Raw genomic sequence first — 57,173 nt, 5'->3', positions numbered from 1 at the left:
GCCCCATACGGTCTTGATCTTGCGCGCCTCGCCAGCGTGGTCGTCGAACTTGCGACGCAACTTGGAGATCGCCACGTCCACCGAGCGGTCGGTGCCGTTGAACTCGATGCCGCGCAGGCGTTGCAGGATCTGATCGCGGCTCAGCACTTCACCGGCATGCCGGGCCAGCACCACCAGCAAATTGTATTCGCCGCTGGACAACTCCACTGGTTGCTCGCGCCAGGTCACGGTGCGCTCGGACAGGTCGATGCACAGGTTGCCCATGACAATCCGGTCGTTGACGGTCATCGGCTCGCCGAGGCTGCTGCGGCGCAACAAGGTGCGCACGCGAGCCAGCAGAACCCGTGGCTCGCACGGTTTGGTGACGTAATCGTCGGCGCCCATTTCCAGACCCAGCACCTGATCGTGGCTGTCGTCGCGGGCGGTGAGCATCAGGATCGGCAGCGTCGCCGAATCCGCCCGCAGCAAACGACAGACCTGCAGGCCGTCGAGGCCGGGCAGCATCAGGTCGAGGATCACCAGGTCCGGCGGATTGATCCGCGCCCGCTCGCGCACATGGTCGCCACGCCCGATCACGCTGACGGAGTAGCCGTTGCGCTCTAGGTAGCTGGAAATCAGTTCGGCGAGGGCGGTGTCGTCTTCGACCAGGAGGATGTTGGGCATGGGGTGTCCAGATATTGCTGTGGTGGATGTCAGGCCCTCTTCGCGAGCAGGCTCGCTCCCACATTGACTTTGCGTCGTTCACAAAACCCATGTGGGAGCGAGCCTGCTCGCGAAAGCGGCCTGACCGTCACAAAAGAATTCAAGGCGTAAAGGATATACGCCCTCACCCGTACCTGAGTAAAACCCTTACACAATTTCACACAGCGGCTACAAAGCTTCACCGCTACCCTCGGCGTCTGGCCGTAGGATGCGGGCTTCAATATTGGGGGTGGTACATGTCGAAAAATCTTCTGGCCGGGCTCGGCCTGATCGCCACGGCGCTGTTGCTGGGCGCCTGTGATTCGTCCTCTAAGGCCGAAGAGGAAGCGCCGCCGGCCACCGTGCGTATCGAAACCATCGAGGCCCGCCCCCTGACGATCAGCAGCGAACTGAGCGGACGCATCGCCGCGCCGCGGATCGCCGAAGTGCGTGCCCGGGTGGCTGGCGTGGTGCTGCAACGCACCTACCGCGAAGGCAGCGACGTGAAAAAGGGCGACGTGCTGTTCCGCATCGACCCGGCACCGTTCAAGGCTGACCTCGACAGCGCCGAAGCCGCGCTGCGCAAGGCCGAGGCCAACGCCTTCCAGGCGAAGTTGCAGGAACAGCGCTACGCGCAGTTGATCGACGACAAGGCCATCAGCGCCCAGGACTACGACAACGCCCGCGCCAATGCCCGGCAAACCGCCGCCGATGTGGCGGCCAATAAAGCCGCTGTGGAACGGGCGAAGCTGAATCTGGGTTACGCCACCGTCACCGCGCCGATTTCCGGGCGCGTCGGGCGCGCACTGGTCACAGAAGGTGCGCTGGTCGGGCAGAACGAAACCACGCCACTGGCGCTGATTCAGCAGCTCAATCCGATCCATGCCGACCTCACCCAGTCGACCCGTGAACTGAATGAGCTGCGTCGCGCCTTCCGTTCCGGGCAATTGCAGGAAGTCGGTCGGGATCAGGTCAAGGCCACGCTGATTCAGGATGACGGCAGTCTGTATCCGTTGCCGGGCAAGTTGCTGTTCAGCGACATCACTGTCGATCCGGGCACCGGCCAGATCATTCTGCGCAGCGAGTTCCCCAACCCGGACCTCGACCTGTTGCCGGGCAGCTTCATCCGCGTACGCCTTGAACAAGCCGTCATTCAGCACGGTATCACCGTGCCGCAACGCGCCATCCAGCGTGACAGCGCCGGCGTGGCCCACGTGCTGACCATCGACGAGCAACTGCGCGTGGCGCAGCAACCGGTGCAACTGGGCGCCGTGCAGAACGAGCGCTGGATCGTCACCGGCGGCCTCAAGCCCGGCGACCGCATTGTCATCGAAGGCCTGCAACACGCCCGTCCCGGCGAAAAAGTGCAGATCGACGACACCCCTCTTCCACTTGCCCAGACCTCTGGTCAGTAAGCAGGACGCTTTTATATGCCGCAGTTCTTTATCGATCGCCCGGTGTTCGCCTGGGTTGTCGCCCTGTTCATCCTGTTGGCCGGTGCGCTGGCCATTCCGCAATTGCCGGTGGCGCAGTACCCCGACGTCGCGCCGCCGCAGATCGAAATCTACGCCGTGTACCCCGGCGCCTCGGCGCAAACCGTCGATGAAAGCGTGGTCAGCCTGATCGAGGAAGAGTTGAACGGCGCTGATCACCTGCTGTATTTCGAATCGCAGAGCAGCCTCGGCAGCGCAACGATCAAGGCCACCTTCCAGCCGGGCACCAACCCCGAGCTGGCTCAGGTCGACGTGCAGAACCGGCTCAAAGTGGTCGAGTCGCGCCTGCCGCAAGCCGTCACCCAGCAGGGCTTGCAGGTTGAAAAAGTCTCTGCCGGTTTCCTGTTGCTGATCACCCTGACCTCCAGCGACGGCAAACTCGATGACGTGGCGCTCAGTGACTATCTGGCGCGCAACGTGATGAACGAGATCAAGCGCATCGACGGTGTCGGCAAGGCGCAGTTGTATGGCGCCGAACGAGCGATGCGCATCTGGATCGATCCGCAGAAGCTGATCGGTTTCAACCTGACCCCGGCCGACGTCAACGCCGCCATCGTCGCGCAAAACGCCCAGGTGTCGGCGGGCAGCATTGGCGATTTGCCGAGCCCGTCCGCGCAGGAAATCACGGCGACCATTCTGGTGAAAGGTCAGTTGTCGACCCCGGAAGAATTCGCCGACATCGTGCTCAAGGCCAATCCGGACGGTTCCACCGTGCGCATCGGTGACGTGGCGCGGGTCGAAATCGGCAGTCAGGAATACCAGTTCGGCACGCGCCTGAACGGCAAACCGTCGACCGCCGTCGGTGTGCAACTGGCGCCGGGGGCCAATGCCCTGGCTACGGCGACGCTGATCCGGGCGAAAATGGACGACCTGTCGCGCTACTTCCCGGCCGGCGTGGAATACAAGATCCCCTACGACACCTCGCCATTCGTGAAGGTCTCGATCACCAAGGTCGTGTACACCCTCGGCGAAGCGATGCTGCTGGTGTTTGCGGTGATGTTCCTGTTCCTGCAGAACATCCGCTACACGCTGATCCCGACCCTGGTGGTGCCGGTGGCGCTGATGGGCACCTTCGCCACCATGCTCGCACTGGGGTTCTCGATCAACGTGCTGACCATGTTCGGCATGGTGCTGGCCATCGGCATTCTGGTGGACGACGCCATTGTCGTGGTGGAGAACGTCGAGCGAATCATGGCCACCGAAGGCCTGTCACCGAAAGAGGCGACGCGCAAGGCGATGAAGCAGATCACCGGGGCGATCATCGGCATCACCCTGGTGCTGGTGGCGGTGTTTATCCCGATGGCGTTCATGCAGGGGTCGGTGGGCGTGATCTACCGGCAGTTCTCGCTGTCGATGGCGACCTCGATCCTGTTCTCGGCGTTCCTTGCCCTGACCCTGACCCCGGCCCTGTGCGCCACGCTGCTCAAGCCGATCGCCAAGGGTGAGCATCACGAAAAAAGCGGTTTCTTCGGCTGGTTCAACCGTCGTTTCGAACACCTGACCGATCGCTATCAGGGCTGGGTCGCTTACGCGTTGAAGCGTAGCGGGCGTTATCTGCTGATTTACGGCGTGCTGCTGATCGGCATGGGTGTGTGCTTTGCGCGACTGCCCTCCTCGTTCCTGCCGGTCGAGGACCAGGGTTACACCATCACCGACATCCAACTGCCACCGGGCGCGAGCAAGAACCGTACGGTGCAAGTGGTCGAGCAGATCGAAGCGCACAACGCCAGCGAACCCGGGGTCGGCGACAGCACGGTGATTCTCGGCTTCAGCTTCTCCGGCAGCGGGCAGAACGCCGCACTGGCGTTTACCACCCTCAAGGACTGGTCCGAACGCGGCAGCGATGATTCGGCCTCCTCGATTGCCGACCGCGCCAACATCGCCCTGAGCCAGATCAAGGACGCGGTAGCGTTCGCCGTTCTACCGCCACCGGTGGACGGCCTCGGCACCTCGAGCGGTTTCGAGTTCCGTCTGCAGGATCGCGGCGGCCTCGGCCACGCCACGCTGATGCAGGCGCGTACCGAACTGCTGGCGGCAGCGGAAAAAAGCCCGGTGCTGATGAACGTGCGTGAAAGCGCGCTGGCCGAAGCACCGCAAGTGCAGCTGGAAGTCGACCGCAAGCAGGCCAACGCACTGGGCGTGTCGTTCGCCGACATCGGTAACGTACTGTCCACCGCCGTGGGTTCTTCGTACATCAACGACTTCCCCAATCAGGGGCGGATGCAGCGGGTGGTGGTACAGGCCGAAGGCGATCGGCGCAGCCAGGTCGATGACCTGCTGAAAATGCACGTGCGCAACAACGCCGGACACATGGTGCCGTTGTCAGCGTTCGTACAGGCGAAATGGACCCAGGGCCCGGCGCAGTTGACCCGTTACAACGGTTACCCGGCCATCGCGATTTCCGGCGAACCGTCGCCGGGCCACAGCACCGGCGAGGCCATGGCGGAGATCGAGCGTCTGGTCGCCCAAGGGCCGAAAGGTCTGGGTCAGGAATGGACCGGTCTGTCGTTGCAGGAGCGGTTGTCCGGCAGTCAGGCACCAATCCTGCTCGGCCTGTCGTTGTTGATCGTGTTCCTGTGTCTGGCGGCGCTGTACGAAAGCTGGTCGATTCCGACCTCGGTGCTGCTGGTGGTGCCGCTGGGCGTACTCGGCGCCGTATTGGCGGTGACCTTGCGCGGCATGCCCAACGATGTGTTCTTCAAGGTCGGGCTGATCACCATCATCGGCCTGTCGGCGAAGAACGCGATCCTGATCATCGAGTTCGCCAAGAGCCTGTATGACGAAGGTCACGATCTGATCGACGCCACGCTGCAAGCGGCACGCCTGCGTCTGCGGCCGATCGTCATGACTTCGCTGGCGTTCATCCTTGGCGTGGTGCCTTTGGCCATCGCCACCGGCGCCAGCTCGGCGAGCCAGCAGGCGATTGGCACCGGGGTAATCGGCGGGATGATCACCGCGACGCTGGCGGTGATCTTTGTGCCATTGTTCTTTGTGGTGGTGATGAAGCTCGTGCAGCGCTTTACCAAACCCCACTAAACCCTGTGGGAGCTGGGTCGTCAGCTCCCATATTGTTCTTCGGACAGCCAACTCAGTGGTCATGCCGGGCATCGCTGGGCTAAGGTGTGAAAACACCCTGGCCCATCGAGTCCCCATGCGCTTCCTCGCCCGCACCCACCCTCGCCTGTCCGCCGCTGCCCTGTTCGGCCTTGCCACTGGCCTGCTCGTCCCGGCCGATTCCATCATCAGCAAAATCCTCATCGGCTGGAATGCCGGCGTCTGGACGTACCTGATCCTGATGTTCTGGCTGGCTGCTCGCGCCAAGGCTCCGGACGTCAAGCGCATCGCCGAAATCGAGGACGAAAACGCCGGGCTGGTGCTGTTTGTGGTGTGCATCGCGGCACTGGCCAGCCTCGCCACCATCACCTTCGAACTGGCCGGCAGCAAGGACCTGGACACCACGCGCAAGCTCGTTCACTACGGCTTTACCGCCGCGACCGTAATCGGTTCATGGCTGCTGATCGGCGTCATTTTCTGCGTGCACTACGCCCGCCTGTTCTACACCTGGGACGGCAAGGAACCGGCCCTGCGCTTTGCCGAAGGCCTGACCACGCCCAATTACTGGGACTTTCTGTATTTCTCGTTCACCATCGGCGTGGCTGTGCAGACGGCGGATGTCGGTGTGGCTACGCGGGAGATACGCAAGATCGTGCTGGCACAGTCGCTGATCGGTTTCGTGTTCAACACGGCGATTCTGGGTTTCTCGATCAACATTGCTGCTGGTTTGTTTGGCTGAAGGTTGGCGTAAGTGGCTATTCGCTCACAGATTTCAAGGGCTGTAACCTGTCAAGTCTGACAGTGTACAGATCACCTGAATCGCGCTTTTATGATGCATCCAGAGTTAGGGCCCAATGGCCTTTGGATACTTCCCAAAAGTGAACGGAGATCCAATTCATGAACGCTGTGATCAGACAGACAAGTTTTGCCCCCGGTAATTTTTTGACCGCAAAAGCTTTCGCCAACAGTGGAGCCCCTGTCGCGGACTTCATTGCCTCCTCCCGATTGATTGATGCCTTAAAGGTCGGCCCTGACAAAGTTGATGCGGTACAGATCACCGCCATTGATCGGCCGCCTTCGGCAACAAAGGCCAAAACCTACGCGGCACGCGAACTGACCCTGATTGTCCCCAAAAACTTCCCGATCGGGAAACATGCCTTGTCCAGCAGTTCTGACGTAGCCGTCAGCTATAAAGACGGCACTGCGATCAGTGAAGGCATTTCAGGTGACATCGAGATCAAACCTGCAAGCGATCAAAAGAACGTAGCGGCCGCTTTCAATGTGACGATGGAGAACGCCGATGGCACTACCTTCCAGTTGAAGGGAGATCTTCAAGTCTTGAAGTGATGCAGCCGCAGGCACAAAAAAGGGAAGCCAACGCTTCCCTTTTTTTGACCCTCTCTCAGAACCTGTAATGCGCCCCCATGTTCACGCCATAGTCCTTGGTGACGTTGTCGCCCTTGCTGGTGTCCAGTTCCGCGTGCAGCTGCCAGCGGTCATTCAGGGTCCAGGATGCACCTGCGGCCACTTCGAGGCGCGTGCCGGACAGGTCATTATTGAACTTGTTGTCGTTGACCCACACCTCGTTGGTTCTGACGAACTCATGAACGGCAGCCACCCGCACATGCGGTTGCAGGACGCTGCCATCCGCCAGTTTCATTCCACGGCCCAGCGTCACGCCCGCCTTGCCCAACAGGGATCGAGTGGTATCGGCATCGACTCTCAGATCGTTGTCCAGATGAAAATCTTTGCCTTGCACCGAAGCTGCTTGCCATTGAGTAAACGGCTCGATGTAGTAGCCATCTGCAAAATCAATGTGCTTGCCGAACTCTACCGATGCACTGACACCCAGATTGTTGTAACTGCCTTTGGTCTTGGTGTTATCACTGAGCATTACGTCAGCCTTGTTGCGGTAATGATTGAGCTTGGCCACGGTATCCAGGTAGTAACCGCTGTCGCCCAGCCAGGTGCCGTAGATACCCAGAGATGTACTGCCGATTTTCCCGGAGCTGCCTCGGCTCAAGTCCAGAGCAGACTTGCTGTAACCGGCAAACACACCCAGCAATACCCGTTCGCCCGCAATCTGCACCGGGGTATCTACACCCATCGACAGACCATACTGCTGCTGGGTGTAACCGTTTCCGTACGCGTTATTGCCAATGCTGTACTGACTGCCGAACGTGCGCACCCATCCGCCGGTCGGCACGCCATTGGCCCGCAAGTCACCCATGCGATTGTTCAACAGAACCATTTCACCGTAGGTCACTGTCGGAGCTGTACCGGCAATGGCCAATGCCGCGCGTGTCGGTGTGCTGACGACAGTCTTGTCCGGTTGCAGAAACCAGTCATCCCCCTCCTTCACCAGACGATAAGTGAATGCGCCCACATCGACACGGTTGTTCACCAGGCCGTACTGCGCACCTGAGGCCACGCTCTGCACCACTTTGATGGACGAGTCATTGACCGGATCAAGACCGGAACTGGTGACCAGCAACTGATGGTTTCCGGAGGCGCTGCCCGTGATATTCAGCAGATTGCTGAGGCCCTGATTGAAGTCGGTGCCCATCTGGAACGTGCCGTTGCCCGACAGGTTGGCGACGTTCAGTTGAAAATATTGCTGTGGGGTGCCGAACCCTACCGTGCCGCCATTGCCCAGTGACAGATTGTTCACCGATTGGCTGCGAGTCATCTGCCATAGCGCCTGATTGTTGATCGCAAAGTTGGCGACATTGTTCACTTGACCGGTAAGCGTGGAAACGTTGTCCAGTGTAAGACTCGAAGCACTATTGGCAGAGGCGTTGACGTCACCGGTCATGACGCTCCGATTGTTGATCGTCACCTTGGCGACATTGTCCAGATTGCCGGTCACGGTCGAGCCGTTGTCCAGCGTTACGCTCGAAGCCCCTAGCACATTGCCGGTCATGCGTGCCTGGTTGTTCAACACGGCGGTCGTGACGTTTTGCAGGTCACCGGTCAGCGACGCATTGTTCTGCAGCGTGACGTTCGCGGAACTGCCCGAAACCACCGTAACGTTGCCGGTCAAATCACTGTTGTCGACCAGCAATCCAGCCGAGGCACCTTGTCGGACCTCAAGCAACGTGTTGTTGCCGGCCACCAGCGTCGAACGGTTACGCACTTCAATGTCTGCCACTGTCGGGAAGTTCGGCGCATTGATGCCGACCACCAGTGCCGAGCCAGTCTGGCCTTCGACCCGAGTGCCATCCAGGATTATTTTGGTCGGGACAACGGCGGTCACCTGAGTGTCAGTGCCAACCGTCACACCATTAAGGCCGCCGGTGATGGTGCTGCCGGAGGCCGACAGCGAGCCTTCCAGCATCCTGATACCGAAGCTGTTGGAGCCAGTGCCTTCGGCGGTGGAGTTTTGCAGGCTGATGACGCTGAATCGGTTGCCCGCAATGCCCCCCGTCAAGCCTCGAACAACAGAACCATTACGCAGCGCCACGCTCGATCCACCCACACTGTTGGGGGTTCGTACCGCCGAGATACCTGCGCCGGTGGCGCTGGTCACCCTTGAGTTGTCCAGGGTTGCGCTGGCGTTGGTCAGGAAAATCCCCGAGCCTGCTGCAGCGCTGACATTCGAGCCCGTCAGATTGATCAAGCCACCGGCAGTGCTGGTCATTTCCAGTGTCGTGGCATTGGTGGCGTTCAGGATGGCGTTGTTTTGAAGTTGCCAGGATTGCACCGGCGTCGTGCCGTCAATGGCAAGAGTGGTACCCGCCGGAACGGTAGCCGCCTGGGTCAGCGGCGAATTCATGAATAGAGGCAGCAGGGTCAAGACCCCTAGGCCGATCGAGGTTTTCTGAAACGGGCTGTACAGTTTTGGCGACATGGTTGAGTCCTACTCGATTACATTCCGTGAGGAACGAGTGCCCGACTCAACACGTTGCAAGTCGGAACTGAAGCGGCCGCCAGACTACGGATGTCTTTCCGAGGGATATGTAGGACTAATCTCCATCTTCGTACGATTTATCCCCTTGTCTCGTAAGAGACCCCGTATCTGACTTCGACTCCTCCGATAGGGACGGTTTGACTGCCGTCCCCATCGGAGGAAACTTCACTCGAAGTACTGTTGATCTACCATCAAGGACGGTTCTGTTCGCAATACACCAGGCTCGAGTTCAGGAGCGCGACAGCGACGATGACCGACGCTTTTACGCCGTTGACCTCATACTCGATGTACGCGTATTGAGTCGCCGGGCGCTGACCAGGGCCGGGGCTTGGCAACTGGACCGGACGGATATTGGCGTACGGCACATCAAACTCCAGAGGACCCGTTGCTGGCATGGGTTTGGAATCTGTGAACGGAGTGTTGGGTATCACCGCCCCGCCAGCTCCGTTGGTTGTCCGTCCTTCAAATTTGAACGCAACCGTTGCCCCCGACGGGATGTTGACATCCCGCTCAACCCTGATCCGCAGTCTGCGTGTAGCCGCATACGGTGGCATCGGTCCGTTCGCGACTGCCGGGTGATCCAGGCTCGGGCAGTTGATGGACGTCGCCAAACGCTCGGGAACCACGGTCCCGGTGGCGGTTCTGAACGCCGAAACAACAATCTTCGGTGCCGGCAGATTGATCACGACCGCTGTCACGTTGACCGGTGTGAAAGGTGTCTGCGTCATCGGGTTTGCACTGCCGGGGTACGAGACAACGATGTGGGCTCGGCGTGCCGTGGCACCGGTGCCGTTCCCTTTCGCGAGAATCGTGGCCCAGGGCAGTATCGTGGTGACCGTCGTCGCGCCAGCCTGTACGCCCACGGGCGTTCCCACTTGTTCGCCCTCGTAGTAGAACGTGACGATTTCTCGACCGGTAATCGGCCGCAGAGGATCCGTCCACAAGTTCCAGATCATGGTTGCGTCAAGACCGGCCTGCGCCGGGCCAAGCGTGTTGGGCGCGGGTACAGGCGTGCCGCCACCCTGAACAGCCACCGGATTGATATTGGGGTTTTCCGGATCAGGAAGGTTCGGCTGCTCCGGCCCGGCGTATGAAAAGTCGACTGTGCCAAATTGTTGCGGCGTGGAAACCGGATTCGCGGGAATTGTCGGGCGAATCAATTCGTACCAATACTCGAACGGCTCTTCGGTATCCCGGTTAGGGTCACCGAAGACGATCGCCCAGAAAGCGTAATCAGTCTTGAATTTCAGCGGCCCCGGAGTGCCTGGCGCTGGAATTTCCTGTTCCGGCAGATCATAGACATTGCCGTTCGAATCCATGATATGCGGCAAGATCCGGTCTTTCTCCAGCGAATGGAGCGGGAAATCGATCTCCATTACCACTGCATCTGGATCAGGTCTGAATGACGCGAACGTAATGGGCGTCTGGCCGTTGGTACCGGTAACCGGAATCCTTGGAATGCCCAGTACCGGGGCCGGTGCGCTGACCCGATTGAACAGCAGCGTAATGGCCGAGTTATTGCTGATATTGCCCGGGTCATCCTTGAGGTTGTAGGAGTAAAAGTACGCGCCATCCTTCAACGCTTGCAGAGCGGACAGTGGGATATTGATAACGCCGCTAGCCGGCACCGGGAAATCTGCGACGATGGCGCCCTCACCCTGCATGCCGGTGAATGTCGTGAGCAGGGAGATGAAGAAGTTGATCCGATCAATGCCAGCTTCGAAATTTATCCAGGCCGTTGAAATGGGGATGTCCAAGCCGCCCGCATTGTTCGGATCATTCAGCCAGTTGTCGTCGATGACAGTTGGCAAACCTGTCTGGCTGACCAGCGGCGGCCGATTGCCGGTGCCGTTGCCGGTGCCGGGCTGGCGCTGCCAGGGGGCGGTCCGGTCTCGGAAGAACCGAAGCGTCGGCTGAGAGAGGTCGGGGTTGTCAAACTCGTCATAAATAATGAACGCCGCGCCATATTCGGCGTATTTACCCGCTGGATCGAACTTGTCTACCAAGGTATTGAGAGCAGGACCAGTCAACTCAAAATCGACCGGAAAAGACCAGTCGCCTCCTGGCTGGCTGGCTTTCAACTGTGTCAATACTAAATAAGTAGGGTCGAACTCTACGGGCGTGTACCCCGCTGGATATACCAGCAGTTCGATTCTATGAGCGCCAGAGGGTGTTTTGTCGTCCACATCGGCCAACTGAAATACGACCTTGCGATCGACTTCCATTTGTTGATAGGACAGGCGATCACCTGAAACCAGTCCCACAATCGTTGGCGGCAACGCCAGGGCACCACCCGTTTTAACCTGCATATTCATGTTCGTGAACTCCATCGATGAGTGTGTTGTTGAACCATCAACGCTGTTTCCCAATGAATAATTTCGCGACTGCAGGCTGCATGTTCCTGGGATTGACGTTCTGCCAACGTTTTGTTGGATCTATCGCTTTTAACGGCTTTTTTCGGACTGCTTGATTCAAGGACCGCAAGGTGAACTACCGGAAATGCGCCTGTCGATCTTCACGATTTCCGGATATGAACTGGCCAGCGCAACACCGTTTCGGTAGTGGGTGTAGGTGCACATCGCAGATCCATATTCGATCGGTTTGATGTATTGGACGTAGTAGCTAGTGTCGAGTGGGAAATCGAACCCTTGGGGTGAGGTGGCTTCCTGTTGTGTCAGTTTTTTTGGCAAGCGCAACGCGGTACCGGGAATGGCATTGAGGACTGCGTACGGAGGTTTGGTGTCCTTTACGGGGCCGTTGAGGCTCGTGAAACCCTCCCAATACAGTTCACAAACATCATTAGCGAGGAATTTTCCCGGTTGCGCCGGCACTCGAACGACCACCTTCACCCAGATCGCCGGTGACGTGTAACAGTTGAAGTAACCCCACAGGGTTGCATTCGGAAAAACCGGTTCTTTCAGATTGACCGGGACCTGGCGCTTGAGGGTGAACACTTGCGGCAGCGAGTCATCTTCATTACCGGTATCGCCGGAGGTCACCCTGTACCTCAACGTGATGTCACCTGTTTGCTGCAAGTACTGCGCAGGGAGGTGGATCGGGCCCGGAAAGACCACTGGCACCGGAAACAGGTTGTTGTAGAAACGCGTCTCGGAGGATGCCCCTGGCTCAAGTATCCAGATCTCCAGCAGATCACTTCGGCCCGGGATGACCGAAGGTGCAACCCACGGCGGGATGCGCAGTGTGACGCCGTTGATATGTGCATCCAGAGGCAACACTCTGTCGGCACCGACCCCGTCGATGGTCAACTGCAAGGCGAATGTCCCGATGGATTTTTTGGCGCTCATCCACTGTTCTCCAGAGGCGTAAAAAACACTTTGCTACGGCAGGAATTAAACGCAGTAACCCCGCTTTCGCCTACTGTCAGATCTGACAGGTTTGATGACCGCTGGTCGGAATTGAGCTTCCGCTGTTTCTGATTCAGGTGTTCTCGGGCTTGACGAGGCGATGGCGAATGCGGTTATCTGAAACCGGTTTCAGACTTGCCGCGCTGACTCGAACAATTCCAATAAAAAGGCTTTTTCAACCGTGAACGATTTCTCCGCCGCCCAGCGCAGCCGTGTCACCATGCTCGACGTCGCCGAACACGCTGGCGTGTCCAAGGCCAGCGTTTCGCGCTTTATCGGCGACGACCGTGCCCTGCTCTCCGATGCCATTGCCTTGCGCATCGAACAGGCGATTGCCGAACTCGGTTACCGCCCCAACCAGATGGCCCGTGGCCTGAAACGCGGCCGCACGCGCCTGATCGGCATGCTAGTGGCCGATATCCGCAACCCTTATTCAATTGCCGTGATGCACGGGATGGAAACCGCCTGCCGCCGGCACGGCTACAGCCTGGTGGTGTGCAACACCGACCGCGATGACGAGCAAGAGCGCCAGCACCTGGCGCTGTTGCGCTCGTACAACATCGAAGGGCTGATCGTGAACACCCTGGGCCATCACCGTGACGAGTTACACCAATTGCACCGGGAAATGCCGCTGGTGCTGGTGGATCGCAAAGTGGATGGCCTCGACAGCGACATGGTCGGACTGAACAATCCGCAGGCTGTCGAGATGGCCCTGACGCACCTTGAGCAGCGCGGCTACCGCGATGTGTTGCTGGTGACCGAACCGTATGACGGCACCAGTTCGCGCATCGAGCGGGTCAGCAGTTTTCAGACGCAGATTGCCCGGCGCTCCGGGTTGACCGGGGCGGTACTGGAAACCGGCGCTGAACTCGCGATTCAACTTCAACGCTTTTTAAAACAACCGGCGAACGGCCCAAAAGCCCTGTTCTGCGCCAATGGCGTGGCGGCGCTGGCCTGCACCCTGGCCTTGCGCGAAATCGGCTGCCGGTTGTTTGAGGATGTCGGGTTGATTGCGCTGGATGATCTGGACTGGTACCCGTTGGTGGGCAGCGGGATTACTGCCCTCGCCCAGCCGACGACCGAGATTGGCGCGCGGGCGTTTGAGTGTCTGCTCAAGCGCTTGCGCGGGGATGTCGAGGCGGTGCGCAGGCTGGATTTTGCGCCGGTGCTGGTTGAGCGCGGTTCTACCCAGGGATCTTTGCGGTGACTGTTTTGGCGCCATCGCGAGCAGGCTCACTCCTACAGGAGGAGCGCATTCCAAATGTAGGAGTGAGCCTGCTCGCGATGGCGCCCGAACGCCCGACAAAGGTCCATCAGATTTTTTTTGAACAAAAATGAAACCGGTTTCAGAGGTAGAGAACAATGAATAAACCTGCCGTTTCCATCAGTCTGTCCAGCTACGGCGCCGAGCTTGTGCGCCAACGCGGGCAGGACTTCTTCATCGACGTGCTGGCCGCTGCCGGCGCCGATCGGATCGAGTGGCGCGAAGAATTGCTGACCCGCGAAGTGCCCGCGCAACTGCAGGCCGCCACCCAGGCGCAGGGCCTGCAAAGCATCTATTCCTCGCCGAGCGAACTGTGGCTCGCCGGTCAGGCACGGCCTAACCCCGAACTGATCACCGCCCTGCAACACGCAGAGGCGTTCGGCTCGAAATGGTTGAAAGTCTCCCTCGGCTATTTCACCGACAACTGTGATTTGCAGGTGCTGAAACAACTGCTCGGCAACAGTCCGGTGCAGCTGCTGGTGGAAAACGACCAGACCCTGCACGGCGGCCGCATCGAGCCGTTCCAGCGCTTTTTCGCCGCCGTCGAGCAGCACAACCTGCCGGTCAAAATGACCTTCGACATCGGCAACTGGCAGTGGCAGGACCAGTCCGCCACCAACGCCGCCCGCCTGCTCGGACGGCACGTCGGTTATGTGCACTGCAAAGCTGTGGCCCGCCGTGCCGACGGCAAACTGGTCGCCGTGCCGCCGGCCGTCAGCGACCTGCATTTGTGGGAACAACTGCTGCGGCACATGGCCCAAGGCGTTATGCGCGCCGCCGAGTACCCGTTGCAGGGCGATGACCTGGTGGCGCTGACCACCGAGCACGTCGCCGCCCTCGCCCGCCTTGGCCAATCGCGTCTGGAGCCTGCCCATGTCTGACATCGATATTCTGTCGTTCGGCGAAACCATGGCGATGCTGGTCGCCGAGCAGACCGGTGATCTGGCCGAAGTCGCCCACTTCCACCGGCGCATTGCCGGCGCCGACAGTAACGTGGCGATCGGCCTGTCGCGGCTGGGCTTCAATGTGGCGTGGCTGAGCCGGGTCGGTAACGATTCTCTCGGCCGTTTTGTGGTCGAGAGTCTGATCAAGGAGGGTCTGGATTGCAGCCACGTCGACGTCGATCACCAGCACCCGACCGGTTTCCAGTTCAAGTCCCGCAACGACGACGGCAGCGACCCGCAGGTCGAGTATTACCGCCGAGGGTCGGCGGCCAGTCATCTGTCGCCACAATCGATCAGCGCCAGCCTGCTCGGCGCCCGTCACCTGCACGCCACCGGGATTCCACCGGCGCTGTCGGCCACCGCACGGGAACTGTCGTTCGAGCTGATGACGCGCATGCGCAATGCCGGGCGCAGCGTGTCGTTCGACCCGAACCTGCGCCCGAGCCTGTGGGCCAGCGAGTCAGAGATGATCCGCGAAATCAACCGCCTCGCCGCCCTCGCCCATTGGGTGCTGCCGGGGTTGAGCGAAGGTCGTCTGCTCACCGGGTTTGAAGATCCGGCGGACATCGCGGCGTTTTATCTCGATCAGGGTGCCGAAGCCGTAGCGATCAAGCTCGGGCCGCAGGGTGCCTACTACCGCACGCATCTGGACCAGGGTTTTGTCGCCGGGGTGCCGGTGGCCAACGTGGTCGACACGGTGGGTGCGGGTGACGGGTTTGCCGTCGGCATGATCAGCGCCCTGCTCGAGCATCAGAGCTTCGCCGAGGCGGTGCAACGCGCGAACTGGATTGGCAGTCGGGCGGTGCAGAGTCGCGGGGATATGGAGGGTTTGCCGACCCGATCAGAACTCATCGCCGAATTTGAGGCCGCCTTCGCGAGCAGGCTCGCTCCCACATTTGAAATGCATTCCCCTGTGGGAGCGAGCCTGCTCGCGAAACGGCCCGCCTGATCACCGCAAAATTTGAACCTGCTGCGACAAAAACAACAAGCTCAGGAGCAACACCATGAAAACCGCAACCCTTGCCGCCCGCCGCTGGTGGTACATCATGCCCATCGTGTTCATCACCTACAGCCTGGCGTATCTGGATCGCGCCAACTACGGCTTCGCCGCCGCGTCCGGCATGGCTGCCGACCTGATGATCACCCCGGGCCTGTCTTCGCTGCTCGGGGCGCTGTTCTTCCTCGGCTACTTTTTCTTCCAGGTGCCCGGGGCGATTTACGCGCAGAAGCACAGCGTCAAGAAGCTGATCTTCTTCAGCCTGATCCTCTGGGGCGGTCTCGCCACCCTGACGGGCGTGGTTTCCAACGCCTACTGGCTGATCGTGATTCGCTTCATGCTCGGCGTGGTCGAAGCTGCAGTAATGCCGGCGATGCTGGTCTACCTGTGTCACTGGTTTACCCGCGCCGAACGCTCGCGGGCCAACACTTTTCTGATCCTCGGCAACCCGGTCACCATGCTGTGGATGTCGGTGGTCTCGGGCTATCTGGTACAGCACTTCAGCTGGCGCTGGATGTTCATCATCGAAGGCTTGCCGGCGGTGCTCTGGGCGTTTATCTGGTGGAAGCTGGCCGATGATCGTCCGGCCCAGGCCAAGTGGCTGAGCGAGCAGGAAAAGCACGACCTGGAAAGCGCCCTCGCCGCCGAACAGGTCGGGATCAAAGCGGTGAAGAACTACGCCGAGGCGTTCCGTTCGCCGAAGGTGATCATTCTGGCCCTGCAGTTTTTCTGCTGGAGCATCGGCGTCTACGGCTTCGTTTTGTGGCTGCCGTCGATCCTCAAGGCCGGCGCACAGATGGACATGATCGAAGCCGGCTGGCTGTCGGCGCTGCCGTACCTGGCGGCGGTGATCGGCATGCTCGCGGTGTCATGGGGCTCGGACAAACTGCAAAAGCGCAAACGCTTCGTCTGGCCGCCGCTGCTGATCGCCTCCATCGCGTTCTACGGCTCCTACGCCTTGGGCGCGGAACATTTCTGGTGGTCGTACACGCTGCTGGTGATCGCCGGCGCCTGCATGTACGCGCCTTATGGGCCGTTCTTCGCCATCGTTCCGGAGATCCTGCCGGCCAACGTCGCCGGGGGCGCCATGGCGCTGATCAACAGCATGGGCGCGCTCGGTTCGTTTGGCGGCTCGTACCTGGTCGGTTACCTGAACAGCTCCACCGGTTCGCCCGGTGCTTCTTACCTGCTGATGAGCGGCGCGCTGATGCTGTCGGTGGTGCTGACGATTTTTCTCAAGCCCGGCGCCAGTGACCGCGTCGTGGCCAAAGCCGCTGCCACGCGTCCCGTGCCGGCGCATTCCTGAAGAGAACCTGCCCATGAAAAAACATGTCGTGCTGTACAAGAAACTCTCGCCGGCGCTGATGACGCGCCTGCAGCAACAGTGTGAAGTGACGCTGATCGAAAGCCTCGACGCCGATGGCCTGATGAAGCTGCGCGATGCCCTGCCCGGTGCCCACGGTCTGCTCGGCGCCAGCCTGAAACTCGACGCCGCGCTGCTCGACCTCGCGCCACAACTGCAGGCGATTGCCAGCGTCTCGGTGGGCGTCGACAACTACGACATCGACTACCTGACCCGGCGCCAGATCCTGCTCAGCAACACCCCGGACGTGCTCACCGAAACCACCGCCGACACCGGTTTCGCGCTGATCCTCGCCACCGCCCGGCGCGTAGTCGAGCTGGCGAATATGGTGCGCAGCGGCCAGTGGCATCGCAACATCGGCCCGGCGCATTTCGGCACCGATGTGCACGGCAAGACTCTGGGCATCATCGGCATGGGCCGCATCGGCGAGGCGTTGGCCCAGCGTGGGCATTTCGGGTTTGGCATGCCGGTGCTCTATCACAGCCAGTCGCGAAAACCGGCGGTCGAAGAGCGCTTTGACGCGCAGTACCGCAGCCTTGAAGATTTGTTGAAGCAAGCGGACTTCATCTGCCTGACCTTGCCGCTGACCGCGCAGACCGAAGGCTTGATCGGCGCCGAACAGTTCGCGTTGATGCGCCCGGAAAGCATCTTCATCAATATCTCGCGGGGCAAAGTCGTCGATGAAGCAGCGTTGATCGATTCGCTACGCCACCAGCGGATCCGAGCGGCGGGGCTGGATGTGTTCGAGCGTGAGCCGTTGAATCATGATTCGCCGTTGTTGCAGCTGAACAATGTGGTGGCGACCCCGCACATGGGTTCGGCGACGCATGAGACGCGCGAGGCGATGGCGCGGTGTGCGGTGGAAAATCTGTTGCAGGCCTTGAGTGGTGAGAAGCCGTTGAATCTAGTGAATCCAGCTGCCTGGCAGGGTTGAGATTTCCTGCGTCTGTTGAATCGTAATCGCGAGCAGGCTCACTCCTACAGGGGAATGCTTTCCAAATGTAGGAGTGAGCCTGCTCGCGATAAGGCCGGTTCAGCCAACACACATTTCTCAGGCACTGCGCGCCTGTAAAAGCTGCACCGCACACAACGCAATCCGCGCACAGGCATCCGCCAGTTTCACCCGGTCCAGCACCAGCCCGATACGGATATGCCCCGCCGCACTCGGCCCGAACGCCTCCCCCGCCAGCACCGACACCCCGTAGCCTTCCAGCAACCGCTCGGCAAACGCCTGCGCGCCATAGCCGGTCTGGCGCACATCGACCATCACGAACATCCCGCCATCGGGCCGGATCGGCTGCAACCCCGGACAACCGCGCAACCGCTCGCACACCAGGTCCCGGCGCAAACGGTATTCCTCGCGCATTTGCGTCACTTCCGGCAGATCGCTTTCCAGCGCCACTTGCGCGGCTTTCTGGACGAAATCCGGCAGGCCGAAGAGCATGCTCAACGACAGGTTCACCAAGTGTTCGGCCAGCGCCTTGGGGCCAATCGACCAACCGATTCGCCAACCGGTCATGGCATGGGATTTCGACAGGCTGTTGATGGTCGCCGTGCGTTCGGCCATGCCCGGCAGACTCGCCGGGCTGACGTGCTCGCCCTCGTACAACAGATCGCTGTAGACCTCGTCGCTGATCAGCCATAAATCGTGACCCACGCAGAGCGCCGCCAGCTCTTGCCAGATCATCAGGGAAAGGCTCGCGCCGGAAGGATTGTTGGGGCTGTTGAGCAACAGCGCGCGGGTTTTCGGGGTGATGCGCGCGGCAACATCGGCAGGATCCACCCGAAAGCCGTTCTGCGGTTTCACAGGCACCGGCACCACCGTCGCGCCGCACGCGCCGAACACGCCTTCATAAGTCACGTACATCGGCTCGGCGACGATCACTTCATCACCCGGGTCCAGCAGGCATTGGGCCACCGAATACACCGCACATTGCGCGCCGGGCAGCACGATCACGTGCTCGGCATCCACCACCTGACCGCTGCGCCGCTGGTGGCGGGCGGCGATCAGCTTGCGCAGCGCCAAACGGCCACGCACCTCGGAATAATGCGTATCGCCGGCCAGCAGGCTGTCGATGGCGCCGTGGATGATCGGCAGCGGCGTGTCGAAATCCGGATCACCCACGCTCAGCAGCAGGATATCGACACCCTCGGCGCGTAACTCCAGCGCTCGGTCATGAATCTGCCAGGCCGCTGCTCCCTCCCCGGCGATTCGTTGGGTCAAGGCTGAATAGCGCATGCACGTCTCCTGATTGCGCGGGTTCCAGCCTTCACCCTATCTCAAATCACGAAACGCGCCACCATGGCGTTCAAATCCACCGCCAGGCGCGACAGCTCGTGGGTCGCGGCGCTGGTCTGGTTAGCCCCGGCGGCCGATTGCGTGGCCAGGTCGCGGATGTTGACCAGGTTGCGATCGACTTCGCGAGACACCTGCGCCTGTTCTTCCGAGGCGCTGGCGATCACCAGGTTGCGTTCGTTGATCTGATGGATCGACTGGGTGATCTGCTCCAGCGCCACGCCGGCGGCACGGGCCATTTCCAGGGTGGTCTGGGTGCGCTGGTTGCTTTGCTGCATCGACGAAACCGCTTCACCGGTGCCGTTCTGAATGCCGGCGACCATTTTTTCGATTTCCTGGGTCGACTGCGCGGTGCGATGAGCCAGGGCGCGCACCTCGTCCGCCACCACCGCAAACCCGCGCCCGGCTTCACCGGCACGTGCCGCTTCAATGGCGGCGTTGAGGGCCAGCAGGTTGGTCTGTTCGGCGATGGCACGAATCACGTCGAGCACCTTGCCGATGTCGCGGCCCTGCGCGGCGAGGCCTTCGATCATTTGTGCGGTGTTCTGCACGTCGTGAGTCATGGTCTGGATCGCGTCGACGGTTTTCACCACTTGATCGCGACCTTCGCGGGCAGCCTGTGTCGACTGGTTCGACGCTTCGGAGGTGGACACGGCGTTGCGTGCCACTTCTTCCACGGCGGCGGTCATTTCGTTGACCGCCGTGGCGGCCTGTTCGATTTCGTCGTTCTGCTGTTGCAGACCACGGGAGGCTTCTTCGGTGACCGCGCTGAGTTCTTCGGCGGCGGCGCCCAACTGGGTGGCCGAGCCTGCGATCTGTTCGATGGTTTTGCGCAGGTTGGTCTGCATGGTGGCCAGCGCCTGCAGCAGTTGCGTGGCTTCGTCCTTGCCGTCGACTTCGATGGACTGGGTCAAGTTGCCACCGGCGATGGTTTGCGCGGCCACTACGGCACGGTTCAGCGGGGTGACGATGCTGCGGGTCAGCAGCAGCGCCAGCAGCACGGTGGCGAGCGCCGCGACCACGGCAACAATCACGATACCGGTAATGGCGCTGTCGTAATGCTCACCGGCCTGATTGGAGGCGACTTTCGCACCCGCCGCGTTGATCGCGATCAGCTTGTTGAGCTGCTCGCCCATCTGATCAGTGCCGTCCTTGATGCGCGTGTTGATCAGCGTGCGCATGTCCTCGACCTTGTCCTGACGCGAGAACTCCATCATCTGGTTTTGCGCTTGCAGGTAGTTGTCGAGCGTCGCCGCGAACGTCTGATACAACGCGCGCTCATCCGCTTCTGCCGGCAGCGCTGCATAGCTCGCCTGGGCGCTGCGCACCTTGTCCACCAGCACGCCGATACGCGTTTGCGCTTCTTGCAGACCGGCAGGGTCACGGTTGACCAGAATCCGGAACGACAGAATCCGCAGGCGCAGAACGTTTTCCGTCACCACGCCAAGGTACGTCACGCTGGGCAGTTGGTTGGTCTCCATGTCGACAGAGGCCTGACGAATGGTCGACATGCGGTTGACGGCAAACACGCCGAGGACGATCACCAACAAGGCGATAAAGGCAAAACCGAGGAAAGCACGGGGCGCGATATTCAGGTTACGCAAGGACATGGTTGGACTCTCGGATAGAGGTAGCTGCGAGCGTCCTTGCCGTCATCACTGGCCCTTGGGGCGGGGCCAGTCCGGCGTCACTGTTCGAGGGAATCTGTGTGCGCCTGATCTCTGTATCGACCGGGCTTTAGGAAGGTTTTGTGTAAAGCAGAAATATTTTTCAAGGTGTTTCAACATTGAAACAGCGTTGCAGCTTTTCCTGCTCTTGTGGCGAGGGAGCTTGCTCCCGCTCGACTGCGCAGCCGTCGTAAACCCGCCTGATGCGCTGAGACTGTTGATAGGCGTGGCACGTTTTGGGTCTGCTTCGCAGCCCAGCGGGAGCAAGCTCCCTCGCCACCCTGTTTTCAGCGTGTCAGATACCGAGTTTGGCCATCTGCCAAACCCGGGCAATGTCCGTCGCCCGCTCACGCAACAAGCGCGGCGCTTCGGCGCACGCCTGTTCCAGGGTCATGGGTCCGCTGGTCACGGCAAATGCCGCATCGATGCCATGCTCGTAAAGCGCTTGATAACCCTCGCCCAACGTCCCGGCAATGACGATCACCGGCACACCGTGCTGCTTGGCGACCCGCGCCACGCCGAACGGGGTCTTGCCGCGCAAGGTCTGCGCGTCGAATCGGCCTTCGCCGGTGATCACCAGATCGGCACCATTGATGGCTTCGGCAAGGCCGACCAACTCGGCCACCACTTCAACGCCGGCCTGAAACTGCGCGCCGAGAAACGCCTTGGCGGCAAAGCCCAGGCCACCCGCCGCGCCACTGCCCGGCTCATCGCGGACATCCTTGCCCAGCGCTTTTGCGCACAGTTCGGCAAAGTGCCCCAGCGCTTGATCCAGTTGTTGCACCTGCGCTGGTGATGCGCCCTTTTGCGGGCCGAAAATCGCCGAAGCACCGTGTGGGCCACACAGCGGATTGTTGACGTCGGCAGCGATGTCGAAACGCACTTGGGCCAGACGCGGGTCCAGCGCGCTCAGGTCCAGACGCGCCAGCTGCGCCAATGCCAGTCCGCCCGACACCAGCGCCTGCCCTTGCGCATCGAGCAGCTTCACCCCGAGTGCCTGCATGGCCCCGGCACCGCCATCGTTGGTGGCGCTGCCGCCAATCGCCAGAATCACCCGTTGCGCGCCGGCATCCAGCGCGGCGCGAATCAGTTCACCGGTGCCGAACGTGCTGCTGATGCACGCATCACGCTGCCCCGGCGGCACCAATTGCAAGCCACTGGCCTCGGCCATTTCGATGATCGCGGTGTGGTTGTGCGGCAGCCAGCCCCACGCGGCATCGACAGATGTGCCCAGCGGGCCACGCACCCGGGTGCGGCGCAGTTCGCCCTCGCAGGCGGCGAGAATCGACTCCACCGTACCCTCGCCGCCGTCGGCCATCGGGCATTTGACCAGCGTGGCGTGCGGCCAGACTTGCGCCAGGCCCAGAGCAATGGCCTCGGCAACGCCTTGCGCACTCAGGCTGTCCTTGAACGAATCGGGGGCGATGACGATCTTCATGCGAATTCTCCAGTTCCAATGCCCTTCATGCTGCCAGTCGGCCTGCGCATTGACGCCTGTCCGCTGCACAAGCGGGGTGGGCGTTTATTGTTCATTTCTACAAAAGCCTTGGGGATGAATGTTGCGCCCCTATCGCGAGCAGGCTCACTCCTACAGGGGAACGCATTTCAAGTGTAGGAGTGAGCCTGCTCGCGATGGCCTCTCAGAGAACGCCCGCTCAGCCCGGATCAGTCTGCGGCAACAACTGCACCCCCAGGTACAACGCCAGCATCCCGTCCAGCCGCAGCGGATCCACCCCGCTGATTTCGGCAATCCGCTCCATCCGGTAACGCAGGCTGTTGCGGTGAATGCCCAGCGCATCAGCACAGGCCTGGCTCTGGCCGTCGTGTTCACACCAACTGCGCAGGGTCGCGAGCAGTTGGCCGTTGCCGTCCTTGGCGATGACCTTGCGCAGCGGTTTGAGCAATTCGTCCAGCGCATCATCGTTGCGATGGCGCCAGAGCATCACCGGCAGGCGATAGCGATGGAGGGTCAGCAATCGCGAGTGCGGCAACACCTCCCGGCCATAGGCGAGCAAATCGCCCACCCGCCGATAGCAACGGCGCAATCCGCCCAGCCCGTCGGCCTGCCCGCCGACGGCGATGCGCAGAATCTTCCAGCCGAGGCCATCGAGCTTTTCCAGCAAGCGATCATGTTCAACGGTCTGGCTCGCCGGGCGGCACCACAGCAGCGACGACTTGGCCGAACTCACACACCAGCTGTCCGGGTAGCGCGAGGTCAACCACGCGCTCAAGGCCTCGACGGTTTGCCCCGGGCCATGTTCCAGGCCCAGTTCGAACAGGTACGGCACCCGGGTCAGTTGAGGCTTGAGACCCAGTTGCTGCGCCTCATCGACCAGACGCGGCGAGTCCCCCGCTTCGCTCAACAGCAAGGCCAGCAGGTCATCGCAACGCTGGCGCCGCCATTGCTGCTCGGCCTGCTGGTTGCGTTGGCCAACGAGCATTTCGGCGGTCATGCGCACCAGTTCGGCGTAGGTGCGCAACTGCTCAGGCTCGCCGGTAATGCCGAGCACGCCGATCAACCGCTGATCAAGCAACAGCGGCAGGTTGATCCCCGGCTGCACGCCTTTCAGATGCACCGCGGTCTGCGCGTCGATCTCCACCACCCGCCCGTTGGCCAGCACCAGTTGCGCGCCTTCGTGACGGGTGTTGATGCGTTCCGGCTCGCCACTGCCGAGGATCAGCCCCTGGCTGTCCATGACGTTGACGTTGTAGGGCAAAATGGCCATGGCCCGGTCAACGATGTCCTGAGCGAGGTCGTGATCGAGTTCGAACATGATCGGCAAAATCCTTAAGCAACGGCGGCGGACGGTTGTTCACCCGCACAGGGTCTGGCGGCAAACCCTGTGCTCAGGCACAAAGACAATCCGGCCACGGGTGGCCGAGACTCTCAGGGCGATCAACGTTAACCTGTGCATCGCAAAAAATCATAATAAAGAGAGAGCCGCTATGTCGCAGAGCGCCGCAGCTACCCAGACCATCGATGACGGTAAAAACGCCGTCTACAAACGCATCACCCTGCGTTTGATCCCCTTCATCTTCATCTGCTACCTGTTCAACTACCTCGACCGGGTCAACGTCGGCTTTGCCAAACTGCAGATGCTCGACGCACTGAAGTTCAGCGAAACCGTGTATGGCCTCGGTGCCGGGATCTTCTTCATCGGCTACGTGCTGTGCGGCGTACCGAGCAATCTGGCGCTGACCAGGTTTGGTCCACGGCGCTGGATCGCGCTGATGATGATCACCTGGGGCACGCTGTCGACCTGCCTGCTGTTCGTCACCACGCCGACCCAGTTCTACACCCTGCGCCTGTTCACCGGTGCGGCCGAAGCCGGATTCTTCCCGGGCGTGGTGCTGTACCTCTCGCAGTGGTTCCCGACGTTCCGCCGTGGACGGATCATGGCGCTGTTCATGTCGGCAATCCCGGTTTCGGGGCTGCTCGGCAGCCCGTTCTCCGGCTGGATCCTCAATCACTTCGCTGCCGGGCAAGGTGGGCTGGCCGGCTGGCAGTGGATGTTTCTGCTGCAGGGCATTCCGACGGTCATCCTCGGTGTGCTGGCGTACTTCCTGCTCAGCGACAGCTTCGCCAACGCCAAATGGTTGACCGCGCATGAGCGCGCCGTGCTCGAAGCCGATCAGGCCGAAGACCTGGCGAACAAACCGAAAACCACCTCTGACTCGCTGATTGCGGTGTTCAAGAACCCGGCGATCTGGGCTTTCGGCCTGATCTACTTCTGCATCCAGAGTGGCGTGTACGCGATCAACTTCTGGCTGCCGTCGATCATCAAGAACCTCGGTTTCAGCGATAACCTGGTGATCGGCTGGTTGAGCGCAATTCCGTACCTGCTGGCGGCGGTGTTCATGCTGCTGGTCGGGCGTTCGGCAGACTTGCGCAAAGAACGTCGCTGGCATCTTGTTGTACCGATGCTGATGGGCGCTCTCGGTCTGCTGATCGCGGTGAACTTCGCCGCCAACCCGGCCATCGCCATCCTCGGCCTGACCATTGCGACCATGGGCGCGCTGACCGGTCTGCCGATGTTCTGGCCGGTACCGACCGCCATGTTGAGCGCGGGCGCGGCGGCCGGTGGGCTGGCGTTGATCAACTCGATGGGGCAAATGGCCGGGTTCCTCAGCCCGTACCTGGTGGGCTGGGTCAAGGACAGCACCGGCTCGACGGATGCGGCGTTGTATCTGCTGGCCGGCGTGATTGTCGGCGGGAGCTTGCTGGCGTTGCGCATGACGCGCACGTTGCGCGCGTAATCACGTTTCAAGATCCTTTGCTTTGCACATTTGTGGCGAGGGAGCTTGCTCCCGCTGGGTTGCGAAGCAAACCTGAACGCGGACTATGAGGAGTGTCAGGCAAACCCTGCGTGGCGGTTTTCCGACCGCTGCGCGGCCGAGCGCGAGCAAGCTCCCTCGCCACAGGTACTGTAGTTGCCGGCTGCGATCTTTTTGCGTTCAGGCAAATGCATCCAGCTCGATCACCAGCCCACCCGGCATCTGCACAAAGATCTGCCAGATGCCCTCCTCCGGCACTTGCGCCACTTGATACGGCAATCCACTGTCGCGCACTCGCTGCAACACACTTTGTGCCGGCTCGTCGCTACGAAAGGCAATGTGGCTCAGCGCGGTTTCGCTGAACGTCGGCTGCTCGATCACATGCACCAGCGCATGCTCATCCTGATACAACCAGCGCCCGGGAAACGGAAACGGTGGCCGCCGCCCCGGAGTCAGCCCGAGCAACTGGCCGAAAGTCTCCTGCACGTTCTGGCCGTCAGCGGTGTTGAAGGCCAGATGATCGAATGTCCAGCTCATGGGCGTCTCCTGCGGTTATTCGTTGATTGAAGTATCTGCGCTTGCCAATCACGAAAAAATCCCGCAAAAACGCAAAGATCTTTAAAGGATTTTTACCAATGAGCTCGATTCTCGATCTGGAGATCTTCGTCCGCGTGGCCGACTCCGGCAGCATCTCTGCCGCTGCCCGCGCCCTGGAACTGACCCCGGCGGCGGCCAGCATTGCGCTCAAGCGCCTGGAAACCCGCCTCGGCATTCGGCTGCTCGCCCGCTCCACCCGCAGCATGCGCCTGACCGAAGAAGGACGGCGTTATCTCGATAGCGTGCGCATCGCCCTCGGCGCACTTGCCGAGGGCGAGCAAGCACTCAAGCAACACGGCGAAGGCCTCAGCGGTGTGCTGCAACTGGCGGCGCCGTCGGACTTCGGGCGCAACGTGTTGTTGCCGTGGCTGGACGATTTCAAGCGCGAACACCCAAACATCCAGCTGCAATTGCTGCTCAACGATCGCCATGCCGATCTGTTCCGCGAAACCGTGGATGTCGCGCTGCGCTTCGGCGTACCGAGCGATTCGACGTTGGTGGCGTTGCCGATTCTGCCGGCGCATCGACGCGTCGCCTGCGCCAGCCCGGACTACCTGGCCCGGCATGGCACGCCGCAACATCCCGGCGAATTGCGCGAGCACAGCGCCCTGCTCTATCTGCGCAATGGTCGGCCTTACAACAGCTGGCGCTTCAGTCGCGAGGATCAAACGCTGGAAGTCGAAGTTCATGGCGACTACCTCAGCGATGACGGCGAAGTCGCGCGACGCTGGGCGCTGGCCGGGCATGGCATCGCCTACAAGGCGTGGCTGGACGTCGCCGAAGACGTACGCGCCGGACGCCTGCTGACACTGCTCGATGACTGGCACGGCGAGAGCGTGCCGTTCAATCTGCTCTGCCCGCATCGGGTGCAGGTGTCCGAGCGGGTTCGGGTGTTGCAGGCGTTCTTGCAGGCGCGTTGCGCGTTACTCAGCCGATAATTCACTTTGCCGCATCGGATGCTTCTGGTATTTGATTGGAGTTTTCCCACCGATAAAAGGATTTCGGCATGAGCTATCGCACACTGGGGCACTCGGGGTTGCAGGTCTCCACCCTCACCCTCGGCACGATGATGTTTGGCGAGCAGACCAGCGCTGCAGATTCGCTGCGCATCATCGACAAGGCCTGGGATCAAGGCATCAATTTCATCGACACCGCTGACGTCTACACCAATGGCCGCTCGGAAGAGATCGTCGGCGAGGCCATCGCCCGCCATCGACATGAATGGGTGCTGGCGACCAAGGTCGGTTTCGGCCCGGCGGACGGCGTGCCGAACCGCAGCGGCTTGAGCCGCAAGCACATCTTCAACGGTCTTGAGGCGAGCCTGACGCGCCTCGGCACCGACTATCTCGACATCTATTACCTGCACCGCGAGGACCACAACACGCCACTGGAAGTCACGGTGTCGGCCATTGGCGACCTGATTCGCCAGGGCAAGATCCGTTACTGGGGCCTGTCGAACTATCGCGGCTGGCGGATTGCCGAGGTGATTCGCATCGCTGACAAGCTCGGTGTCGACCGCCCGGTGATCAGCCAGCCGCTGTACAACATCGTCAATCGCCAGGCCGAGACCGAGCAGATCACCGCCGCGCAAACCTATGGCCTAGGCGTGGTGCCTTACAGCCCGCTGGCCCGTGGCGTGCTCAGCGGCAAGTACGCGCCGGACGTGACTCCGGACGCCAACAGCCGCGCCGGGCGTCAGGACAAGCGCATTCTGGAAACCGAATGGCGCGTGGAATCGCTGCGCATTGCCCAGCAGATCCAGCAATACACCCAAGGCCGCGGGGTCGGCATGGTCGAGTTCGCGATTGCCTGGGTGCTGAACAACAGCGCAGTGACCTCGGCGATCGTCGGCCCGCGCACTGAGGAACAATGGGATGCGTACACCAAGGCGCAGGCGGTGCAGATCACCGCTGAGGATGAAGCGTTTATCGATTCGCTGGTGACGCCGGGGCATGCGTCGACACCGGGGTTCAATGATGTGAGCCATTTTGTGTCGGGTCGTAAACCGCGTCAGGCCTGAAAGCCGCACACGCCGGGCATCAGTGGCGTCAGCAGATTGCGAGGGCAACACAAATCCATTGTGGGAGCGAGCCTGCTCGCGAAGAGGCCGGCACATTCAACATCTGCGTTGTCTGGCACACCGCTTTCGCGAGCAGGCTCGCTCCCACAGGTTTTGTGCTTATCTTCAGGATGTGGGGAATATTGATCACTCGGCCAATATTCAGCACAAAAACCACGTATCCTGCGCGCCCTGTTTGATCACCCACCCGCGAGGACAGTTTGTCTAAAGGTATCGCTCTATCGGTTTCAGCCTCGGTGCTGTTTGCCGTCATGTATTACTACACCTCGCTGCTCACCCCGTTGAGTGGCGTGGAAATCTTTGGCTGGCGGATGCTGCTGACCGTACCGTGCATGACCGTGTTCATGCTGGTCTCCGGCGAATGGCGGCGGGTGCTGGAATTGCTGCGGCGTGTGGCGGGCTACCCGAAGCTGATCGGCGGCCTGATCGTTTCCTCCGCATTGCTCGGCGTGCAGCTGTGGCTGTTCATGTGGGCGCCGCTCAATGGCTACAGCCTCGACGTGTCGCTGGGCTATTTCCTCTTGCCGCTGGCGATGGTCCTGACCGGGCGTATCGCTTACGGCGACAGCCTGTCGTACCTGCAGAAAATCGCGGTGTTCTTTGCCGTCCTGGGCGTGGCGAACGAGCTGTACCGGGTAGGCGGATTTTCCTGGGCGACCCTGGTGGTCGTGGTCGGTTACCCGCTGTACTTCGTGCTGCGCAAACGTCTGAAGACCGATCACCTCGGCGGCTTGTGGGTCGACATGACCTTGATGCTGCCGGTGGCGTACGCGTTCGTGCGCGGTGGCGAGCAAGGCTTTGGCGTGTTCGATCAATACCCGGGCCTGATGTGGCTGATTCCGCTGCTCGGCCTGATCAGTGCGTCGGCGCTGGTGGTATACATCATTGCCAGTCGCTTGCTGCCGTTCAGCCTGTTCGGCCTGCTCAGTTATGTCGAGCCGGTGTTGCTGCTCGGCGTCGCGCTGTTGCTCGGTGAAAGCATCAAGGCCGGTGAGTGGCTGACTTATATTCCGATCTGGCTGGCGGTTGTGGTGCTGGTGTTTGAAGGCTTCAAGCACTTGATGCGGCAACGACGCCCGTAAGGCGCGCAATAAAAAGCCCAGCCTGCAATTTTGCAGGCCGGGCTTTTTTAGGTCTGCAGGTTACTCGGTGGCAAGCACACCACGACGCACCTGGTCGCGCTCGATCGATTCGAACAGGGCCTTGAAGTTGCCCTCGCCGAAACCATCATCGCCTTTACGCTGGATGAATTCGAAGAACACCGGGCCCATCAGGGTTTCCGAGAAGATTTGCAGCAGCAGGCGCTTGTCGTCCGGGTTCGACGAACCGTCGAGCAGGATGCCACGCGATTGCAGCTGGTCAACCGGCTCGCCGTGGTTCGGCAGGCGGCCTTCGAGCATTTCGTAGTAGGTGTCCGGCGGCGCGGTCATGAAACGCATGCCGATTTTCTTCAACTGATCCCAGGTCTTGACCAGATCGTCAGTGAGGAACGCCACGTGCTGGATGCCCTCGCCGTTGAACTGCATCAGGAACTCTTCGATCTGCCCGGCGCCCTTGGACGACTCTTCGTTCAGCGGGATGCGGATCATGCCGTCCGGTGCGGTCATCGCTTTCGAGGTCAGGCCGGTGTATTCGCCCTTGATGTCGAAGTAGCGGATCTCACGGAAGTTGAACAGCTTCTCGTAGAAGTTGGCCCAGTAGGCCATGCGGCCGCGGTACACGTTGTGGGTCAGGTGATCGATGATCTTCAGGCCGGCACCGACCGGGTTGCGGTCAACGCCTTCAATGAACACGAAGTCGATGTCATAGATCGAGCTGCCTTCGCCGAAACGGTCGATCAGGTACAGCGGCGCGCCGCCAATGCCTTTGATCGCCGGCAGGTTCAGCTCCATCGGGCCGGTTTCGATGTGGATCGGCTGGGCGCCGAGTTCCAGCGCACGGCTGTAGGCTTTTTGCGAATCCTTGACGCGGAACGCCATGCCGCACACCGACGGGCCGTGCTCGGCCGCGAAGTACGAGGCGACACTGTGCGGTTCGTTGTTGAGGATCAGGTTGATCGCGCCCTGACGGTACAGGTGCACGTTCTTGGAGCGGTGAGTCGCGACTTTGGTGAAGCCCATGATCTCGAAGATCGGCTCCAGGGTGCCAGGAGTCGGCGATGCGAACTCGATGAACTCAAAGCCCATCAGGCCCATTGGGTTTTCGTATAAATCGGTCATGGTGACGCCTCATCATTCTTATCAATTAACCAGAGTTATTTGTCAGTAATGCTGAGACCGGCGGGCGGTGCGCAGGAGATGCCTCGCACACTGCGGGCGAGGAAGTCACCATAGATCAGTTGAAACCCGAATATCTTCATTGTCGACCCAAGGCTCTTGCGGGCGAGGCTTCTGCTGCCAGAAGACGATTATTATTGTATGCGTAACCAGATTCTACACAGCGTAAATAGGGTTGTCTGCCCTCTCTATAAAATCCGCCTTTTTCGTGCGGGCGCAAGAGGTTTGTTGCACGGGGAAATCATCTGGGCATATCTCAGTTGTAGGCTTCGCGCGACTTCACTGGCCTTTAGTGCACGCGCCACGCAGATCAACCGGCCGTATGCGGCACAAGCGTCAACGGCCATCTATCATGCCTTTTGACTCCGTGGTTTCACAGGCGCGCCGTTGCCAGGCCTGCATTCGAGAGTTTCACTCCATCGCAACAGGATGCGCCCATGCCCTTGACCGTCAGACCCCGCCGCAAACGTAGCGTGCGCATGATTGTGACCCTGCTTTGCGGCCTGTTGCCGGTGCTTCTGGGCACGGGAATTCTGTACATGCAGGCCGAACGCACCTTGCAACAGAGCACGCAGAACACCGCCGAGGAGGCGTTGCGCCAGTTCGAACTGATGCTCGACAACACCGCCCAGGCCGCCAGCGAGTTACTGCCTCTGGCCGGCCAGCCCTGCGACAGCGTCAAGCTCGCCCTGCGCGAACAGGTCACGCGACGCCCCTTCGTGCGCTCGACCAATCTGGTGTGGGATGACAACCTCTATTGCAGTTCGCTGTTCGGTGAGTTCAAGGAAGCGGTGAACCCGGGTGACTACACCCAGGGCAAGTTGTGGTTGATGAACGGCAACCCCGTCACGCCCAACACCGCGCTGCTGGTGTATCGGCTAAGCGAAGGACGCGGCGGCGCACTGACCACGCTCGATGGTTATCACCTGAGCAATGTGCTGCGCCTGATCGGCCGGGATACGCTGCTGTTGCTGCAAGTCGGCGACAATTGGCTGTCCGCCGACGGCAACGTGCATCAGGGTGCCCTGCCGGTGTTACCGGTGGCGCAACACATGCTGGCGTCTTCGCGCTACGCCTTCAGTGTCAGCGCCGGTTTTCCGCAAGGTGAAGTCTGGCGCTACATGGCCGACGAATACCCGCCACTGTTCAGTCTGTTGATGTTTTTTGGTGTGGTGTCAGGCGCTATCGGCCACGTTCTGCAACGGCGCGCCACTTCGCCCAGCCATGAAATGCTGCGGGCGCTGGAGGCGGGCGAATTCATCCCCTACTTCCAGCCGGTGGTGCACGGAGACAGCAAGAAATGGTCCGGCGCCGAAGTACTGATGCGCTGGAAACATCCCAAGGAAGGCCTGGTGCGCCCGGACCTGTTTATCCCGTTCGCCGAGCACTCCGGGCTGATCGTGCCCATGACCCGCGCCCTGATGCAGCAGACAGCCGCCCTGCTCGGCCCGCCGTCCGCTGGTTTCGACAAGCCGTTTCATATCGGCATCAACATCACCGCCAGCCATTGTCAGGACCTGCAACTGGTCGACGACTGCCGCACGTTTCTGGCAGCGTTCGCGCCCGGTAGCGTCAGCCTGGTGCTGGAGCTGACCGAGCGCCAACTAATCGAGCCCACTGACATCACGCGTCAGTTGTTCGAGCAGTTGCATACGCTGGGCGTGATGATCGCCATCGACGACTTCGGCACCGGGCATTCGAGCCTGGGTTATCTGCGCAAATTCAACGTGGATTTTCTCAAGATCGATCAAAGCTTCGTGGCGATGATCGGGATCGATGCGTTGTCGCGGCATATTCTCGATACGATTATCGAACTTTGCGCCAAGCTCGAACTGGGTATTGTTGCCGAGGGTGTAGAAACTCAGGCGCAGGCCGACTATCTGACCGCGCACCACGTCAACTTCCTGCAGGGCTATCTGTTCGGAAAACCCATGCCCGGCGCCGACTTCATCGCCGCATTAAGTCACCATTAACTAAAAACAAATTAACCGTGGCATCGCGGAAAGACGCACCAAATTGATACAAAAGACCACTGTTGTTACATGAGGACAACAACAGGATTTACTCTTGGCGCATTAACTACTACAATTTTTTCAGCCTGTGCAAGATTGGCAGGTGAGCCATTGTCACCGAGTCGCTTCAAGGCTCTTGGCTTATAGCTTTGTTTGCGGTTGGTATCAGCCAAACACACTATTGGAGTAAAGATATTGTCCAGACTCGCTGAATTTCGTGCAGCTGAAAAGGCCCTTCAGGAACAGCTCAAGCAGTTGGAATCGCTGAAGAACGATGCCGGGCTCAAGAAAGAAATCGAATTCGAAGAAAAGCTCCAGGGGCTGATGAAAACCTACGGCAAAGGCCTAAAAGACATCATCGCCATCCTCGATCCGAACCCGGGCAAATCCGGCCTGCAAGTGCCCGCCGCACCGAAAACTCGCCGTGCTCGCGTGGTCAAGGTTTACCAGAACCCGCACACCGGCGAACTGATCGAAACCAAGGGCGGCAACCACCGCGGCCTGAAAGCCTGGAAGGAACAGTACGGTGCAGCTACCGTCGATTCCTGGTTGCGCGGTTAATCTTGCGGCAACAAACAAGCCCTGCATTATGCAGGGCTTTTTTTTCGACAATATCTAACAAAAGCAACGATTTCCCCATGACTAGTTGTGATACTGCTTTAACACCACACGGCATCCGGCTAAACATTTTGCAGCGGGATGTTGCCTCGGTAACCCGCGCTAAACTTTGTGCTTAATTCCTTCGGGTATCTAATACCTAGCGGGGAGCGAACAGACGCTTAAAGTTTCAAGCTGTTTCTCACCGCGATTATTTCGTCGGCACTCGCCTTATAAACCTCAGCCTGACCGGCGTAAGAAAGTACATACGCCTTTTGCGCATCGACCGCGGCGACCAATGTTTGCGACAACACATGTCGACCGTTTTCAGTGATCGTGCAGGTGGTTTCCAGTGCGTCCAGCGCACCCAGCTTTGCCGGATGCATCTTGTTGCAAACACTCTGATAACCGCCCTGGAAGAAGTCCTTTTGAATCGATTTGCGCATCTCTAGCAGAACGCCCGGGACATTGACCTGATGACCGGCCTCTACTTGAGTCATGGTCAATTCCATCACCATGATCTGATTGCCAGCGGCGTCGTTTTTCACCGCGCGCTGACGGGACACCTGAGCCGGTGTATCTGGCAACACTTCGACTTGCCAACCGGCAGGCCAGGTGACGCTCGGCTGATCGGCCAGTGCCGGGACGGCCAGCAGCGACGAAAAAAGAACAACGAACAGCGCTTTGAACGGTCGGATCATTACCAGAGGCACTCGCAGATTGAGCACTGAAGTCTGAGGCTCGCCCGCCCACAGAGCAAGCCGCGGATTCGGTTTGGCGATGCCGGTCCGCATGCGTATCATTGCGTCCATTCACTCGCCCCATTGTTACGGAGGGCCTATGAGCCTGCACGAACTGAACACTTTTCCCGGCGTCACCGCCACCCCAGACAGCGCAACCCGCAACTTCGTCTTCAACCACACCATGCTGCGTGTGAAGGACATCACCAAGTCCCTGGATTTCTACACCCGCGTCCTGGGTTTCTCGCTGGTCGAGAAGCGTGACTTCCCGGAGGCCGAATTCAGCCTGTACTTCCTCGCCCTGGTCGACAAGGCGCAGATCCCGGCCGACGCCGCTGCGCGTACCGAGTGGATGAAGTCGATTCCCGGCATTCTGGAACTGACCCACAACCACGGCACCGAAAACGACGCGGACTTTGCCTATCACAACGGCAACACCGACCCGCGTGGCTTTGGTCACATCTGCATTTCCGTGCCGGACATCGTTGCGGCCTGTGCACGCTTCGAAGAGCTGGGCTGTGATTTCCAGAAGCGCCTGACCGATGGCCGCATGAAAAGCCTGGCGTTCATCAAGGACCCGGACGGCTACTGGGTTGAAATCATTCAGCCTGCGCCGCTGTAAAAAGATCGCAGGCTTCGCCAGCTCCTACACATTCCCTGTAGGAGCTGCCGCAGGCTGCGATCTTTTGCTTCACCCATAAAAAACCCATGATCGCTCATGGGTTTTTTCGTTTCCGCGACTGCCGTTTACGCCGGAGCCGAAGTGCGGATCAAGTGATCGAACGCGCTGAGGGATGCCTTGGCGCCCTCGCCCACCGCGATCACGATCTGCTTGTACGGCACGGTGGTCACGTCACCGGCAGCGAAGATGCCGGGGATCGACGTCTCACCGCGGTTGTCGACGATGATTTCACCGCGCGGCGACAGCTCGATGGTGCCTTTGAGCCAGTCGGTGTTGGGCAGCAGACCGATCTGCACGAAGATCCCTTCCAGCTCGACCGTACGCAGTTCGTCGGTGTTGCGATCCTTGTAGCGCAGGCCGTTGACCTTCTCGCCATTACCGGTGACTTCTGTGGTTTGCGCACTGGTGATCACGGTAACGTTCGGCAGGCTGTGCAGTTTGCGTTGCAGCACCGCATCGGCACGCAGTTGCACGTCGAACTCCAACAGGGTCACGTGCGCCACGATACCGGCCAGGTCGATGGCCGCTTCAACGCCAGAGTTACCGCCGCCGATCACCGCCACGCGCTTGCCCTTGAACAGCGGGCCGTCGCAGTGCGGGCAGTACGCCACGCCCTTGTTGCGGTATTCCTGCTCGCCCGGCACGTTCATTTCGCGCCAGCGCGCACCGGTCGCCAGGATCACGCTCTTGGCTTTGAGGGTCGCACCACTGGCGAAGTGGACTTCATGCAACTCGCCGTTCTTGCCCGGGATCAGCTTGTCGGCGCGTTGCAGGTTCATGATGTCGACATCGTACTGCTTGACGTGTTCTTCCAGCGCAACCGCCAGTTTCGGGCCTTCGGTTTCCTGTACGGAAATGAAGTTCTCGATGGCCATGGTGTCGAGCACCTGACCGCCGAAACGCTCGGCCGCGACACCGGTGCGAATGCCTTTACGCGCCGCGTAGATGGCGGCCGACGCACCGGCCGGGCCACCGCCGACCACCAGCACGTCAAAGGCTTCTTTGGCGCTGATTTTCTCGGCCTGACGCTCAATGGCGCCAGTGTCGAGTTTGGCTAGGATTTCTTCCAGGCCCATGCGGCCCTGACCGAAGTTTTCGCCGTTCAGGTAGATACTCGGCACGGCCATGATCTTGCGATCATTGACTTCGTCCTGGAACAACGCGCCGTCGATGGCGACGTGACGGATGTTCGGGTTCAGCACTGCCATCACGTTCAGTGCCTGGACCACGTCCGGGCAGTTCTGGCACGACAGCGAGAAGTAGGTTTCGAAGTTGAACTCGCCCTTGAGCGAACGGATCTGTTCAATCACTTCGACACTGGCCTTCGATGGGTGGCCGCCGACTTGCAGCAGGGCCAGCACCAGGGAAGTGAATTCGTGGCCCATCGGGATGCCGGCGAAACGCAGGCTGATGTCGGCACCGGGGCGGTTGATCGAGAACGACGGCTTGCGGGCATCGTTACCGTTATCGATCAGGGTAATCTGGCTCGACAGACTGGCAACGTCTTTGAGCAGGTCGTGCATTTCCCGGGATTTCGCACCGTCGTCGAGGGAAGCAACGATCTCGATCGGCTGGGTGACCCGTTCCAGGTACGATTTCAACTGGGCTTTAAGATTGGCGTCCAACATACGGGCGATCTCCTGTGTCTTTATTCGAGGCGAAAAAAAGCCCGAGCGAATCTCGCCCGGGCTTTTTTATTGGGCGGTGCAGCTTACTGAAGTAGGTGCGGAGTCCCGCCCTGTGTTGCGTGTCGCACAGACTTAGATCTTGCCGACCAGGTCCAGGGACGGCGCCAGAGTGGCCTCGCCTTCTTTCCACTTGGCTGGGCAAACTTCGCCTGGGTGAGCAGCAACGTACTGAGCAGCCTTGATCTTGCGCAGCAGCTCGGAAGCGTCACGGCCAACGCCGCCATCGTTCAGTTCAACGATTTTGATCTGGCCTTCAGGGTTGATCACGAAGGTGCCACGGTCAGCCAGGCCAGCTTCTTCGATCAGCACGTCGAAGTTGCGCGAGATGACGTGGGTCGGGTCGCCGATCATGGTGTATTCGATTTTGCCGATGGCTGGCGAAGTGTTGTGCCAGGCAGCGTGGGCAAAGTGGGTGTCGGTCGAAACGCTGTAGATTTCCACGCCCAGTTTCTGGAACGCAGCGTAGTTGTCGGCCAGGTCTTCCAGCTCGGTTGGGCAAACGAAAGTGAAGTCGGCTGGGTAGAAGAACACTACGGACCATTTGCCTTTCAGGTCAGCGTCCGAGACTTGTACGAAGTCGCCGTTTTTGAACGCGGTAGCTTTGAACGGTTTTACTTGGCTGTTGATGATAGGCATTGATGACTCTCCGTCAGGGTTGTGAATTCGATGGGTGAATCCTACCCACTCACTCGACGGATGGCTCATTGGCAAACCTGATGCTGCTGATTTGTTTTCGCTATTAGCTGACTGTATTAATAGAAGAAAACGATATCTACGACGAAGCCGGCTTATCCGTAATCCGAGCCATCCCGTGAAAGGGGCTGGCTTCAACATAGCGCATGGCGGACTTCATATCTTTCCAGCCGACGTAACTCATCAGCGATTTCAGATCCCAACCGCTTTGATGCGCCCAGGTGGCAAAGCCGCGGCGCAGGGAATGGCTGGTGTAGCGCTCGGCGGAAATCCCGGCGCGCTCCAGTGCCTGGCGCAGTAAGGGAATGACGCTGTTGGCGTGCAAGCCCTCCTCGCTCAGATGGCCCCAGCGGTCGATACCGCGAAACACCGGACCGCGCACCAGCGCCGCTTCGGTGATCCAGTCGATGTACGCCTGCACCGGACACAGCTTGAGCAGCGCCGGGGCCTGATAGGTCTGCCCGAGGTTTTCGCGGTCACCCTTGCTGCGCGGCAGGTACAGGGTGATGCCGCTGCCGGCGTGCGCCTGCACGTGTTCGATCTGCAGGCGGCACAGTTCATCGCTGCGAAAGCCGCGCCAGAAGCCCAGCAGGATCAGCGCCCGGTCGCGATAAGCCTTGAGCAATTGCGGGCGATCCTGCTGTTGTCGGGCACTGGCGGCTTCCTGTTCCAGCCAGTCGACCACTTGTTGCAGGTCGTGCAACTGCAGAGGCTCGGCTTGTTTTTCCTGCGCCGGATGCAGCGCGCGAATGCCTTTGAACACCTTGCGCACCACTGGCGCCTTCGTCGGATCGGCAAACCCCTGACTGTTGTGCCACTGCGCGAGTGCTGACAAGCGCAGCTTCAGCGTGTTGATCGACAGCACCCCGGCGTGCTCGACCAGATAACGCGCAACGCTGTCGGCCGTCGCCGGCAGGAAGCCACCCCACTTCACTTCAAAGTGTTCGATCGCCGAGCGATAGCTGCGACGTGTGTTGTCACGGGTGGCGGCTTGCAGATAGCGATCGATATCGCTCATGGGCAGGGTTCTCGCTTGGCGTACTGATTCAAGGCGTAAAGAAGCCATTTAAGCACCTGACATTGGGTAATACCAGTATATCCCGCCTGTTATTAATCAAGGATTTAACTTTATTTTTAGCGTGGTACACTGCGTACTTTGGTGGCATGTACCACAGTACGAAACGGTAGGAGTTCACATGGCCCGTGGTGGCGTAAACAAAGCAGTGGTTCAGATCGCGCGCACAGCGATTCTGGCCCGAGGCGAACACCCCAGCATCGATGCAGTACGCATCGAACTGGGCAACACCGGCTCGAAAACCACGATCCATCGCTATCTGAAAGAGCTCGATGACGGCAGCCAACCGGTTGAAGCGTCGGCAGAACCGATCAACGACGAGCTGACGGCACTGGTCTCGCGCCTCGCCCAGCGCTTGAAAGAACAGGCGCAAGAGCCGATCGAACAAGCCCGCGAGCAGTTCGAAGAGCAGCGCGAAACGCTGGAAGCGCAATTGAAGCAAGTGCGTCAGGCGCTCGAACAACTGGAGCAACAACACGATATTCAGGGCGCAGCGCTGGCCAGGGAATCCGAGGCGCTGAACGAAACCCGTTCGATGCTGCAGACCGAACAGACGCGCAACGCCGGGCTGAATCAGGCACTGGCCGACTTCGAGTTGCGTTTGCAGGACAAGGACGAGCAGATCCGCTCGCTGGAAGAAAAGCATCTGCACGCTCGCGATGCGCTGGAGCACTACCGCAACGCCACCAAAGAACAGCGCGAGCAGGAACAGGCGCGCCACGAAGGCCAGCTTCAACAATTGCAGATGGAGCTGCGTCAGGCGCAACAAAGTGCGCTGGTGCGTCAGGATGAGATCACCCAACTGCACCGAGACAACGAGCGTCTGCTCACAGAAAACCGTGGCATTCAGCGCGAGCTGAGCCTGATGCAGGATCAGCTCAAGCACAGCAACCAGCGCCAGGATCAACTGCTGGAGCAAGCCAGCCGCGTCGACAGCGAGCGCACCCTCCTCCAGGAACGCTTGCGCGTGGCCTTGCTGGAAAGTCAGACACTGAAACAGGATGCCGACGAACAGCGGCAGCTCAATCAGTCACTGGAAAAAGAGTTGACCAAGACTCAGGCGAGCCTCGAAGACAGCTTGCGTCTGGCGGCTACCGTTGCGGCAGCGCCAGACACAGCCAAAGCGAAGGATGCTTAAGCGCCGACCGGCGTACGCATTGTGACGAACTCTTCGGCGGCCGTCGGGTGAACCCCGATCGTGTCGTCGAAGTCACGCTTGGTGGCGCCAGCCTTCAGTGCAATCGCCAAACCTTGAACAATCTCGCCAGCGTCCGGACCGACCATGTGGCAGCCGAGCACTTTGTCGGTCTTGCCGTCGACCACCAGCTTCATCAGGGTTTTCTCCTGACACTCGGTCAGGGTCAGCTTCATCGGACGGAAGCGGCTTTCGAAAATCACCACCTCGTGGCCCGCGTCCCGCGCTTCTTCTTCGGTCAGACCGACAGTGCCGATGTTCGGCAGACTGAACACCGCCGTCGGGATCATCTTGTAATCCACCGGCCGGTATTGCTCAGGCTTGAACAGCCGCCGCGCCACCGCCATGCCTTCGGCCAGCGCCACGGGCGTCAATTGCACACGACCGATCACATCGCCCAGCGCCAGAATTGACGGTTCGCCGGTCTGGTATTGCTCGTCGACCTTGATAAAGCCCTTGTCGGTGAGCTGCACATCGGTGTTTTCCAGGCCCAGATTGTCCAGCATCGGACGCCGGCCCGTAGCGTAGAACACGCAATCCGCTTCCAGTACGCGGCCATCCTTGAGGGTCGCCTTCAGGCTGCCGTCAGGCTGTTTGTCGATGCGCGCGATGTCGGCATTGAATTGCAGATCCATGCCGCGCTTGGTCAGCTCTTCCTGCAGATGCTTGCGCACCGAGCCATCGAAACCGCGCAGGAACAGATCGCCGCGATACAACAGCGTGGTGTTCGCGCCCAGGCCGTGGAAGATCCCGGCGAACTCGACCGCGATGTACCCGCCACCGACCACCAGCACCCGTTTCGGCAGTTCTTTGAGGAAGAACGCCTGATTGGAACTGATCGCGTGCTCGTGCCCCGGAATCTCCGGAATCTGCGGCCAGCCACCGGTGGCGATCAGGATGTTTTTCGCGGTGAAGCGTTCACCGTTGACCTCAACCTCATGCGGTCCGACGATCTTCGCGTGGGCCTCGTGCAGGGTCACGCCGCTGTTGACCAGCAGGTTGCGATAAATGCCATTGAGGCGATTGATTTCGCGGTCCTTGTTGGCGATCAGCGTCGCCCAGTCGAAATTGGCTTCACCCAAACTCCAGCCAAAACCCGACGCCTGTTCAAAGTCTTCGGCGAAATGCGCGCCGTACACCAGCAGTTTCTTCGGCACGCAGCCGACGTTGACGCAGGTACCACCCAGGTAACGGCTCTCGGCCACCGCCACTTTCGCGCCGAAACCGGCAGCAAAGCGCGCCGCGCGTACACCGCCGGAACCGGCGCCAATCACATAAAGGTCAAAATCGTAGGCCATTTCTATCTCCTCGGCAGGCCATCAGCATACCCGCCGCGTTCCATTGGGCAAGCGCTGTGCGCAGCTTTTCAGCCAGATCGGCGATTCGGCGACACATCTACAAATAACAATATTTCTCGTTTGTTACTAAATCGCCGCGCTGCCCCTCGTCTTTGAACCAACGGATTTTTTCTCTCGAAGACAAGGAGTCGGCTGCGATGTTCGCGCCCATTACCCGTTCCATCACCCTCACTTTCGGCCTGTGCAGCGCAGCGTTGAGTCCCGATCTGCTGGCTGAAACCGACCCCGAAACAGCGCCCCGATCGGCCGCCGAAACGCTGGAACTGGACGCCACCAGCATCAGCGCCGAAGGCTTGGGGATCAACACCGAGAACACTGATTCCTACACGACCGGCGCAATGAGCACCGCGACGCGGATGAACCTGTCGATCAAGGAAACCCCGCAATCGGTCTCCGTGGTCACGCGTCAGCAAATGGACGATTTCAAACTCGGTACATTGTCCGAGGCCATGAGCCAGACCACCGGCATCGTCGTGCAGCACAACGATTCGGACCGGGTCAGCTATTCGGCGCGGGGTTACCCGATCAACAACTTCCAGATCGACGGGATGCTCAACACCTTCAGCTACATGAAGTCCGATGCCGACACCATCATCTACGACCGGATCGAGGTGGTGCGCGGTGCGACCGGCCTCACCACTGGCGCGGGCGACCCATCGGCGACGATCAACATGGTGCGCAAACGTCCGACCGCGCAGTTGCAGGCGCTGGCGGGTGTCAGCGGCGGCAGTTACGACGACTACTACAGCTACGTCGATGTCGGCGGCCCGCTGGCGTTCGATGGCCGCTTGCGTGGGCGCACGGTGCTGGCCTATCGCGACAGCCAGTCGTTTCGTGACAAGTACGCGCTGCAACGCGAGGTCGGCTACGGCATCCTCGAAGCCGACCTGACCGACTCCACCGTGCTGGCAGTCGGTTATGACTATCAGGACAAACAGGTTCAGGGCACCTCGTGGGGCACCGTGCCCTACTGGAATGCCGAAGGCGGCAAGGCCGGTCTCGGTCGTTCGACCAACATGGCCACGTCCTGGAGTTCCTGGCCGCTGCGCGACAAAACGGCCTTCGCCACCCTCGACCAGCAACTGGCGGGCGGCTGGCACCTGAAAGCCGCCTACACCCATCGCAAAAGTGACACCGAAGGCAAGATCTATTACGGCGGTGGCGGCTTCCCCGAAGCCGATCGCAGCGGCATGTCCGCCAACACCAGCCACATGGCTGGCGATCAAAGCATGAAGGCGTACGACTTCAATGTCTCCGGCCCCTACTCCCTGCTCGGGCGCGAGCACGAATTGATGTTCGGATATGGCGAAGCCGAACGTCGTTCGGATGATCCATACACCATCGCCGGCGCGGTGCCGGCCGGTTATGAAAACATCCGCGACTGGAAATACATGGGCGACATCGACAAATTCCCCGACACCGTGACCGGCCTGAGCGGTTTCAAGGATTACACCCGACAAAAGGCTGGCTACCTGGCGACACGCCTGAGCCTGACCGATGAACTGCATGCCGTGCTCGGCAGCCGCTATGGCAGTTGGGAAACGGCAAGTGCCACCAACACCTACGACGACAAGCTGCAACTGAGCGGTGTCGACAAAACCAGCCAGCAACACAACGACATGTGGACGCCTTACGCGGGCCTGCTGTACGACCTGACGCCGCAATACACCGTGTACGTCAGCTACACCGACATCTTCAAACCGCAAACCATGCGCGATGCCAGTCGCAAATACATCGATCCGGTGGTCGGCAGCAACTACGAACTCGGCCTCAAGGGTAGCCTGCTGGAAGAACGCCTGAACCTCTCCACAGCGTTGTTCTGGAGCAAACAGGACAACGTAGCCGAGCGGGACGATTCGGTGGCACCGGACCCGGTCACCGGCGAGGAGTTTTTCAAATCCGGCGGCAAAGGCAACAAGGTCAATGGCTTCGAGGCCGAGGTCTCCGGGGAGCTCCTCGACGGCTGGAACATGACCGCCGGCTACACCTACACCCACTCGGTCAACGGAGAAAAACAGCGCACCAATACCGCGCAGCCGCTGAACATGTTCCGGCTGTCGACTGCCTATCGCCTGCCGGGCAACTGGCATGCGCTGACCGTTGGTGGCGCGGTGAACTGGCAGAGCGATATCTATGGCGCGTCAAACCGTCCGGTCGGTCGCGGCGCCAATGGCCGGATCATCACCGAACGCGCGCGGATCAATCAGGAGGCCTACACCGTGGTCAAGCTGATGTCGCGCTATGAGTTCGACCAGCACCTGTCGGCGTCGCTGAACGTGGATAACCTGTTCGACAAGAAGTATTACGACAACGTCGGCTTCTACAACGGCGTGTACTGGGGCGACCCGCGCACGGTGACCCTGAGCCTGGACTGGAAGCTCTGACCCTGCGCACGAACTCACTCAGCACATCCCCGGCGAGCGTGTTAACCCCGAGTTAATTCAGGCTGGGGAGACTGTGCCTCGAGATCTGCTTCATGGACGAACGGCTCCCACGTTTTTCAGTAGGAGGCACCATGAACATCACCACCGCCATTCTTGCCGGGCTACTCGCCCTCGGTTCCGCCAGCGCCTTTGCCGAGGGCGGCGCCGAACGCATGCGGCATTACTACGACAACTTCCCGGTCCACAGTGCGCAGAGCGAACAGCGGACCGAATCCAAAACCGCGGAACTGAAGGTTCCGGACGATCAGACCGCGCAAGTCACCGAGTCTTATCGCCACTGATTTTTTCGAGCAACCGATGGACCTCCGATGGCTCCGCTCTGGCCTCGGAGACGACAGTTGGGCGCCCTGTTTCGGGCGCCTTTTTTTATGCCTGCAGATCCTTGATCCAGAACAGCATGCGCCCATGCTCCGGGTTGAACATCCCCGGGGCGAAACCGAACTTGCGGTAGGCGTCCTTTGCGATGGCGTTGCCTTCGAGCACTTCGAGGGTGATCTTGCAGCAACCGCGCTGGCGGCAAATCTCCTCGACTTTGCGCAGCATTTTCTGGCTCAGACCGAGGCCGCGAAATTTCGCCACCACCGCCACGTCGTGGACATTCACCAGCGGTTTGCAGGCAAACGTCGAGAACCCTTCAAAGCAGTTCACCAGGCCTGCCGGCTCACCGCCAACGAACGCCAGCACACTGAACGCATGGGGCCGGCGCGCCAGTTCTTCGGGCACGCGCCGCAGCAGTTCGGGGGCCAGCGACTCGCCGCCGCCCATGGGGTCTTCTGCGTAGTGATTGAGCACGATGCCGATGGCTTCGGCATGCAGTGGATTGGTGTAGCTGGCTTGCAACACAAGAATTTCTGCGGAATCCATTTCCATCCCCGATCATGACCCCGGCGTGCAAGGTGCGCACCTGAAAGGCTGCTTGACGATAGCGCGAGGCTGATTCAACCCACAACCTCAAAGATGAAAAACATCCATCAGCAAAGATGTCGCGTACTCAGCGCCCCCAGATCAGCTCTTCGGTCCAGCCCAGCTCGGCGAAATCCTGCGCACGCAAACCGGCCTCGCCAGCGGCGAAGAACTCATCCAGTTGCGGCGATTTTACCGACGTATCACTGAGCATCGCATGCACTTGGCCGCGATGATGGATCTGATGCTCGAACAGGTGCGAGAGCATGCGCAGGCGACTGTCGTGCTGTGGCGTTTCCCGGGCGATGGTGACGATCCGCCCGAGGTCGGCATCGCGCAGCTGCTCGCAATAAGCAATCAGCCGCCGGTCGACGTGCGCCTGTTCCTCGCGCAGCGCTGCAGCCTCGGTGAACGGTTCATTGAGGTTGAAAAACACATAGCAATCGGGATGCGGCTCGTCACCGCGCAACTCGCGTTCCAGCGCGTCGACGTAGAACCAGTCGCAGGTCAGGATGTGGTTGAGGGTCAGGCGGATGCCTGGAAAAAAGCTCACCCGCGGCGCCGCCAGTGCCTCGGCGTCGAGCCGGCCCCAGGCTTTGCCGAGGCGGTGATTGGCCCACGCATTCTGGTAGGCCATGGTCAGTAAATGATGCGATAGCGGTTGACTCATGCTCGCGCCCTCTTCGCTCAGGATTCGGCAAAACGCTGCAGCTGCATCTCCTGCAAACGGCTGAGGGTGCGCCGGAACGGGAATTCCAGATAACCCTCGGTGTACAGCGCCTCCATCGGTACCTGAGCCTCGATGTACAGCGGGACTTTACGGTCGTAACACTCGTCCACCAAGGCAATGAAGCGGCGTACGCCGTCGTCGTGTACCGACAATTGCGGCAACTCACGGTCACCGGCCACCACCTGCGCCGAGCCATCTTCGGTACCGCGGGCGATACGCCCTTCGCGTTTCTGCGCGCTGAGGTTTGGCACTTCGCTCAACAGAATAGACCGATAGCGGTCGCACAGCGCGATGAAGTCCATGGCGGCAAACGGTTGCTCGCAAAGGTCGGCGTAGCGGCACCAGAGCACCGACTCGCTGGCTTGCACCACGTTCACGGTGCGATGCCCGACCGGCACCGGTTCCGCACTGGCAGGTTGCCCGGCATTCAGCGCTTGAAAGACCGGCTCCAGTGCACTTTGCTGGCCCGGCGCGGCCACAAAATAACGCTGCAGGCACGCGCCCGGGTGCAGCCGATGATCCTCGGCGCCGTTCACCGCAACGACCTCCATGTGTGCCTTGATCGCGGCAATCGCCGGGACAAACCGGTCGCGGTTGAAGCCATCGGCATACAGTTCATCCGGCGGCAGATTGGAGGTGCAGACCACCACCACGCCTTCATCGAACATCACCTGAAACAGTCGTCCGAGGATGATCGCGTCGCCGATGTCGTTGACGAACAGTTCGTCGAAGCACAGCACCCGCACGTCCGCCGCCAGCTCCTTGGCCAGCGCCCGCAGCGGGTCGGCGATCCCGGTCAGCTGGAACGAGCGCTGGTGCACCCAGCCCATGAAATGATGAAAATGCTGACGCCGGGCCGGCACCCGCAGGCTTTGATAGAACTGATCCATCAGCCAGGTCTTGCCGCGCCCGACCGGGCCCCACAAGTACACACCGGTGACTGAACGGGCACCGGCGTGCAAGGCTTCATGGCATTTTTGCAGCGCCCAGACCGCGTGCTCCTGGGCTTCATCCTGGATGAAACCCTTGTGCTCGATCGCGTGTTGCCAGGCGCTTAAAGGAGAGTCGAAAGTCATGCGCGGCAGTATGCCACGAAGAATGTAGGGAAATATCCCCCTGTAGGAGCCAGCCTGCTGGCGATGGCGTTAACCCAGTCCCAGCAATACTGACTGAGCCAACGCTATCGCCAGCAGGCTGGCTCCTACAGTGAGGGGATTGTGGTGCTTTAGAGATCAACCTTGTGTCTGGCCGCATACAGGCAGAGCATTTCCATGGCGAGGGTCGCCGCCGCCAGCGACGTTACCTCTGCGTGGTCATAGGCCGGTGCCACTTCCACCACGTCCATGCCCACCAGATTGATCCCGCGCAACCCTCCGAGGATTTCCAGCGCCTGCACCGTGCTCAAGCCGCCACACACCGGGGTGCCGGTACCTGGGGCGAACGCCGGGTCGAGGCAGTCGATGTCGAAGGTCAGGTACACCGGGTTATCACCGACCCGCGCACGAATCGCCTCGACAATCGCCTCGCAGCCACGCCGATGCACCTGCCGCGCATCGAGCACGGCAAAGCCTTGATGATCGTCATTGGTGGTGCGCAACCCGATCTGCACCGAGCGCGCCGGATCCACCAGCCCTTCCTTGGCGGCATGCCAGAACATGGTGCCGTGATCGACACGCTTGCCCTCTTCGTCTGGCCAGGTGTCGCTGTGCGCGTCGAAATGGATCAGCGACAGCGCACCGTGTTTGCGGGCATGGGCCTTGAGCAGCGGATAGGTGATGAAGTGATCGCCGCCAAACGTCAGCATCGCGCTGCCGGCATTGAGGATGTGCTCGGCATGAGCTTCGATGCTTGGCGGAATCGTGTGCGGCGATCCGTAATCGAAGTCGCAATCGCCGTAGTCGATCACGGCCAGATGATCGAACGGATCGAAGGCCCATGGCCAATGGCGTTCCCAGGCGATCCCGGTGGACGCTGCGCGAATCCCCCTTGGTCCGAAGCGCGCGCCCGGACGGTTGCTGGTGGCGGTGTCGAACGGCACGCCGCTGACCGCCACATCGACGCCGCGCAAATCCCGGCTGTAACGGCGACGCATGAAACTGGTGATCCCGGCGTAGGTGCTTTCGGCACTCGTGCCGTACAGGCTGTCGCGGGTCATGGCTTGGTCGTTGAGCATCGGCACGTCCATTAGGGTGCTCCTCTTGTTATTGATGGCTACGGAATGTGGTCCACAGGCGCGTGCGCTGACGCATGTCCTTGAGGCTCATGCTGCGGTCGGCGTACAAGCGCTCGCGCACTTCGGCGGGCGGATAAATGTCCGGATCGTTGCGCACTGCTTCGTCCACCAGCGGCGTCGCGGCCAGGTTGGCGGTGGCGAAAAACAGCGTGTTGGTCAACTCGGCCACCGATTCGGGGCGCAGCATGAATTCGATGAACGCCCGCGCCGCTTGCGGGTTCGGCGCATCCTTGGGGATGGCGAGGTTGTCCTGCCAGATCAGCGTGCCTTCCTTGGGAATGCGGTACGCGACTTCGTACGGTTTGTTGGCCTTGTGCGCCTGATCGGCCGCCATGCTCACGTCACCGTTGTAAGTCAGCGCGAGGCACACGCTGCCATTGGCCAGATCGTTGATCTGCCGGCCGGTGGCGACGTACAGCACCGAAGGCTGGAGCTTCTGCAACAAGGCCTCGGCGGCGGCCAGATCAGTCTTGTCGGTGCTGTAGGGATCTTTGCCGAGGTAATGCAGTGCCAGGCCGATGACCTCCTGCGGTGAGTCGAGCACGGCAATCCCGCAGTCCTTGAGTTTGCTGGCGTACTCGGGCTTGAACAGCAGATCGAGGCTGTTCAGCGGCACGCCCGGCAGGCGCTTTTTCACCGCCTCGACGTTCAATCCCAGCCCCAGCGTGCCCCAGGTGTAGGGCACCGCGTAGCGATTGCCGGGGTCGACTGCCGTGAGTTTTTCGAGCAGATCGGTATCAAGATTGGCGTAGCCCTTGAGGCCTTCGTGGGGAATCTCCTTCAACGCGCCGGCGGCCAATCCGCGGGCCAGAACGCTGGACGATGGCACGACCACGTCATAGCCACTGCCGCCAGTAAGCAGCTTGGTTTCCAGCACTTCGGACGTGTCGAAGGTGTCGTAACGCACATGAATCCCGGTCTCCTGCTCGAAGCGCTGCAGGGTTTGCACCGGCACGTAATCGGCCCAGCTGTAGAAGTTGAGGGTTTGGTCCTCGGCCTGGGCATTGAGGGCCACGGACAACAACAGCGCGGGAAAACACAGCTTGAACAAGGGAGCCATGACGAACACCTGACCGGAGGAAGTGGTGGCAGGATGCGCCGTCGGATACATTGCAGAAATATCAAGTTTGTTAACCTGACTTTATTGCGGAGTAATGTAATGCTCGGTCAGCTCCACGACGTCGATTTGCAGTTGCTGCGTCTGTTTGTGCGGGTCGTGGAATCCGGCGGCTTCAGTGCGGCGCAAGGTGAACTGGGCCTGAGCCAATCGAGCATCAGCCAGCAAATGGCCAAGCTGGAAACCCGCCTCGGCTATCGCCTGTGCAGCCGTGGCAAGGGCGGTTTCAGCGTCACGCCCAAGGGTGAGCAGTTGCTGATCGCCGTTCGCACGCTGTTCGAATCCATCGAGACCTTCCGCCATCAATCCAACGGCGTCGCCGGACGGCTGATCGGTGAGGTGCGCCTGGGCCTGTCGGAAGCGGTCGATCAGTCGGTGCTGCTGCGGGTGGCGGATGCGATCCGGCGCTTTCGCGAACGCGACGAATCGGTGCGCATCGAGTTGATCAGCGCGATGCCCGGGGAGATGGAGCGCCTGCTGCTGCAACAGCGGCTGGACCTGGCCATTGGTTATTTCTCGCAAGTGCAGAGCGCGTTCGATTACCGCGAATTGTTCAGTGAAACCCAGCACCTGTATTGCGCCAAGGGCCATCCGCTGTTCACCGTCGATGAGCCGGACGATGCAGCGCTGCAGGCCTGTGACCGGGTCGATCATCCGTATCGGTTCATGCGCACAGGCGAGCCGTTCCCGGACAAGCGTTTTTCCGCGCGCTCGGAACAGGTCGAGGGCACCCTCGCCTTCATTCTTTCCGGCAAGCATGTCGATTATCTGCCCGACCACTACGCGCGCGTCTGGGAGGACAAGGGCTTGCTGCGCGCGCTGCGACCCGGGGAGTTGAGTTTCGACGTGGCCTTTCATCTGGCCCGGCATCGGGCGCAGGTGCCGGGGGATGCGCAGAAGGCGTTTGAGGAGGATTTGCTCAGTGCCTTTGCATGATTCCTTTACTTTTGTGGCGAGGGAGCTTGCTCCCGCTGGGTTGCGAAGCAGCCCCCTGCAAGATCCGTTCAACAGTATTTACGACTGCTACGCAGCCGGGCGGGAGCAAGCTCCCTCGCCACAACAATGTCTGTCAGGGTGCGCTGATTAACCGCCAACACCCATAAATCCTGACCTTTCAGGCAATTTTTGTTCGTTGCCCTCGCCGCCCTCTTCCGGCATCCTGCGCCTCCATTTTCTGACCCGGCCCCGCCTCACGGCGCGCAAAACACCATGACCGCCTCTGAAAAAGTCCCGCGCAACAACGATCTGATCTACGGCCTCAACGACCGTCCGCACCTCACCGCCACCGTCTTCGCCGCGCTGCAACACGTGTTGGCCAGCTTCGTCGGCATCATCACCCCGACCCTGATCATGGGCGGCGCCCTGGGTCTGCAAAGTGAGATTCCGTACCTGATCAGCATGGCGCTGTTCGTCTCCGGTCTGGGCACGTTTGTGCAGGCGCGGCGTTTCGGTCCGGTCGGTTCCGGCCTGCTGTGCCTGCAAGGCACCAGTTTTTCCTTTATCAGCGTGATTCTCAGCGCCGGTTTCATGGTCAAGGCCCGGGGCGGCGGCACCGATGAAATCCTTTCGACGATCTTCGGCGTATGCTTTTTCGCCGCGTTCATCGAAGTGGTGCTGAGCCAGTTCATCGGCAAACTGCGGATGCTGATCACCCCGGTGGTCACCGGCACGATCATCACCCTGATGGGCCTGTCGCTGATCAAAGTGGCGATGACCGACATCGCCGGCGGCTTCGGCGCCGCCGATCTGGGCGCGGCCAGCCATGTGTTCCTGGCGGCGCTGGTGCTGGGCACCATTGTCGTGCTCAACCGCGTTGATGTTCCGTTCCTGCGCCTGGGCGCGATCGTTATCGGGCTGACCCTTGGCTATGTGGTCGCGTGGCTGATGGGCACCGTGAATTTCGCCAACCTGCCCGAGGTGCCGCTGGTCAGCGTGCCGGTGCCGTTCAAGTACGGTTTCAACTTCGACTGGGTAGCGTTCGTGCCGGTGGCGGTGATTTTCCTGGTCTCGCCACTGGAAGCCGCCGGTGACCTGACGGCCAACTCGATGATTTCGCGGCAACCGGTCAAAGGCCCGCTGTACATCCGCCGGATCAAGTCCGGTCTGCTCGCCGACGGCCTCAACTCGGCCATGGCCGCCGTGTTCAACAGCATGCCGATGGTGACCTTCGCGCAGAACAATGGCGTGATCCAGTTGACCGGCGTCGCCAGTCGCTACGTGGCGTTCTTCATCGCCGGCCTGCTGGTGCTGCTGGGCCTGTTCCCGATGATCGGCGCGGTACTGCAACTGATGCCCAAACCGGTGCTCGGCGGTGCTGAACTGGTGATGTTCGGCACCGTGGCCGTGGCCGGGATCAAGATCCTCGCCGAAGCCGGCCTGCACCGCCGCAACATGCTGATCGTGGCGATTTCGCTCGGCATGGGCCTGGGCATTGCCGCCGTGCCGGAAGTGCTGCGCGAGTTGCCGCAGGCGCTGCGCAACATCTTCGAATCGCCGATCACCGTCGGCGCGTTGTGCGCTATCGTGCTGAATATCTTCCTGCCGGAAGAGTTCATTGAGCTTGAGGAAGACGATTTCGATCCGGAAGCGTCGATTCTGCAGGTCATGGAAAACCCCGATCTGCCGGCCAAAGCTGAACCAGCAACCGCCACGGCGGTCGCACAGTTGAACCGCTGACGCTGCGCCTCGAAAAAAGGGCTGAGCCGGCAACGGTTCAGCCCTTTTTTGTTGAGAGACTGTTTATGCGCCGCGTCCACGCCGTCATCCTGTCCCTGCTGCTGTTGTCCCTGAGCGCCTGCGCGCTGTTCCCCAACCGCGACCCGGTGAACATCAACGTGGTCGGCCTCGAACCCTTGCCGAGCCAGGACCTGGAAGTGCGTTTCGCCCTCAAGTTGCGGGTGCAGAACCCCAATGAGACGGCCATCGACTACAACGGCATCGCCCTGGATCTGGAGGTCAATGGCCGTCCCTTGGCCTCGGGTGTCAGTGATCAGGTCGGCTCGATTCCGCGCTTCTCGGAAACCGTGGTCAGCGTACCGGTCAGCGTGTCCGCGTTCTCGGTGCTGCGCCAGACCCTCGGCCTGAGTCAGACCCAAACCCTCGATAACCTGCCCTACGTGCTGCGCGGCAAACTGGCGGGCGGAGTGTTCGGCACCATGCGCTTTGTCGACAGTGGCAAGCTCAGCTTGCCGAAAGCGACTGCCGCGACCTGGTAACCCACTCAACACACAAATCTCCTGTAGGAGTGAGCCTGCTCGCGATAGCGTCGTGTCAGTCAATAAGCTATTGGCTGATCTGGCGCCATCGCGAGCAGGCTCACTCCTACAGGTTATGTGTCGGTGCGGAGGTTATGCGGTGAACCGCACGCCCGGCTTGGCCCGTTCATCAACCGACAACTCAAACACATCCGGCCGCGCATAATGGCCGACCACATCGTAGTCATAACGCGCCCGAATCAACTCGTCGGTATCAATTTCCGCCGTCAGCAACCCCGCCTCTCCGCGCAACGGCCCGGCCAGCACATCGCCCATCGGCCCGACGATCACGCTGCCGCCGGCAATCAACGGCCGATCCGCCGGCCAGTTGGCGATGTCCACGCCCAGTTCGGTCGGTGAGGCTTGCACCTGACAGGCGCTGACCACAAAGCAACGGCCCTCATGGGCGATGTGGCGCATGCTGACTTGCCACATCTCGCGCTCATCCACCGTCGGCGCGCACCACACTTCAATACCCTTGGCGTACATCGCGGTGCGCAGCAGCGGCATCATGTTTTCCCAGCAGACCACGGCGCCGAGCCTGCCGACCTGAGTGTCGAGCACCGGCAGCGTCGAGCCGTCGCCCTTGCCCCAGATCAGCCGTTCAGTGCCAGTCGGCATCAGCTTGCGATGCTTGGCCACCAGCCCCGCTTGCGGGTCGAAATACAGCGCCGTGCAATACAGCGTGCTGCCGGCGCGCTCGATCACGCCAATCACCAGATTGGCCCCGGTGCGCGCCGATAGACCGGCCAACGCTTCGGTCTCGGCCCCCGGCACATCGATGGCGTTGGCGAAGTAACGCGCAAAGGCCTCCCGGCCCTCGGGCAAGCGATAACCCAGCTGGGTGCCAAAACCCTCGCCTTTCGGATAGCCACCGAGCAGCGCTTCGGGCATCACCACCAGTGCCGCGCCGGACTCGCTGATCGCGCTTTCCCAACTCAGAATCTGTTCCAGGGTTGCACCTGTGCCATCGGGCAAGGCGCCGATCTGCAGGGCAGCAACAATTGATTTGGGCATCGCGTTCACTCCATCAGGTTCAAGTGTTGCCGATTCTGCGGCGGCGCGGGATCATGAATAAAGACCGATTGACTGCTGAATGATATGAGCCAAATGAATATCGCAACGGTTGACCTCAACCTGCTGAAAGTCTTCGAAGCCCTGCATGAAGAGTCCAGCGCCAGCCGTGCGGCGTTGCGTCTGGGCGTGACGCAATCGGCGGTCAGCGCTGCGTTGCGGCGGTTGCGCGAGGTGTATGGCGATCAGTTGTTCGTGCGTACTGGTCGCGGGCTGGCGCCGACGCTCAAGGCCGATCAACTGAAACCGGTAGTCAGCGAGGCGCTGAACAAGTGCCGGCAGAGCCTGGCGATGGTCGATCCGGCGGCGCATCACTACGAAGGGCGTTCAGTGACGGTGGGCCTGTCGGATGATTTCGAAATCGCCTATGGCCGGCGCCTGATCGAAGAGATCGCCCGCCGCGCGCCGAAACTGCGACTGATCTTCCGCCAGACCCACAGCCAGATCGTCGCCCGTACGCTGATGGAGCGCAGCATCGACCTGGCGATCACCGCCGGCGGCTTTGCCGAACGCCTGCTCAGTCGTCAGGTATTGGGTGAAGGGGATTATGCGTGTCTGGTCGACCCGGGCAGCCTGGCCGCCGGGCAACAGTCGATCGATTTGCAGGAGTTCGTCGCCCGCGAGCACATTCTGGTGTCCTCGGGCGGTTTTATCGGCATCACCGATGAAGGGCTGGCGGCGCTGGGCCTGAGTCGCCGGGTCTGCGCCTCGACCACGCACTTCGCGGCGCTGCCGCATCTGCTCAAGGGCAGCGGCGCGGTGGCCACGATCCCGACGCATGCCGCCGAGGCCATCGCCTCCCTTAGCGGACTGCTGTTGCTGCCCTGCCCGCTGGCCTTGCCGCGCTACCCGATCGAACTGGGCTGGCGCACCAGCGCGCAGATCGATCCGGTGGTGATCACGGTGCGTGAGGCAATCATGGCGGCGTTCAACACGCCCTAAGCTGCGCTTACTTGTTGGCGGCCATCAGCCGGTTGACTTCACTGCGCACCATGTTGGCGAATTCCGGCGGGGACATGCCGTCAAGTTCGGCGCGCACCCACTCGGCCCATTTGCCCTTGCGCTTGGAGCGTTCGCCGAACAACCGTGCGGCTTCGCCTTTGGCTTTGCCCAGATTGTTCTGCCAGAGTTCGAACAGACGGGATTTCTCGTCTTCCAGCGCAGCGCGCTCGGCGAGGGATTTGTCGGCCAGATTGAAACTCATGGGGAAATACCTGCTGCGTAAAATGGCGACATCTTACACGCTCGACGGAAATCTCCCGCGCAGGTTTTTCTTTCGCACCTAAAATCAGTGCAACTTTTCGGACAGCGTCGCACTCCATTGATCACTGTCCATTCACCAGCAAGGAGTTACCCAATGGCCCGCAAATCCAACGTGCAAGCCGCCGCAGACCAAATCAAGGATCAAGCGTTCAGTGAACTCCAGGCGCTGATCGAAGAGTCCGACAAACTGCTCAAGAGCAGCGCATCGCTGGTCGGCGAAGAAGCGGAAACCCTGCGCGGGCAAATCGCGCAAAAGCTGCAACAGGCACTGGATTCCGTGTCGAGCGTGCGTGAGCGCACCAAACCAGCGGTCGAAGCCACTGAAAGCTACATTGGTGGTCATCCATGGCAGACCGTGGCGATTTCCGCCGGTTTCGGTCTGGTGGTGGGCCTGCTGCTCGGTCGTCGTTGATCGACGTTTGTCAGATCGCATTGTTTAAGACCTGACAATAAACCTGTGGCGAGGGAGCTTGCTCCCGCTGGACTGCGCAGCAGTCCCCCTGTTCTCAAGTAGACAAAGGGGGCCGCTTCACAACCCGGCGGGAGCAAGCTCCCTCGCCACATTGGTTATCTGACAATTATTCCCCGGCCAGCTCGCGCAACTGCCCCAGCGTCTGCTCGTCCAGCACGATGCCATCAGCCAGCGACCTGGCGCGCTGCAAGTGGCGGCGATCGCCCGGCAAGCGCTTGAGCCCGACACCGTGCATCTGTCGCACCAGCTCCTCACTGCGCTCGGCAAAACTCTGCCCGGCGGCCTTGCTCGGATCGATGACGATCAGCAACTGTCCGGTCCACGGGGTCTTGGCGCCGGGATGGTTCGACCAGTCGAACTCAAAGGAAAAGTTGCCCCCGGTCAGCGCCGCCGCCAGCAACTCGACCATCATCGACAGCGCCGAGCCCTTGTGCCCGCCGAACGGCAGCAGCGCCCCGCCTTCGAGAATGGCTTTCGGATCCTGCGTCGCCTGGCCGAGGCTGTCCACGCCCATTCCCGCAGGCAGGCGCTCACCCTTGCGCGCGGCGATCTGTACGTCGCCATGAGCAAGCGCGCTGGTCGCCAGATCGAAGACAATCGGCGCACCACCGGCCCGAGGCGCGGCAAAAGCAATCGGGTTGGTCCCGAACAACGGCCGGTCGGCACCATGGGGCACCACACAGGTCATGCTGTTGACCACGCTCAACGCCACCAATCCTTCTTCGGCGAACGGTTCGACGTCCGGCCACAGGGCCGCGAAGTGGTGGGAATTGCGGATCGCCAACACGGCAATCCCGGCATTGCGCGCCTTCTCCACCAACAGTGGCCGGGCGGCGGCCAGCGCGGGCTGGGCGAAACCATTGCCGGCGTCGACCCGCACAAAACCGGACGCGACGTCCTCGACTTGCGGCACCGCCTGACCGTTGACCCAGCCACTCTTGAGGGTCGACACGTACCCGGGAATCCGGAACACCCCATGGCTGTGCGCACCGTCACGCTCGGCGCCGGCACAATTGGCGGCCAGTGAACGGGCAACGTCGGCGGAGGTGCCGTGACGCCGGAAAATCGTTTCAAGCAGTTGCGTCAGCGCTTCGAGTGACAACGATGGCGAGACAGCAGAGGACACATGATCGTGTGGCGCAGACATCTGAAGCTCCAGACTAATTATTGGAGGGAACAACAGCGTGTGAACGACTTGCCCGTCGATTAACCACGTCAGGCCCGGGTGCTGTCAACCGTTCAGGTGTTCGATACGCGCTGCCCGGCACATTTCCAGGCTTTGTGTGCGGTAACTATGTACCACCCTCACCCGCCCCGAGCCTTCTAGGGTGTGGTCTCCTTCCCTACGGCGCTTGTATCCGCGCCCTGATAGAGACCCGACAATGTCTGCGTCAGTCACCCCACTGTTGTTCTCGCAGGTTCTGCATGCTCCCGGATCATGGCGCTCGCTGGGCCCAGCCCACGGTCTGTCGACCAAGGATTTCGACTGGTTGGCGCATGTGCAACTGGCAACTGAATCACTGCGTCGCCAACAGACGCCACCGATGCTGGCCCACCGTGTGTTGCTGCAAACCGCCACACCGCCGGCCGTGGTGCTGGCGGGCAGTTTTATCCTCAGCAGTACCCCGGATGATCGAGCCTTCCTGCTTTACACGCCCTTCGACGGCCTGAAAAAATTCGACAGCCTCGCCACCGTGACCCGCCACCTTGAACAACGCCTGGCCAAGGCCGATGAAGACGATCGCCTGCTGGCCTTGCTCGGCGTCGAGCAACGCAAGTCTCTGCTGGAAAAGCGCGGTATCAACGTGACCTTCCAGCTCATCGAGGGCGACGTGTTCGACGATCAAAAAGCTGCGGTCGAACACGCTCAGCGCCTCAACGCTCAAGACATGCTCCATGAATTGCTGCACCTGCCCAAGCTCGATACGTTGCTTGCCGAGATACTCAAGGATCAGCTCGATACCGTCATGCCCGGGGTGGATCAAGCCCTTACACAGGTGAGCGTTCAGGCGTCCTCGCCGCCCGACGGCGTAACGGCACAAACGATGACGCTGGGCCACGCAGTCCTGTTGCAGTACCGATATTCGGGCTGGCCCGGCGCGCACTTGCCTGCCTACGCCCATCCACGGAAGCCGGCACTGGCGACTGACCCCGAGCATTGGCAAGCGGCCGTGAACAGCGTGTCCGGCCAACTGCTCGCTCGGTTGTACCAGCGCATGGAACGCTATTGGAACGGCGCATCCGCCGACGGCATGACCCGGCGGGCATTCTTCAGCCGGGTGCTGCGCGAACAGGCGCGGGCCGACATCCTGCTCAAGCGCGAGGCCGGCATCATCGAGCCCAGTCAATGCAACAACCTGTTGGCGCGGCTCGATCCGCACGGCACGTCGGGAAGACGGGGCACGCTGGAGGTCATACGCCTGTGGCAATACCAGCCCAATGCGGTCGAGCTGGCCGGGTCGCTGATGCTCAGTGACACCGATGCCTGCCTGTACACGCCGAGCCGAGGGCTGCAAGTCCTCAAGGACTACCAGGACCTCAATGACACCCTGCTGAGCAAGTTCAAAACCCCCGGCCACAATGATGAACTGTATGGCTTGTTGAGCCTTGAAGAGCGCCAACGCTTCATCGGGTTCGACCAGCCGCAAGTGTCGGGCGAAGCGATCAGTGGCGATATTTTCAAGGTGCTGCTGGAAGCCATCATTACCAAGCAACGCCAGAACATCGAATACGTCCTGCAGGTGTTCCGCCACAGTGATGGAGCACCCGACATTTCGGCCCTGTTCGACAAGGCGCTGGATATTCGCTCGATGCTCCACGAACGCCTGCTCGAACTCGATACCGGGGGCCGCTGGAGCACCCGTCTGGCGATCACTGGCAGCCAGTTGCCCTCGATGTTGCTGGCGGACGTCGCGGCCACGCAAATCAAGGTATTCAACAGCGTGCTGCCAGAAGTCACCGAGGCTTTTGCGGCGCAACCACTTGCCCCTCCGGCGCGGCAGCGCAGCCATGTGCAAGGTCTCCTGGCCCCACTGGCCCACCTGCTGTTTGTCGGGATCACGGGCGAAGCGCAGATGTGGGTCCTCAACGGCAACCAGCGGCGGCCCGAGCAAGCGATTGTCGACACAGTGTTCAACGCTGACCGCCCGGAACGTCATCACCGCAACGGACTCAATGGTTTCCGTCCGGACGCCTGGTCGCTCACCGTACAGAGCACCGGGCATGACGACGAACTGCCGTTGGCCAACTGCGTCCTGCTGACCGAACGCGGCGGGCTCGACCCACAGAACTCCGGGCGCGCCGTGTTGTGGACACCGGCCATGGGCCTGGAAGTGTTCGCCTCCATCGACAGCGCCCGCCAGGTGTTGAACCAGCGCTTGG

The 57,173-nt window shown here is 60.8% G+C and carries 48 protein-coding genes (2 of these 48 only partly in view); 25 read left to right on the top strand and 23 right to left on the bottom strand.

Annotation, left to right across the window (positions count from 1 at the left end):
- Positions 1-663, bottom strand: partial view of a response regulator transcription factor gene (locus J5M57_RS08335; RefSeq protein WP_003224662.1) — the 5' portion only. The gene continues 39 nt to the left of window position 1, outside the view; the window shows 663 of its 702 coding nt (coding positions 1-663); the start codon lies at positions 661-663; the stop codon falls past the left edge of the window.
- 26 nt (positions 664-689) lie between these two features.
- Here J5M57_RS08335 and J5M57_RS08330 point away from each other — a divergent pair, with 26 nt between their 5' ends.
- The 4 genes from J5M57_RS08330 to J5M57_RS08315 all read left to right on the top strand — a co-directional run bounded on the left by J5M57_RS08330 (position 690) and on the right by J5M57_RS08315 (position 6,575).
- Positions 690-2,096, top strand: coding sequence for an efflux RND transporter periplasmic adaptor subunit (locus J5M57_RS08330; RefSeq protein ID WP_347709572.1), 1,407 nt, complete (start codon positions 690-692; stop codon positions 2,094-2,096).
- 15 nt (positions 2,097-2,111) lie between these two features.
- Positions 2,112-5,210 (top strand): efflux RND transporter permease subunit, encoded by a 3,099-nt coding sequence (locus tag J5M57_RS08325; protein WP_207849443.1) that lies wholly within the window; start codon positions 2,112-2,114, stop codon positions 5,208-5,210.
- A 115-nt stretch (positions 5,211-5,325) separates the two neighbouring features.
- Positions 5,326-5,967: a DUF1345 domain-containing protein gene (locus J5M57_RS08320; protein ID WP_169841773.1), complete on the top strand. Its 642-nt coding sequence runs from the start codon at positions 5,326-5,328 to the stop codon at positions 5,965-5,967.
- A 158-nt stretch (positions 5,968-6,125) separates the two neighbouring features.
- Complete coding sequence (locus J5M57_RS08315) at positions 6,126-6,575, top strand: hypothetical protein (RefSeq protein ID WP_207849444.1); 450 nt, start codon at positions 6,126-6,128, stop codon at positions 6,573-6,575.
- Positions 6,576-6,630: 55 nt separating this feature from the next.
- Here J5M57_RS08315 and J5M57_RS08310 read toward each other — a convergent pair whose 3' ends face one another.
- From J5M57_RS08310 to J5M57_RS28925, 3 genes are all read right to left on the bottom strand, one after another.
- Positions 6,631-9,078: an autotransporter outer membrane beta-barrel domain-containing protein gene (locus J5M57_RS08310; RefSeq protein ID WP_207849445.1), complete on the bottom strand. Its 2,448-nt coding sequence runs from the start codon at positions 9,076-9,078 to the stop codon at positions 6,631-6,633.
- Positions 9,079-9,329: 251 nt separating this feature from the next.
- Complete coding sequence (locus tag J5M57_RS08305) at positions 9,330-11,453, bottom strand: hypothetical protein (RefSeq protein ID WP_243435249.1); 2,124 nt, start codon at positions 11,451-11,453, stop codon at positions 9,330-9,332.
- Between the two features lie 156 nt (positions 11,454-11,609).
- Entirely contained in the window at positions 11,610-12,443 is an 834-nt protein-coding gene (locus J5M57_RS28925) for a hypothetical protein (RefSeq protein ID WP_243435250.1), read from the bottom strand.
- A 241-nt stretch (positions 12,444-12,684) separates the two neighbouring features.
- Between J5M57_RS28925 and J5M57_RS08300 the strand changes: the two genes are divergently transcribed.
- From J5M57_RS08300 to J5M57_RS08280, 5 genes are all read left to right on the top strand, one after another.
- Entirely contained in the window at positions 12,685-13,710 is a 1,026-nt protein-coding gene (locus tag J5M57_RS08300; RefSeq protein WP_347709573.1) for a LacI family DNA-binding transcriptional regulator, read from the top strand.
- A 155-nt stretch (positions 13,711-13,865) separates the two neighbouring features.
- Entirely contained in the window at positions 13,866-14,648 is a 783-nt protein-coding gene (locus J5M57_RS08295; protein WP_083369176.1) for a TIM barrel protein, read from the top strand.
- On the top strand, positions 14,641-15,660 hold the full coding sequence (locus J5M57_RS08290; protein ID WP_207849446.1) for a sugar kinase: 1,020 nt from the start codon (positions 14,641-14,643) through the stop codon (positions 15,658-15,660). The genes J5M57_RS08295 and J5M57_RS08290 overlap by 8 nt, the downstream gene beginning before the upstream one ends.
- A gap of 55 nt (positions 15,661-15,715) precedes the next feature.
- Positions 15,716-17,014 (top strand): MFS transporter, encoded by a 1,299-nt coding sequence (locus J5M57_RS08285; protein ID WP_207849447.1) that lies wholly within the window; start codon positions 15,716-15,718, stop codon positions 17,012-17,014.
- Between the two features lie 13 nt (positions 17,015-17,027).
- A complete protein-coding gene (locus J5M57_RS08280; protein WP_207849448.1) occupies positions 17,028-18,005 on the top strand; it encodes a D-glycerate dehydrogenase in 978 nt (325 codons plus the stop codon).
- A gap of 117 nt (positions 18,006-18,122) precedes the next feature.
- On the opposite strand, the gene J5M57_RS08275 is transcribed toward J5M57_RS08280, so the two are convergent.
- The 4 genes from J5M57_RS08275 to J5M57_RS08260 form a co-directional block, all read right to left on the bottom strand.
- Positions 18,123-19,310, bottom strand: coding sequence for a pyridoxal phosphate-dependent aminotransferase (locus J5M57_RS08275; RefSeq protein ID WP_207849449.1), 1,188 nt, complete (start codon positions 19,308-19,310; stop codon positions 18,123-18,125).
- Between the two features lie 41 nt (positions 19,311-19,351).
- A complete protein-coding gene (locus tag J5M57_RS08270) occupies positions 19,352-20,977 on the bottom strand; it encodes a methyl-accepting chemotaxis protein (protein WP_083369181.1) in 1,626 nt (541 codons plus the stop codon).
- A gap of 352 nt (positions 20,978-21,329) precedes the next feature.
- A complete protein-coding gene (locus J5M57_RS08265) occupies positions 21,330-22,472 on the bottom strand; it encodes a glycerate kinase (RefSeq protein ID WP_207849450.1) in 1,143 nt (380 codons plus the stop codon).
- A 217-nt stretch (positions 22,473-22,689) separates the two neighbouring features.
- Positions 22,690-23,808 (bottom strand): sugar diacid recognition domain-containing protein, encoded by a 1,119-nt coding sequence (locus J5M57_RS08260; protein ID WP_207849451.1) that lies wholly within the window; start codon positions 23,806-23,808, stop codon positions 22,690-22,692.
- Positions 23,809-23,980: 172 nt separating this feature from the next.
- Here J5M57_RS08260 and J5M57_RS08255 point away from each other — a divergent pair, with 172 nt between their 5' ends.
- Entirely contained in the window at positions 23,981-25,291 is a 1,311-nt protein-coding gene (locus J5M57_RS08255) for an MFS transporter (RefSeq protein WP_207849452.1), read from the top strand.
- A gap of 198 nt (positions 25,292-25,489) precedes the next feature.
- Here J5M57_RS08255 and J5M57_RS08250 read toward each other — a convergent pair whose 3' ends face one another.
- Entirely contained in the window at positions 25,490-25,846 is a 357-nt protein-coding gene (locus tag J5M57_RS08250) for a hypothetical protein (RefSeq protein WP_083369185.1), read from the bottom strand.
- A gap of 98 nt (positions 25,847-25,944) precedes the next feature.
- Here J5M57_RS08250 and J5M57_RS08245 point away from each other — a divergent pair, with 98 nt between their 5' ends.
- From J5M57_RS08245 to rarD, 3 genes are all read left to right on the top strand, one after another.
- Positions 25,945-26,844 (top strand): LysR family transcriptional regulator, encoded by a 900-nt coding sequence (locus tag J5M57_RS08245; RefSeq protein ID WP_064587443.1) that lies wholly within the window; start codon positions 25,945-25,947, stop codon positions 26,842-26,844.
- Between the two features lie 68 nt (positions 26,845-26,912).
- The gene (locus J5M57_RS08240) at positions 26,913-27,926 is read left to right on the top strand and encodes an aldo/keto reductase (RefSeq protein ID WP_207849453.1); all 1,014 of its coding nucleotides are present in this window, start codon (positions 26,913-26,915) and stop codon (positions 27,924-27,926) included.
- A gap of 260 nt (positions 27,927-28,186) precedes the next feature.
- The gene (gene rarD / locus J5M57_RS08235) at positions 28,187-29,068 is read left to right on the top strand and encodes an EamA family transporter RarD (protein WP_083369187.1); all 882 of its coding nucleotides are present in this window, start codon (positions 28,187-28,189) and stop codon (positions 29,066-29,068) included.
- A 60-nt stretch (positions 29,069-29,128) separates the two neighbouring features.
- Here rarD and hppD read toward each other — a convergent pair whose 3' ends face one another.
- A complete protein-coding gene (gene hppD / locus J5M57_RS08230; protein WP_064587440.1) occupies positions 29,129-30,205 on the bottom strand; it encodes a 4-hydroxyphenylpyruvate dioxygenase in 1,077 nt (358 codons plus the stop codon).
- A gap of 494 nt (positions 30,206-30,699) precedes the next feature.
- Here hppD and J5M57_RS08225 point away from each other — a divergent pair, with 494 nt between their 5' ends.
- Complete coding sequence (locus tag J5M57_RS08225) at positions 30,700-32,235, top strand: EAL domain-containing protein (RefSeq protein WP_207849454.1); 1,536 nt, start codon at positions 30,700-30,702, stop codon at positions 32,233-32,235.
- A 234-nt stretch (positions 32,236-32,469) separates the two neighbouring features.
- Positions 32,470-32,835 carry a histone-like nucleoid-structuring protein, MvaT/MvaU family gene (locus J5M57_RS08220; RefSeq protein ID WP_207849455.1) on the top strand — a complete coding sequence of 122 codons (366 nt, stop codon included), beginning with the start codon at positions 32,470-32,472 and terminating at the stop codon, positions 32,833-32,835.
- Between the two features lie 218 nt (positions 32,836-33,053).
- Here the strand turns inward: J5M57_RS08220 and J5M57_RS08215 are convergent, their stop codons facing one another.
- Positions 33,054-33,572, bottom strand: a complete 519-nt coding sequence (locus J5M57_RS08215) for a DUF4946 domain-containing protein (protein ID WP_207849558.1) — start codon at positions 33,570-33,572, stop codon at positions 33,054-33,056.
- A 139-nt stretch (positions 33,573-33,711) separates the two neighbouring features.
- On the opposite strand from J5M57_RS08215, the gene gloA reads away from it, so the two are divergent.
- A complete protein-coding gene (gene gloA / locus J5M57_RS08210) occupies positions 33,712-34,233 on the top strand; it encodes a lactoylglutathione lyase (protein ID WP_007963339.1) in 522 nt (173 codons plus the stop codon).
- Between the two features lie 125 nt (positions 34,234-34,358).
- Here gloA and ahpF read toward each other — a convergent pair whose 3' ends face one another.
- The 3 genes from ahpF to J5M57_RS08195 form a co-directional block, all read right to left on the bottom strand.
- Entirely contained in the window at positions 34,359-35,921 is a 1,563-nt protein-coding gene (ahpF, locus tag J5M57_RS08205; RefSeq protein WP_207849456.1) for an alkyl hydroperoxide reductase subunit F, read from the bottom strand.
- 132 nt (positions 35,922-36,053) lie between these two features.
- Complete coding sequence (gene ahpC / locus J5M57_RS08200) at positions 36,054-36,617, bottom strand: alkyl hydroperoxide reductase subunit C (protein ID WP_003224621.1); 564 nt, start codon at positions 36,615-36,617, stop codon at positions 36,054-36,056.
- 136 nt (positions 36,618-36,753) lie between these two features.
- Entirely contained in the window at positions 36,754-37,692 is a 939-nt protein-coding gene (locus J5M57_RS08195; protein ID WP_169841788.1) for a site-specific integrase, read from the bottom strand.
- A 178-nt stretch (positions 37,693-37,870) separates the two neighbouring features.
- Between J5M57_RS08195 and J5M57_RS08190 the strand changes: the two genes are divergently transcribed.
- On the top strand, positions 37,871-38,887 hold the full coding sequence (locus tag J5M57_RS08190; protein WP_207849457.1) for a DNA-binding protein: 1,017 nt from the start codon (positions 37,871-37,873) through the stop codon (positions 38,885-38,887).
- On the opposite strand, the gene gorA is transcribed toward J5M57_RS08190, so the two are convergent.
- Entirely contained in the window at positions 38,884-40,242 is a 1,359-nt protein-coding gene (gene gorA, locus J5M57_RS08185) for a glutathione-disulfide reductase (protein ID WP_207849458.1), read from the bottom strand. The genes J5M57_RS08190 and gorA overlap by 4 nt on opposite strands.
- 197 nt (positions 40,243-40,439) lie before the next feature.
- On the opposite strand from gorA, the gene J5M57_RS08180 reads away from it, so the two are divergent.
- Positions 40,440-42,686 carry a TonB-dependent siderophore receptor gene (locus tag J5M57_RS08180; protein ID WP_207849459.1) on the top strand — a complete coding sequence of 749 codons (2,247 nt, stop codon included), beginning with the start codon at positions 40,440-40,442 and terminating at the stop codon, positions 42,684-42,686.
- Positions 42,687-42,817: 131 nt separating this feature from the next.
- Positions 42,818-43,027 carry a hypothetical protein gene (locus J5M57_RS08175; RefSeq protein ID WP_169841792.1) on the top strand — a complete coding sequence of 70 codons (210 nt, stop codon included), beginning with the start codon at positions 42,818-42,820 and terminating at the stop codon, positions 43,025-43,027.
- Positions 43,028-43,112: 85 nt separating this feature from the next.
- Here J5M57_RS08175 and J5M57_RS08170 read toward each other — a convergent pair whose 3' ends face one another.
- The 5 genes from J5M57_RS08170 to J5M57_RS08150 all read right to left on the bottom strand — a co-directional run bounded on the left by J5M57_RS08170 (position 43,113) and on the right by J5M57_RS08150 (position 47,672).
- Positions 43,113-43,610, bottom strand: coding sequence for a GNAT family N-acetyltransferase (locus J5M57_RS08170; protein ID WP_064589992.1), 498 nt, complete (start codon positions 43,608-43,610; stop codon positions 43,113-43,115).
- Positions 43,611-43,737: 127 nt separating this feature from the next.
- Positions 43,738-44,319, bottom strand: a complete 582-nt coding sequence (locus tag J5M57_RS08165; RefSeq protein WP_207849460.1) for a DinB family protein — start codon at positions 44,317-44,319, stop codon at positions 43,738-43,740.
- A 17-nt stretch (positions 44,320-44,336) separates the two neighbouring features.
- Positions 44,337-45,455, bottom strand: a complete 1,119-nt coding sequence (zapE, locus tag J5M57_RS08160; RefSeq protein WP_207849461.1) for a cell division protein ZapE — start codon at positions 45,453-45,455, stop codon at positions 44,337-44,339.
- A 149-nt stretch (positions 45,456-45,604) separates the two neighbouring features.
- A complete protein-coding gene (speB, locus tag J5M57_RS08155; protein ID WP_064587430.1) occupies positions 45,605-46,564 on the bottom strand; it encodes an agmatinase in 960 nt (319 codons plus the stop codon).
- 16 nt (positions 46,565-46,580) lie between these two features.
- Positions 46,581-47,672, bottom strand: a complete 1,092-nt coding sequence (locus tag J5M57_RS08150; protein WP_207849462.1) for a polyamine ABC transporter substrate-binding protein — start codon at positions 47,670-47,672, stop codon at positions 46,581-46,583.
- Positions 47,673-47,771: 99 nt separating this feature from the next.
- Between J5M57_RS08150 and J5M57_RS08145 the strand changes: the two genes are divergently transcribed.
- The 3 genes from J5M57_RS08145 to J5M57_RS08135 all read left to right on the top strand — a co-directional run bounded on the left by J5M57_RS08145 (position 47,772) and on the right by J5M57_RS08135 (position 50,944).
- The gene (locus tag J5M57_RS08145; RefSeq protein WP_064587429.1) at positions 47,772-48,665 is read left to right on the top strand and encodes a LysR family transcriptional regulator; all 894 of its coding nucleotides are present in this window, start codon (positions 47,772-47,774) and stop codon (positions 48,663-48,665) included.
- A gap of 273 nt (positions 48,666-48,938) precedes the next feature.
- Entirely contained in the window at positions 48,939-50,405 is a 1,467-nt protein-coding gene (locus J5M57_RS08140) for a nucleobase:cation symporter-2 family protein (protein ID WP_207849463.1), read from the top strand.
- A gap of 65 nt (positions 50,406-50,470) precedes the next feature.
- Positions 50,471-50,944 carry an LEA type 2 family protein gene (locus J5M57_RS08135; protein WP_207849464.1) on the top strand — a complete coding sequence of 158 codons (474 nt, stop codon included), beginning with the start codon at positions 50,471-50,473 and terminating at the stop codon, positions 50,942-50,944.
- Between the two features lie 132 nt (positions 50,945-51,076).
- Here J5M57_RS08135 and J5M57_RS08130 read toward each other — a convergent pair whose 3' ends face one another.
- A complete protein-coding gene (locus J5M57_RS08130) occupies positions 51,077-52,000 on the bottom strand; it encodes a carbon-nitrogen hydrolase family protein (RefSeq protein WP_083369194.1) in 924 nt (307 codons plus the stop codon).
- An 84-nt stretch (positions 52,001-52,084) separates the two neighbouring features.
- On the opposite strand from J5M57_RS08130, the gene J5M57_RS08125 reads away from it, so the two are divergent.
- Entirely contained in the window at positions 52,085-52,999 is a 915-nt protein-coding gene (locus tag J5M57_RS08125) for a LysR substrate-binding domain-containing protein (RefSeq protein ID WP_207849465.1), read from the top strand.
- 7 nt (positions 53,000-53,006) lie between these two features.
- Here J5M57_RS08125 and J5M57_RS08120 read toward each other — a convergent pair whose 3' ends face one another.
- A complete protein-coding gene (locus J5M57_RS08120) occupies positions 53,007-53,261 on the bottom strand; it encodes a hypothetical protein (protein WP_003224595.1) in 255 nt (84 codons plus the stop codon).
- A 153-nt stretch (positions 53,262-53,414) separates the two neighbouring features.
- Here J5M57_RS08120 and J5M57_RS08115 point away from each other — a divergent pair, with 153 nt between their 5' ends.
- Positions 53,415-53,732 carry a DUF883 family protein gene (locus J5M57_RS08115; RefSeq protein ID WP_064587425.1) on the top strand — a complete coding sequence of 106 codons (318 nt, stop codon included), beginning with the start codon at positions 53,415-53,417 and terminating at the stop codon, positions 53,730-53,732.
- Between the two features lie 166 nt (positions 53,733-53,898).
- Here the strand turns inward: J5M57_RS08115 and J5M57_RS08110 are convergent, their stop codons facing one another.
- Entirely contained in the window at positions 53,899-54,939 is a 1,041-nt protein-coding gene (locus J5M57_RS08110) for an Ldh family oxidoreductase (RefSeq protein ID WP_207849466.1), read from the bottom strand.
- 235 nt (positions 54,940-55,174) lie between these two features.
- Between J5M57_RS08110 and J5M57_RS08105 the strand changes: the two genes are divergently transcribed.
- Positions 55,175-57,173: the start of a DUF6543 domain-containing protein gene (locus J5M57_RS08105; protein ID WP_207849467.1), read on the top strand. 2,798 nt of this gene lie beyond the right edge of the window; 1,999 of the gene's 4,797 nt are visible here — the first part of the coding sequence; its start codon is at positions 55,175-55,177; the stop codon falls past the right edge of the window.

The organism is Pseudomonas sp. 86_A, assembly GCF_017491705.1.
In the GTDB taxonomy this organism is placed as follows: domain Bacteria; phylum Pseudomonadota; class Gammaproteobacteria; order Pseudomonadales; family Pseudomonadaceae; genus Aquipseudomonas; species Aquipseudomonas koreensis.
Note: the sequence above shows the minus strand (reverse complement) of the source record. Positions and strands in the feature narration are given on the sequence as shown.

What these genes read in the sequence shown, in the direction of transcription:
- J5M57_RS08330 (WP_347709572.1), top strand. Translation starts at nt 690, where the DNA reads ATGTCAGGCCCTCTTCGCGAGCAGGCTCGCTCCCACATTGACTTTGCG.
- J5M57_RS08325 (WP_207849443.1), top strand. Translation starts at nt 2,112, where the DNA reads ATGCCGCAGTTCTTTATCGATCGCCCGGTGTTCGCCTGGGTTGTCGCC.
- J5M57_RS08320 (WP_169841773.1), top strand. Translation starts at nt 5,326, where the DNA reads ATGCGCTTCCTCGCCCGCACCCACCCTCGCCTGTCCGCCGCTGCCCTG.
- J5M57_RS08315 (WP_207849444.1), top strand. Translation starts at nt 6,126, where the DNA reads ATGAACGCTGTGATCAGACAGACAAGTTTTGCCCCCGGTAATTTTTTG.
- J5M57_RS08310 (WP_207849445.1), bottom strand. Translation starts at nt 9,078, where the DNA reads ATGTCGCCAAAACTGTACAGCCCGTTTCAGAAAACCTCGATCGGCCTA.
- J5M57_RS08305 (WP_243435249.1), bottom strand. Translation starts at nt 11,453, where the DNA reads ATGAATATGCAGGTTAAAACGGGTGGTGCCCTGGCGTTGCCGCCAACG.
- J5M57_RS28925 (WP_243435250.1), bottom strand. Translation starts at nt 12,443, where the DNA reads ATGAGCGCCAAAAAATCCATCGGGACATTCGCCTTGCAGTTGACCATC.
- J5M57_RS08295 (WP_083369176.1), top strand. Translation starts at nt 13,866, where the DNA reads ATGAATAAACCTGCCGTTTCCATCAGTCTGTCCAGCTACGGCGCCGAG.
- J5M57_RS08290 (WP_207849446.1), top strand. Translation starts at nt 14,641, where the DNA reads ATGTCTGACATCGATATTCTGTCGTTCGGCGAAACCATGGCGATGCTG.
- J5M57_RS08285 (WP_207849447.1), top strand. Translation starts at nt 15,716, where the DNA reads ATGAAAACCGCAACCCTTGCCGCCCGCCGCTGGTGGTACATCATGCCC.
- J5M57_RS08280 (WP_207849448.1), top strand. Translation starts at nt 17,028, where the DNA reads ATGAAAAAACATGTCGTGCTGTACAAGAAACTCTCGCCGGCGCTGATG.
- J5M57_RS08275 (WP_207849449.1), bottom strand. Translation starts at nt 19,310, where the DNA reads ATGCGCTATTCAGCCTTGACCCAACGAATCGCCGGGGAGGGAGCAGCG.
- J5M57_RS08270 (WP_083369181.1), bottom strand. Translation starts at nt 20,977, where the DNA reads ATGTCCTTGCGTAACCTGAATATCGCGCCCCGTGCTTTCCTCGGTTTT.
- J5M57_RS08265 (WP_207849450.1), bottom strand. Translation starts at nt 22,472, where the DNA reads ATGAAGATCGTCATCGCCCCCGATTCGTTCAAGGACAGCCTGAGTGCG.
- J5M57_RS08260 (WP_207849451.1), bottom strand. Translation starts at nt 23,808, where the DNA reads ATGTTCGAACTCGATCACGACCTCGCTCAGGACATCGTTGACCGGGCC.
- J5M57_RS08255 (WP_207849452.1), top strand. Translation starts at nt 23,981, where the DNA reads ATGTCGCAGAGCGCCGCAGCTACCCAGACCATCGATGACGGTAAAAAC.
- J5M57_RS08250 (WP_083369185.1), bottom strand. Translation starts at nt 25,846, where the DNA reads ATGAGCTGGACATTCGATCATCTGGCCTTCAACACCGCTGACGGCCAG.
- J5M57_RS08245 (WP_064587443.1), top strand. Translation starts at nt 25,945, where the DNA reads ATGAGCTCGATTCTCGATCTGGAGATCTTCGTCCGCGTGGCCGACTCC.
- J5M57_RS08240 (WP_207849453.1), top strand. Translation starts at nt 26,913, where the DNA reads ATGAGCTATCGCACACTGGGGCACTCGGGGTTGCAGGTCTCCACCCTC.
- hppD (WP_064587440.1), bottom strand. Translation starts at nt 30,205, where the DNA reads ATGACCGATTTATACGAAAACCCAATGGGCCTGATGGGCTTTGAGTTC.
- J5M57_RS08225 (WP_207849454.1), top strand. Translation starts at nt 30,700, where the DNA reads ATGCCCTTGACCGTCAGACCCCGCCGCAAACGTAGCGTGCGCATGATT.
- J5M57_RS08215 (WP_207849558.1), bottom strand. Translation starts at nt 33,572, where the DNA reads ATGATCCGACCGTTCAAAGCGCTGTTCGTTGTTCTTTTTTCGTCGCTG.
- gloA (WP_007963339.1), top strand. Translation starts at nt 33,712, where the DNA reads ATGAGCCTGCACGAACTGAACACTTTTCCCGGCGTCACCGCCACCCCA.
- ahpF (WP_207849456.1), bottom strand. Translation starts at nt 35,921, where the DNA reads ATGTTGGACGCCAATCTTAAAGCCCAGTTGAAATCGTACCTGGAACGG.
- ahpC (WP_003224621.1), bottom strand. Translation starts at nt 36,617, where the DNA reads ATGCCTATCATCAACAGCCAAGTAAAACCGTTCAAAGCTACCGCGTTC.
- J5M57_RS08195 (WP_169841788.1), bottom strand. Translation starts at nt 37,692, where the DNA reads ATGAGCGATATCGATCGCTATCTGCAAGCCGCCACCCGTGACAACACA.
- J5M57_RS08190 (WP_207849457.1), top strand. Translation starts at nt 37,871, where the DNA reads ATGGCCCGTGGTGGCGTAAACAAAGCAGTGGTTCAGATCGCGCGCACA.
- gorA (WP_207849458.1), bottom strand. Translation starts at nt 40,242, where the DNA reads ATGGCCTACGATTTTGACCTTTATGTGATTGGCGCCGGTTCCGGCGGT.
- J5M57_RS08180 (WP_207849459.1), top strand. Translation starts at nt 40,440, where the DNA reads ATGTTCGCGCCCATTACCCGTTCCATCACCCTCACTTTCGGCCTGTGC.
- J5M57_RS08175 (WP_169841792.1), top strand. Translation starts at nt 42,818, where the DNA reads ATGAACATCACCACCGCCATTCTTGCCGGGCTACTCGCCCTCGGTTCC.
- J5M57_RS08170 (WP_064589992.1), bottom strand. Translation starts at nt 43,610, where the DNA reads ATGGATTCCGCAGAAATTCTTGTGTTGCAAGCCAGCTACACCAATCCA.
- J5M57_RS08165 (WP_207849460.1), bottom strand. Translation starts at nt 44,319, where the DNA reads ATGAGTCAACCGCTATCGCATCATTTACTGACCATGGCCTACCAGAAT.
- zapE (WP_207849461.1), bottom strand. Translation starts at nt 45,455, where the DNA reads ATGACTTTCGACTCTCCTTTAAGCGCCTGGCAACACGCGATCGAGCAC.
- speB (WP_064587430.1), bottom strand. Translation starts at nt 46,564, where the DNA reads ATGGACGTGCCGATGCTCAACGACCAAGCCATGACCCGCGACAGCCTG.
- J5M57_RS08150 (WP_207849462.1), bottom strand. Translation starts at nt 47,672, where the DNA reads ATGGCTCCCTTGTTCAAGCTGTGTTTTCCCGCGCTGTTGTTGTCCGTG.
- J5M57_RS08145 (WP_064587429.1), top strand. Translation starts at nt 47,772, where the DNA reads ATGCTCGGTCAGCTCCACGACGTCGATTTGCAGTTGCTGCGTCTGTTT.
- J5M57_RS08140 (WP_207849463.1), top strand. Translation starts at nt 48,939, where the DNA reads ATGACCGCCTCTGAAAAAGTCCCGCGCAACAACGATCTGATCTACGGC.
- J5M57_RS08135 (WP_207849464.1), top strand. Translation starts at nt 50,471, where the DNA reads ATGCGCCGCGTCCACGCCGTCATCCTGTCCCTGCTGCTGTTGTCCCTG.
- J5M57_RS08130 (WP_083369194.1), bottom strand. Translation starts at nt 52,000, where the DNA reads ATGCCCAAATCAATTGTTGCTGCCCTGCAGATCGGCGCCTTGCCCGAT.
- J5M57_RS08125 (WP_207849465.1), top strand. Translation starts at nt 52,085, where the DNA reads ATGAGCCAAATGAATATCGCAACGGTTGACCTCAACCTGCTGAAAGTC.
- J5M57_RS08120 (WP_003224595.1), bottom strand. Translation starts at nt 53,261, where the DNA reads ATGAGTTTCAATCTGGCCGACAAATCCCTCGCCGAGCGCGCTGCGCTG.
- J5M57_RS08115 (WP_064587425.1), top strand. Translation starts at nt 53,415, where the DNA reads ATGGCCCGCAAATCCAACGTGCAAGCCGCCGCAGACCAAATCAAGGAT.
- J5M57_RS08110 (WP_207849466.1), bottom strand. Translation starts at nt 54,939, where the DNA reads ATGTCTGCGCCACACGATCATGTGTCCTCTGCTGTCTCGCCATCGTTG.